At 44.5% G+C, this 57,671-nt stretch carries 52 protein-coding genes (1 of these 52 only partly in view); 33 read left to right on the top strand and 19 right to left on the bottom strand.

Going from position 1 to position 57,671, the window contains the following annotated elements; genetic code table 11:
• Positions 1-71 precede the first annotated feature (71 nt).
• Positions 72-2,738: a TonB-dependent receptor gene (locus FTU90_RS03735; protein WP_159138571.1), complete on the bottom strand. Its 2,667-nt coding sequence runs from the start codon at positions 2,736-2,738 to the stop codon at positions 72-74.
• Between the two features lie 744 nt (positions 2,739-3,482).
• Between FTU90_RS03735 and FTU90_RS03730 the strand changes: the two genes are divergently transcribed.
• From FTU90_RS03730 to FTU90_RS03705, 6 genes are read left to right on the top strand one after another with little or no spacing between them, the layout of a single operon-like run.
• The gene (locus tag FTU90_RS03730) at positions 3,483-5,240 is read left to right on the top strand and encodes an ABC transporter substrate-binding protein (protein ID WP_159138572.1); all 1,758 of its coding nucleotides are present in this window, start codon (positions 3,483-3,485) and stop codon (positions 5,238-5,240) included.
• Between the two features lie 22 nt (positions 5,241-5,262).
• Positions 5,263-7,068, top strand: coding sequence for an ABC transporter substrate-binding protein (locus tag FTU90_RS03725; protein ID WP_159138585.1), 1,806 nt, complete (start codon positions 5,263-5,265; stop codon positions 7,066-7,068).
• Positions 7,069-7,087: 19 nt separating this feature from the next.
• Positions 7,088-9,094 carry a M3 family metallopeptidase gene (locus tag FTU90_RS03720; RefSeq protein WP_100534700.1) on the top strand — a complete coding sequence of 669 codons (2,007 nt, stop codon included), beginning with the start codon at positions 7,088-7,090 and terminating at the stop codon, positions 9,092-9,094.
• 12 nt (positions 9,095-9,106) lie between these two features.
• Positions 9,107-10,045 (top strand): ABC transporter permease, encoded by a 939-nt coding sequence (locus tag FTU90_RS03715; RefSeq protein WP_159138573.1) that lies wholly within the window; start codon positions 9,107-9,109, stop codon positions 10,043-10,045.
• A gap of 7 nt (positions 10,046-10,052) precedes the next feature.
• A complete protein-coding gene (locus FTU90_RS03710; RefSeq protein WP_159138574.1) occupies positions 10,053-11,204 on the top strand; it encodes an ABC transporter permease in 1,152 nt (383 codons plus the stop codon).
• 10 nt (positions 11,205-11,214) lie between these two features.
• Positions 11,215-12,951 carry an ABC transporter ATP-binding protein gene (locus tag FTU90_RS03705; protein WP_159138575.1) on the top strand — a complete coding sequence of 579 codons (1,737 nt, stop codon included), beginning with the start codon at positions 11,215-11,217 and terminating at the stop codon, positions 12,949-12,951.
• A 54-nt stretch (positions 12,952-13,005) separates the two neighbouring features.
• Here the strand turns inward: FTU90_RS03705 and rluB are convergent, their stop codons facing one another.
• The 6 genes from rluB to FTU90_RS03675 form a co-directional block, all read right to left on the bottom strand.
• Positions 13,006-14,097 (bottom strand): 23S rRNA pseudouridine(2605) synthase RluB, encoded by a 1,092-nt coding sequence (rluB, locus tag FTU90_RS03700; protein WP_074384125.1) that lies wholly within the window; start codon positions 14,095-14,097, stop codon positions 13,006-13,008.
• A 41-nt stretch (positions 14,098-14,138) separates the two neighbouring features.
• Complete coding sequence (scpB, locus tag FTU90_RS03695) at positions 14,139-14,729, bottom strand: SMC-Scp complex subunit ScpB (RefSeq protein ID WP_005095975.1); 591 nt, start codon at positions 14,727-14,729, stop codon at positions 14,139-14,141.
• Positions 14,726-15,520, bottom strand: coding sequence for a ScpA family protein (locus FTU90_RS03690; RefSeq protein ID WP_005172392.1), 795 nt, complete (start codon positions 15,518-15,520; stop codon positions 14,726-14,728). Before FTU90_RS03690 ends, scpB begins: the two co-directional genes overlap by 4 nt.
• 311 nt (positions 15,521-15,831) lie before the next feature.
• On the bottom strand, positions 15,832-16,116 hold the full coding sequence (locus tag FTU90_RS03685) for a hypothetical protein (protein ID WP_005095980.1): 285 nt from the start codon (positions 16,114-16,116) through the stop codon (positions 15,832-15,834).
• 41 nt (positions 16,117-16,157) lie between these two features.
• On the bottom strand, positions 16,158-16,775 hold the full coding sequence (locus FTU90_RS03680) for an L-threonylcarbamoyladenylate synthase (protein WP_005095982.1): 618 nt from the start codon (positions 16,773-16,775) through the stop codon (positions 16,158-16,160).
• Between the two features lie 87 nt (positions 16,776-16,862).
• Positions 16,863-17,525: an elongation factor P hydroxylase gene (locus FTU90_RS03675; RefSeq protein ID WP_005095983.1), complete on the bottom strand. Its 663-nt coding sequence runs from the start codon at positions 17,523-17,525 to the stop codon at positions 16,863-16,865.
• 97 nt (positions 17,526-17,622) lie between these two features.
• Here FTU90_RS03675 and FTU90_RS03670 point away from each other — a divergent pair, with 97 nt between their 5' ends.
• The 6 genes from FTU90_RS03670 to lysM all read left to right on the top strand — a co-directional run bounded on the left by FTU90_RS03670 (position 17,623) and on the right by lysM (position 21,383).
• Positions 17,623-18,180: a DUF177 domain-containing protein gene (locus FTU90_RS03670; protein ID WP_074384127.1), complete on the top strand. Its 558-nt coding sequence runs from the start codon at positions 17,623-17,625 to the stop codon at positions 18,178-18,180.
• 77 nt (positions 18,181-18,257) lie between these two features.
• Positions 18,258-18,440, top strand: a complete 183-nt coding sequence (gene rpmF, locus FTU90_RS03665; protein ID WP_004279227.1) for a 50S ribosomal protein L32 — start codon at positions 18,258-18,260, stop codon at positions 18,438-18,440.
• Positions 18,441-18,662: 222 nt separating this feature from the next.
• The gene (fabD, locus tag FTU90_RS03660; protein ID WP_005095987.1) at positions 18,663-19,649 is read left to right on the top strand and encodes an ACP S-malonyltransferase; all 987 of its coding nucleotides are present in this window, start codon (positions 18,663-18,665) and stop codon (positions 19,647-19,649) included.
• Complete coding sequence (gene fabG, locus FTU90_RS03655) at positions 19,646-20,380, top strand: 3-oxoacyl-ACP reductase FabG (protein WP_159138576.1); 735 nt, start codon at positions 19,646-19,648, stop codon at positions 20,378-20,380. The genes fabD and fabG overlap by 4 nt, the downstream gene beginning before the upstream one ends.
• A gap of 83 nt (positions 20,381-20,463) precedes the next feature.
• A complete protein-coding gene (gene acpP, locus FTU90_RS03650) occupies positions 20,464-20,700 on the top strand; it encodes an acyl carrier protein (RefSeq protein ID WP_004646101.1) in 237 nt (78 codons plus the stop codon).
• Between the two features lie 185 nt (positions 20,701-20,885).
• Positions 20,886-21,383 (top strand): peptidoglycan-binding protein LysM, encoded by a 498-nt coding sequence (gene lysM, locus FTU90_RS03645; RefSeq protein WP_005095992.1) that lies wholly within the window; start codon positions 20,886-20,888, stop codon positions 21,381-21,383.
• Between the two features lie 110 nt (positions 21,384-21,493).
• On the opposite strand, the gene FTU90_RS03640 is transcribed toward lysM, so the two are convergent.
• Entirely contained in the window at positions 21,494-21,961 is a 468-nt protein-coding gene (locus tag FTU90_RS03640; protein ID WP_005095994.1) for an Lrp/AsnC ligand binding domain-containing protein, read from the bottom strand.
• A 138-nt stretch (positions 21,962-22,099) separates the two neighbouring features.
• Here FTU90_RS03640 and FTU90_RS03635 point away from each other — a divergent pair, with 138 nt between their 5' ends.
• The 5 genes from FTU90_RS03635 (at position 22,100) to FTU90_RS03615 (ending at position 27,904) form a co-directional block, all read left to right on the top strand.
• Positions 22,100-23,359 carry a D-amino acid dehydrogenase gene (locus tag FTU90_RS03635; protein WP_180071956.1) on the top strand — a complete coding sequence of 420 codons (1,260 nt, stop codon included), beginning with the start codon at positions 22,100-22,102 and terminating at the stop codon, positions 23,357-23,359.
• A 23-nt stretch (positions 23,360-23,382) separates the two neighbouring features.
• The gene (gene alr / locus FTU90_RS03630; protein WP_159138578.1) at positions 23,383-24,495 is read left to right on the top strand and encodes an alanine racemase; all 1,113 of its coding nucleotides are present in this window, start codon (positions 23,383-23,385) and stop codon (positions 24,493-24,495) included.
• A 45-nt stretch (positions 24,496-24,540) separates the two neighbouring features.
• Positions 24,541-24,903 carry a RidA family protein gene (locus FTU90_RS03625; protein WP_159138579.1) on the top strand — a complete coding sequence of 121 codons (363 nt, stop codon included), beginning with the start codon at positions 24,541-24,543 and terminating at the stop codon, positions 24,901-24,903.
• A gap of 151 nt (positions 24,904-25,054) precedes the next feature.
• Entirely contained in the window at positions 25,055-26,494 is a 1,440-nt protein-coding gene (locus FTU90_RS03620) for an amino acid permease (protein ID WP_074384173.1), read from the top strand.
• A gap of 171 nt (positions 26,495-26,665) precedes the next feature.
• Entirely contained in the window at positions 26,666-27,904 is a 1,239-nt protein-coding gene (locus FTU90_RS03615) for a hypothetical protein (RefSeq protein ID WP_252766813.1), read from the top strand.
• Between the two features lie 57 nt (positions 27,905-27,961).
• Here the strand turns inward: FTU90_RS03615 and hemJ are convergent, their stop codons facing one another.
• Positions 27,962-28,414: a protoporphyrinogen oxidase HemJ gene (hemJ, locus tag FTU90_RS03610; RefSeq protein ID WP_100328923.1), complete on the bottom strand. Its 453-nt coding sequence runs from the start codon at positions 28,412-28,414 to the stop codon at positions 27,962-27,964.
• A 23-nt stretch (positions 28,415-28,437) separates the two neighbouring features.
• Complete coding sequence (locus FTU90_RS03605) at positions 28,438-29,667, bottom strand: beta-ketoacyl-ACP synthase II (protein ID WP_180071955.1); 1,230 nt, start codon at positions 29,665-29,667, stop codon at positions 28,438-28,440.
• A gap of 275 nt (positions 29,668-29,942) precedes the next feature.
• Here FTU90_RS03605 and FTU90_RS03600 point away from each other — a divergent pair, with 275 nt between their 5' ends.
• The 7 genes from FTU90_RS03600 (at position 29,943) to rimI (ending at position 37,812) form a co-directional block, all read left to right on the top strand.
• Positions 29,943-31,445, top strand: a complete 1,503-nt coding sequence (locus FTU90_RS03600) for an EcsC family protein (protein ID WP_159138582.1) — start codon at positions 29,943-29,945, stop codon at positions 31,443-31,445.
• Between the two features lie 154 nt (positions 31,446-31,599).
• Positions 31,600-31,974 (top strand): 30S ribosomal protein S12, encoded by a 375-nt coding sequence (gene rpsL / locus FTU90_RS03595; RefSeq protein ID WP_002050319.1) that lies wholly within the window; start codon positions 31,600-31,602, stop codon positions 31,972-31,974.
• Between the two features lie 178 nt (positions 31,975-32,152).
• On the top strand, positions 32,153-32,623 hold the full coding sequence (gene rpsG, locus FTU90_RS03590; protein WP_004279240.1) for a 30S ribosomal protein S7: 471 nt from the start codon (positions 32,153-32,155) through the stop codon (positions 32,621-32,623).
• A 128-nt stretch (positions 32,624-32,751) separates the two neighbouring features.
• Complete coding sequence (gene fusA / locus FTU90_RS03585) at positions 32,752-34,887, top strand: elongation factor G (RefSeq protein WP_005096016.1); 2,136 nt, start codon at positions 32,752-32,754, stop codon at positions 34,885-34,887.
• Between the two features lie 92 nt (positions 34,888-34,979).
• Complete coding sequence (gene tuf / locus FTU90_RS03580; protein ID WP_005095265.1) at positions 34,980-36,170, top strand: elongation factor Tu; 1,191 nt, start codon at positions 34,980-34,982, stop codon at positions 36,168-36,170.
• A gap of 196 nt (positions 36,171-36,366) precedes the next feature.
• Positions 36,367-37,251: a metal-dependent hydrolase gene (locus FTU90_RS03575; RefSeq protein ID WP_005096018.1), complete on the top strand. Its 885-nt coding sequence runs from the start codon at positions 36,367-36,369 to the stop codon at positions 37,249-37,251.
• Positions 37,252-37,353: 102 nt separating this feature from the next.
• Entirely contained in the window at positions 37,354-37,812 is a 459-nt protein-coding gene (gene rimI, locus FTU90_RS03570; protein ID WP_005096020.1) for a ribosomal protein S18-alanine N-acetyltransferase, read from the top strand.
• A gap of 12 nt (positions 37,813-37,824) precedes the next feature.
• Here rimI and FTU90_RS03565 read toward each other — a convergent pair whose 3' ends face one another.
• The 3 genes from FTU90_RS03565 to trxB all read right to left on the bottom strand — a co-directional run bounded on the left by FTU90_RS03565 (position 37,825) and on the right by trxB (position 40,448).
• Positions 37,825-38,640: an arginyltransferase gene (locus FTU90_RS03565; protein WP_005096022.1), complete on the bottom strand. Its 816-nt coding sequence runs from the start codon at positions 38,638-38,640 to the stop codon at positions 37,825-37,827.
• A gap of 21 nt (positions 38,641-38,661) precedes the next feature.
• Positions 38,662-39,393 carry a leucyl/phenylalanyl-tRNA--protein transferase gene (gene aat, locus FTU90_RS03560; protein ID WP_005172344.1) on the bottom strand — a complete coding sequence of 244 codons (732 nt, stop codon included), beginning with the start codon at positions 39,391-39,393 and terminating at the stop codon, positions 38,662-38,664.
• A 92-nt stretch (positions 39,394-39,485) separates the two neighbouring features.
• Positions 39,486-40,448 carry a thioredoxin-disulfide reductase gene (gene trxB / locus FTU90_RS03555; RefSeq protein ID WP_005172342.1) on the bottom strand — a complete coding sequence of 321 codons (963 nt, stop codon included), beginning with the start codon at positions 40,446-40,448 and terminating at the stop codon, positions 39,486-39,488.
• Positions 40,449-40,698: 250 nt separating this feature from the next.
• On the opposite strand from trxB, the gene FTU90_RS03550 reads away from it, so the two are divergent.
• Positions 40,699-43,752 carry a DNA translocase FtsK gene (locus FTU90_RS03550; protein WP_159138474.1) on the top strand — a complete coding sequence of 1,018 codons (3,054 nt, stop codon included), beginning with the start codon at positions 40,699-40,701 and terminating at the stop codon, positions 43,750-43,752.
• A gap of 64 nt (positions 43,753-43,816) precedes the next feature.
• On the opposite strand, the gene FTU90_RS03545 is transcribed toward FTU90_RS03550, so the two are convergent.
• The 6 genes from FTU90_RS03545 to FTU90_RS03520 form a co-directional block, all read right to left on the bottom strand.
• Positions 43,817-44,104 carry a PA4642 family protein gene (locus FTU90_RS03545; protein ID WP_005096030.1) on the bottom strand — a complete coding sequence of 96 codons (288 nt, stop codon included), beginning with the start codon at positions 44,102-44,104 and terminating at the stop codon, positions 43,817-43,819.
• Between the two features lie 443 nt (positions 44,105-44,547).
• Entirely contained in the window at positions 44,548-44,820 is a 273-nt protein-coding gene (minE, locus tag FTU90_RS03540) for a cell division topological specificity factor MinE (protein ID WP_005096032.1), read from the bottom strand.
• A 2-nt stretch (positions 44,821-44,822) separates the two neighbouring features.
• On the bottom strand, positions 44,823-45,635 hold the full coding sequence (gene minD, locus FTU90_RS03535; protein ID WP_005096033.1) for a septum site-determining protein MinD: 813 nt from the start codon (positions 45,633-45,635) through the stop codon (positions 44,823-44,825).
• Between the two features lie 66 nt (positions 45,636-45,701).
• Entirely contained in the window at positions 45,702-46,412 is a 711-nt protein-coding gene (minC, locus tag FTU90_RS03530; RefSeq protein ID WP_005096035.1) for a septum site-determining protein MinC, read from the bottom strand.
• A gap of 159 nt (positions 46,413-46,571) precedes the next feature.
• Positions 46,572-47,636, bottom strand: coding sequence for a hypothetical protein (locus tag FTU90_RS03525; RefSeq protein WP_005172337.1), 1,065 nt, complete (start codon positions 47,634-47,636; stop codon positions 46,572-46,574).
• An 18-nt stretch (positions 47,637-47,654) separates the two neighbouring features.
• On the bottom strand, positions 47,655-48,581 hold the full coding sequence (locus FTU90_RS03520; RefSeq protein WP_074384134.1) for an acyltransferase: 927 nt from the start codon (positions 48,579-48,581) through the stop codon (positions 47,655-47,657).
• Between the two features lie 253 nt (positions 48,582-48,834).
• Here FTU90_RS03520 and FTU90_RS03515 point away from each other — a divergent pair, with 253 nt between their 5' ends.
• From FTU90_RS03515 to FTU90_RS03480, 8 genes are all read left to right on the top strand, one after another.
• Positions 48,835-49,488: an OmpA family protein gene (locus FTU90_RS03515; protein WP_074384135.1), complete on the top strand. Its 654-nt coding sequence runs from the start codon at positions 48,835-48,837 to the stop codon at positions 49,486-49,488.
• A gap of 137 nt (positions 49,489-49,625) precedes the next feature.
• Entirely contained in the window at positions 49,626-51,665 is a 2,040-nt protein-coding gene (locus FTU90_RS03510) for a UvrD-helicase domain-containing protein (protein ID WP_005096042.1), read from the top strand.
• Positions 51,666-51,712: 47 nt separating this feature from the next.
• Entirely contained in the window at positions 51,713-52,165 is a 453-nt protein-coding gene (gene dut, locus FTU90_RS03505) for a dUTP diphosphatase (RefSeq protein WP_005172331.1), read from the top strand.
• Positions 52,166-52,545: 380 nt separating this feature from the next.
• Positions 52,546-53,964: a phosphomannomutase/phosphoglucomutase gene (locus FTU90_RS03500; protein WP_034608695.1), complete on the top strand. Its 1,419-nt coding sequence runs from the start codon at positions 52,546-52,548 to the stop codon at positions 53,962-53,964.
• 10 nt (positions 53,965-53,974) lie between these two features.
• Positions 53,975-54,883: an acetylglutamate kinase gene (gene argB, locus FTU90_RS03495; RefSeq protein WP_005096046.1), complete on the top strand. Its 909-nt coding sequence runs from the start codon at positions 53,975-53,977 to the stop codon at positions 54,881-54,883.
• Positions 54,884-55,015: 132 nt separating this feature from the next.
• Complete coding sequence (locus tag FTU90_RS03490; protein WP_159138473.1) at positions 55,016-55,864, top strand: class II glutamine amidotransferase; 849 nt, start codon at positions 55,016-55,018, stop codon at positions 55,862-55,864.
• 282 nt (positions 55,865-56,146) lie between these two features.
• Positions 56,147-56,602 (top strand): bacteriohemerythrin, encoded by a 456-nt coding sequence (locus FTU90_RS03485; RefSeq protein ID WP_005096048.1) that lies wholly within the window; start codon positions 56,147-56,149, stop codon positions 56,600-56,602.
• A 143-nt stretch (positions 56,603-56,745) separates the two neighbouring features.
• Positions 56,746-57,671 carry the 5' portion of a hypothetical protein gene (locus FTU90_RS03480; RefSeq protein ID WP_159138472.1) on the top strand. 154 nt of this gene lie beyond the right edge of the window, so the window shows 926 of its 1,080 coding nt (coding positions 1-926); its start codon is at positions 56,746-56,748; its stop codon lies off the right edge, out of view.

Genomic DNA, 57,671 nt, shown 5'->3' with positions numbered 1-57,671 from the left:
TTTTGTTCGACTAAAATTAAACGGGGAAAACTGCAAACACCGCTTGGCAGCAGTGTTTGCGAATTAATTAATTAAAAGAATTTATAGGTACCACGTAAGAAGTAGGTACGGCCCATTGGGTCACCATGACGAGGATCATAGCCGTATTGGGCATTATTGGTTGCATCAGAAGCAGGTGGTTCTGCATCAAACATGTTACGGATACCAGCAGTTAGCTCCAGATTTTTGAATCCGTTATAGGTTCCTGCAAAGTTATAAAGCGTATAAGCACTTACATCACGTTCTTGTGAAAAGTCTTCATAACCACGGATATATTGTTGTTCTAGTCTCATTTTCCAGTTTTCATAAGACCAGTTAATATTGGCAATATGTCTCCAGCGAACGACTGCAGGATCATCATAGATGCCCACCAAACCTTTCCATGAGCCACCCGGTTCTTCTTGCTCATCCATTTTGATGACATAGGTCCCATCAATGCCGAAACCGAAGCGGCCGGTCGCTGTCATTGGGGTTAAATAATTCAGGCTAAGGTCAATCCCTTCAGTTTTTAAGCCACCCATATTTTGTAAGGTGGTGTTTAAATACTGAATACGGCCATCTGGTGCATAAACGATCAGGTTGCCATAGCGATCAAGATCATTGAAAATATCATTAGGTGTAACTGAGCTAACTAGACCTTCAATGTCAATATTGTAGTAATCGGCAGTGAAGACCAGATTCTTGATCGGTTCATAGACGAAACCGGCTGTAAAAGAGGTTGACTCTTCCGGCTGTAAGTCCGGATTACCACCCTGTTTACGCTTGAACTGCATACCACACTGATCGGCAAACTCGATGTTGTTCGGTGTGCCGTCTGCATTACAAAAACGCGGGTTATTAAAGTTGGTGCTGGTATTGGTTTCACTTTGTAAGGAGTTAATTTCCCACATACTTGGTGCACGGAATCCGGTGCTATAAGAGCTACGGAACATCAGTTCTTTCATTGGTTCCCAGCGTAGAGATACTTTTGGATTAAAAGTGTCACCAAAGTCACTATAGTCATCATAACGCGCCGCAAGTTGAGCTTCTAAGCTCGGCAAGATTGGAATGTGAAATTCGGTAAATACTGCAGTGATATCACGGTCACCAGAACTTGCAGGCTTGTCCGGATCAATACCACTACCTGGAACCTGTCGAACCAGATCCGCATTGACCTTGGCTTCCCAGTCCTGAGTGGTAAAGCTTCCGCCCAAGGCAAAGCCAACTTCACCCGCAGGTAGTTCGTAGATTGGGCGACTGACAGTGAAATCTAAGGTGGTGGAATCCAAGCTAGCCATATTGGTCGCGCCTGCTACATCAAAGGTCGACCATTTTCCAGCATCTGCAGCTGCCTGAGGACCAAATGGATTTAAGGTGCCATCATTAAGCGCAGCCTGAACCTGACTCTGGTTCAGATAACCACTGACGAAATTGTCAGTTGCTTCACTTTTGGCATAAGTTACGCCACCATTTACATCCCAGCCTAAAACCTCACCTTCGATTCCTGCAAAGAACCGGTTTGATTCATTCACTGATTGAGAAACGCGGTTACCTGACTGTGAACGTAAAAAAAGTGGGACTCTTGTATCTGTAAGACCAGCAATGCCTGGCGTAATACCTTGGCCCGGGTAGTATTTGCTGGTATCTGGAATAGAAAGGGTTCCAGCCCATACATCTGGGGCAATTGAAGTGGTCACTTCACTTTCGGTATAAATATATTCAGCAACGGCATTTAATGAATCGGTGAGTTTAAATGTACCTTTGGCTAAAGCAGAAAAGGTTTCTTCATCTGGAGTAATGCCAATGAGTGCTTGAGTATTTAACAGGCAGCGACTCCCTGAGATGAACATATTTGGAGCATTATTACAGTTCTGATTAATATAAGGGTTAACTATGCCTAGAGTTGAGGATTGCAAGTTAGCAGGAAAGCCCGAACCGGAACCAATTGACATGTTGAGTTCAGGAATCAAGCCACCACGACGGCTGACTTTACGGTCTTTGGCCATAATCATATCGGAAGTACGATAGTCGATTACACCATAAACGTTAAATCCCTGTTCGTCCAAATCCCCATAACCACCGAAAATCGAAACATCATACTTGTCGCCATTTTTTTCTTCCGGTGCTTGCAGTCCGCCCGAAATACCAAAACCTTGGTATTCTTTTTTGATAATAAAGTTAATTACCCCGGCAATTGCATCTGCACCATATACCGCAGAAGCACCATCACGCAGGATCTCGATACGGTCAACCATCGCCAGTGGAATGATATTCAGGTTAACTTCAGAGGTACTGAAAGGGCTATTTGCTAAACGACGGCCATTTAATAAAACTAGAGTCTTATCGGTACCAATACCACGCAGGTTGGCAGCTGAACCCGAAGTATTACTTTTACCGATATTTTGTGAAACAGCGAAGCCGGCTTGGTTAGCACTGACTTTATTAATGGCTTCTTCAACCGTGGTGACCCCTTGGTTCACCAGATCTTCAACTTTAAGTACAGTAATTGGTGATGCGCTTTGTGCTGCAACCCCTTTAATCGACGACCCCGTCACTGTCACTTTCTGAACTTTGGTCGGTTGTGCCGCAGAGTTTTCTGCTTCATCCGCTGCATGTGCTAAAGACAAAAACATCATACTTAAGGTAAGCGTACTTAACTTGAGTATCGTTTTGCCAACCGTTGGAGTCCCCATAGATCCGACTAGTTTATTTATTTTCATCGTAAAGTTCACCTTTCTTGTTGTGTGAAGATAATGCTGTATTCTTTTTAAGCAAAGCAAGTGCCAACTTAGCTGTAATTCTTGTAAAAATATTCAAAATATTAAGAAGTATTTAATTTATAACGGTTTAGAAAGAAAGAACTTATGCGTCAGGGAAAGCAGATAAAAGGTATTTGAATAAATAAGAAAAAATGATATTGAAAATCAGTATTTATGGCTTAATAGTAAGTATTATGTAAAAAATATGGTAACTGGTTGGCATTTTAAAATTTTGTAATGCCTTTGTAATACGGCTTAGGACTATGATTTAAAACTTTTATAGTAATAAGCTTAATAATTAAAAAATATAGATTTATTTTATTTATAGCGAGAAGTGCTGTACCGCAGGAATGCTATAAAATGACTCACTAGTGAATTATTTCTGTGCAATAAATTGAAAGTCATTGTAGGATTAATGCAACAAATACTCCGAATTGTATCTGAGTGATTTTATAAATGAATATTATTTTAAATAATTAATAAAAATATGTTTTTTGATGTACAAAGAACTTAATTATTACTTAAAGCCTAGAGTGGCATGAAATTAGCTTAGCTTTGAAAGATTAGGTTCATCATATAGGCTGAATGTTGAAAAATAAAAAACATGAAGCAGATAAAAAGTGATAGATACATATAAAAACTTATTCATTTTAATAGCTTAAATAAACAAAAATAGGTATGACTTTGAAATCAGCAATGTTAAAGATGACCGTTTTAGCACTGACCATCGGATCGGGGGAGGCGGTCTTGGCAAAATCGCCTGCGCAGTCAGATAAAGTTTTAAATATTGCATTTGAAGCGCCTGATGACGGTTTTGATATGGTCAAGACCTATAATTTTTATAGTGGCAGTATTGCCGAAGCGATTTTTGAACCCTTATTACGCTACGACTATCTGGCACGACCCGCCACTTTAACCCCGAACACTGCGGAAGCCTTACCCAAGATCGAGCAGGAGGGCAAAGTCTATACCTTCAAGATTAAGCCTGGAATTTACTTTAGTGCTGATCCGGCATTTAAGGGCAAAAAACGTGAACTGGTTGTCGAGGACTATATTTACTCCATGAAGCGGGTCATGGATCCTAAAAATCATTCGCCGACCTTTTCGTTTATTGAGGGCAAAATTCTCGGTGCAGATGCTGCCATTCAGCAAGCCAAAAGTTCTGGTCAATTTAATTACGATGCGCCAATTGCAGGACTAAAGGCACTTGATCAATATACCTTGCAAATCACGCTCACGCGTTCCGACTTTAATTTCCCTTATATCATGGCCTATGTCACTTTTAGCGGTACCGCCAGAGAAGTCATTGAGCATTATGGCGCGCGTGCAGGTCAGCATCCAGTCGGGACAGGGCCCTATCAATTGCATAAATATGTGCCGCGTAGCCGGATTGAATTAAAGGCCAATCCAGATTACCGGGGATTTAGTTGGAATTTTAAGGGTGAAAATACGGCCTGGGATCAACGTCTGGTGAAAGAAATGAGCGGCAAAAAAATGCCGCAAATTGGGATGGTCAAGGTCAGTATTATTGAAGAAGAACAATCGCGCTGGCTGGCGCTGAAATCGGGTCAACTGGATTATGACCGGCTCACTGCAAGCGGTGCCGAACAGGCCCTGGTCAATAAACAGCTCAAAAACGAATACAAGCAAAAAGGCATTTTACATTATCCAAATAAAGACGCAGAAATCACTTATACCATCATGAATATGCGCGATCCTGTGGTCGGTGGAAATTCACTAGAAAAAATCGCTCTGCGTCGGGCAATCGCCTTGTCTTATAACCAGAATGAAGCCATTAAACAGCTGTATAAGGGACATGCAGATAAAGCTGAAATGACCATTCCCGAAGGCGTGAATGGGCATAATCCAGCTTATAAAAATAGCATTGCCTATAATCCGCTTTTGGCCAATAAGCTGCTCGACCGTTTCGGTTATAAAAAAGGTGCAGATGGCTATCGGACTTTGCCTGATGGCAAACCTTTGACACTGAAAATGAACTCGACCAGTTCCAGCTCTTCAGTGATTGCAGCGGAATTATGGAAAAAAAATCTGGATGCAGTTGGTCTACGTATTGAATTTAAAATCAGCAATTTCGCCGACAACCTGAAAGAAGCCACGCAATGTAAACATATGCTGTGGGGCGGTGCCTGGATTGCAGATTATCCGGAGGGTGAAAATTTTGCTCAACTCTTATATGGCCCAAATGCACAGCAGGGCAACCTGAGCTGCTATACCTCAAAAGCCTATGATGCTCTGTATCAGGCTGCCATGAAGCTGCCACCAGATCAGCGTACGCCCTATTATGAAAAAATGAACCGGCAAATCGAAGCCGATAATCCCTGGATTTTACACAATACCCGGGTGCGTAACTGGCTGATCCATCCTCAGGTTCAAGGCTTTAAGGCACATCCAATCATGAACTCCGTTTGGCAATATCTCGATATTGAACCAGTCAAAAAATAAACCTATTTAGATGAAGAGTATGATGAAGGGAAATTTATCAAAGCAATTCAAGCAACTGACGGGTAGTGTTCTGCTGGGAAGTTTGCTCTGCTCGGGGATCGTTTCTGCATGGGCCATTAATCCTGCAGATCCTAACAAGGTGATTCGGGATGTTTTTCCGGTGGCAGAAACCGGATTTGATCCCGCCGCAACGCACGATGCCTATTCAGCCCGGGTTAATAGCGCGATTTTTGAAAACCTGTTTAGCTATGACTATCTGGCAACCCCAGCCAAGCTGATTCCTAATACCGCGGTTGCCATGCCAGAAGTCAGTGCAGATGGTCTCACCTATACCATCAAAATCAAAAAAGGCATTTACTTCGCCGATGATCCCGTTTTTAAAGGTCAGAAACGTGAACTGACGGCTTATGATTATGCCTATTCATTAAAACGTCTGATCGATCCCAACTTGCATTCACCAAATAGCTGGTTGCTGGATGGCCGGATTAAAGGGCTGGAAGCATGGGTCGCCTTAGGCAAAAAGAATGGCAAAGTCTATGAAAACCCCTTTGAAGGCATTCAAACGCCAGACCGTTATACCCTGATTCTGAAACTGACCCAACCGGATCAAAACTTTCCGATGTTACTGGCACATGGCCCAGCAGCTGCAGTTGCCCGTGAAGTTATTGAAAAGTACCGTAATAAAGCAGGCTTTGCGATGGACAAACCAGTCGGTACAGGCCCTTATTTATTGTCACGCTGGACTCCGGGTTCACGCATTATTTTAAAAGCCAGTCCGAACTACCGGAGTTTTGTCTGGAATTTTAAAGCCAGTAGCAGCGAAGACCAGCCCATTGTGGATGCATTGCAAGGCAAAAAAATGCCGCAAATTGGCACGATTGATATCCGGGTCATTGAAGAAGCCCAGTCACGCTGGTTGGCCTTTAATAAAAATGAACTGGACATGACTGAAATCGACGGCGACATGGTGGTTCAGGCGCTTGAAAATGGGCTACTCAAACCCTCCTTAAAACAAAAAGGGGTTCAGTTATCTAGGATTACCGATCCGCTGATTGGCTACCATTACTGGAATATGCAGAATCCTGTGGTCGGTGGGTTCAGCAAGGAAAAAATTGCGCTACGTCGTGCCATGGCCATGGCTTACTCTACCGACAATATGATCAGTGTCTTGCTCAAGGGCGATGCCAATAAGTTACAGATGCCGGTACCACCCGGAGTGGTTGGTTATTCGCCGGATTATAAAAGCAGTATTCCCTATTCGGTCAAGGCGGCCAATATGCTGCTTGACCGTTATCAATACAAAGTCGGGGCCGATGGTTGGCGCAGACAACCCGATGGTAAGCCTTTAGAGATTGAACTGATTGTCGGTAATACCAGTCGTGGTCAGCAACAGGCAGAATTCTGGAAAAAAGTCCTGGACAATATTCAGATCAAGATGGTCAGCAAAGCCATGCCATTTGCCGAGGCGATCAAGCTGGAAAAACAGTGTAAGACCATGTTTAAAAGCTCGGCCTGGATTGCTGACTATCCGGATGCCGACAACTTCATGCAGCTTTTTTATGGCAAAAATGTCAATGTCACCAACAATGCCTGCTTCAAACATCCTGAATTTGACCGCCTGTATGAGCAAACCCAAAGCATGCCAGCCAGTCCTGAACGTGATGCAATCTATCGCAAAATGTCCCGGATTCTGGAAGTGAATATGCCGGTACTGATGCTATATAGCACCTATCGTAATGTCTTGTCGCAACCTCGGGTCATTGGTTATAAAAACCATCCGATTCTGTCTTCAGAGTGGATGTACATCGATATTGATAGCAAAAAGTAAGAAAAATCTGGAGATAAATATGAAATCGAAGTCTTTAAAATTAAGTAGCTTATGTTTAGTCATAATGGGGGGGTATCAGGGGGTAGCGGCACAGACTCAAGCGCAGCTACTGCCATTATTTAAGGCAGCAGAGATTCCATCTTTATGTGATGCCAATCTGGCCAGCATGCAAAAAGATATTCAGATATTTGAAAATCAGAAAATTAAAAATAAGGCCAAGGCAGGGCCTTATCTGGCTGAATGGGATGAATTACATGCCAAAGCCCGGGATTTTGGTGCAGCAGTCGGATTGTATAGTAATGTCGATCCAGACCCTGCATTGCGTCAGGCAGCAGATGACTGTGAGCTAAAAATCAGCAAGTACCAGACCACGCTGTACCAGAATCCGAAACTGTATGCCCAGTTCAAGAAACTGAAAGCCAGTGATCCGATTGATCAAAAATTCTTGCAAGATATTCTGGAGCAGTTTGAAAAAACAGGGGTACAACTCAGTGCAGAAAAACAAAAGCGCCTGAAAGATATCATCGAAGAATCGACCAAGCTGTCTCAGGATTTCGCCAAAAATGTACGTGATAATCCGCATAAAGTCGAATTTACCCCAGCAGAAATGAAAGGTCTGCCAGCCAGCTATATGGCGGGGTTAAAGAAAAATGAAAAAGGCAATTATCTGCTTGGCTTTGATTATCCGGAATACCAGCCATTCATGGAGCTGGCAGAAAGTGATGAAGCGCGTAAACGTTATCAGATGGCTTATACCCGCCGTGGGACAGAGCAAAACCTGCAATTTATGAAAAAAGCCATTGATCTGCGTTATGAGATGGCCCAACTTTTTGATAAAGAAAGCTATGCACATTCAGCCCTTGAATTTCGTATGGCAAAAACCCCTGAAGCGGTGAATTCTTTTCTAGAGGATGTATATAGCAAAGTCGCACCTTTAGAGAAGCAAGATGTAGAGGAGTTACGCCAGTTCAAAGCCGAGACCTTAAAAGTTCCACGAGAGAAAGCAGATATTACTCGCTGGAATCAGGGCTATTGGAGTGAAAAACTGCGTCAGGCCAAATATAAGGTCGATCAGGAAAAACTGCGCGATTACTTCCCGACCGAAGCGGCACAAAAATGGTTATTTGCTGTGTCATCAGAACTGTACGGGATTGATTTCAGGCCGATGAAAGTCAAGGCCTGGCACAATGAAGTGGAATATTATGCGGTACATGACACTGCCTCAGGTGAATTCTTGGGCGGATTATATGTCGATAAATACCCGCGTGAAGGTAAATATGGACACGCGGCCGTCTGGGGCGCCTATGGTGGCAGTACCCTGAATCAGCGTCGTCCGGTGTCGGTACTGGTCACCAACTTCAACCGCAAAGGTTTGAACAGCAACGAGCTGGAAACCTTTGTGCATGAAATGGGGCATGCCTTACACGGGATTTTATCGAAAACCCGCTATTCCGAACAGTCTGGTACATCGGTAGAGCGTGACTTGGTGGAAGCACCTTCACAGATGTATGAAGAGTGGGCACGCCGTCTGGAAACCTTATCAAAAGTGGCCGATTATTGTGAACCGGCTTGTCCACGTGTCGATGCTGCCATGACTGAGCGTCTCAAAGACGTAAAAAACTATGGTCGCGGTCTGCATTATGCGCGTCAGACTTTATATGCGCAGTACGATATGGCCTTACACAGTAAAGATGCCCTCAAGACCGACCCATTAAAATTATGGCAAGAGATGGAAAGCAAAACTGCCTTGGGTTATGTACCCGGTCAGCAGTTCCCGGGACAGTTCGGGCATGTGATGGGCGGCTATCAGGCAGGTTATTACAGCTATATGTGGTCCGAGGTGATTGCGCTAGATATGCTCTCTGCCTTTGGCGATCAGTTGATGGATAAAAAAGTCGGTGCGCATTATCGCAATACGGTCTTGGCGCAAGGCGGACAAAAACATGGCGAGCAGATGGTGAAAGACTTTCTGGGTCGTGATCCAGACAGCAAAGCTTTCTTTAATGAAATCTCTGGAAAAAATTAAGGAAGGCAAGCGATGCTGGCATATATTATTCGACGGCTCTGGCAAATGATCCCCACCATGCTCGGGGTGATTTTGCTGATCTTCCTGCTGTTTAACTGGGTGGGGGGCGATCCTGCCTATATCCTCGCCGGTAAAATGGCCAATGCAGAACAGATTGAAAACATCCGGCAACAGCTTGGCGTGGATCAACCGTATTATGTGCAACTGTGGATTTTCACCAAGCAGATTTTAACCTTCGATTATGGGGTGAGCTGGAGTACCGGCGAGTCGGTGGCGCAAATTATTAGTACGCGTCTGGGACCCTCACTGACCATTCTGATTCCACTGACCATTTTGCAAACCATTATTTCCATCATTTTAGCCTTGGGTGTGGCGTCAGTTCGCGGCAGTCTGACCGATCGCATGATCATGATGCTGTGTACCATCGGTATGTCGATCAGTATTCTTGTCTATATCATTGTGTTTCAGTACTTCCTCGCTTATGAGCTGAGCTGGTTTCCGGTGCAGGGCTGGAGTGATAATTTCGCTGACAATCTTTTCAAATACGCCTTGTTGCCTGTACTGATTATGCTGGTGGTGAGTATTGCCCCGACCTTACGTCTGTACCGCAGTTTCGTACTGGATGAAGTCAATCAGGACTATGTGCGTACTGCACGGGCCAAAGGTCTGGGCGAGAGCCGGATTCTGGGCGTGCATGTGCTACGCAATGCCTCGATTCCGATTATTACCGATGTGATGGCGGGGCTTCCAGCACTGCTGATCGGTGCTTTCCTGATTGAGCGTTTTTTCGGTATTCCGGGGATTGGTCGTGAAGTGATTATTGCCGTAGAGCGTTCGGATTTCCCGGTGATTAAAGCGATTACGGTCTATGTTGCCGCTGCGACCATGATATTCAACCTGATTGCCGATCTGATCTATAAATGGGTCGATCCACGCGTACAGTTGAAGTAGGTGAATTATGCTGAGTGCGATATTTAAAAAAGAGCAACACGCTCAAGCCGTGCCTGAGTCTACTTCGACAGGATTATGGCAACTGGCCATGCGCCGTTTGAAACGTGACCGGATTGCCATGTTCTCCTTATTGGTGGTGCTGTTTTATCTGCTGCTACTTTTGCTTTCCATGAGCGGTTTTATTGCCAAGGACTGGAATAAAGAAGTGGCGGTCAGTTATGCACCGCCAAGTTTTATCAGTGCAGCGCCTATGCCGGCTGTTTCCGGTGAAGAACAGGAAGCAGAATTGGTCGTTTTACCGGTCAATCCAGTCGATCCTTTAAAAGAGGTGATTGCAGAACTCAATGCTGAAATTGCTGCTGAGCAAAGGATGGGGGGCAGCATTGATTATTATGGTGTAACAGATCCGCTGGCAGAAGACATGCGCGTCATTAACCAGCAGCTCGGTGGTCAGCTGATGGATCAGGACAGCGAATTAAAACAGAGTCTGATCTTTGGTGCGGATAAATGGGGACAGGATGTTTTACAGAAAACCATTAAAGGTGCGGAAACCTCGATTCTGGTCGGACTGGTTGCGGCTTTGGTCGCTGTGATCATTGGCACCGTACTTGGTGCACTTGCCGGTTATTTTGGTGGCTGGGTCGATGATCTCCTCAACTGGTTTTATAATGTCTTTACTTCAATTCCTTATTTACTGCTGGTTCTGGCAATTGCTGCGGTGTTGCAACAGAAAGGGATTTTATCAATCATCCTGATTTTAGGTCTGACCGGCTGGACTGGGGTTTTTCGTCTGGTTCGTGCCGAGTACATGAAACATACGGCGCGTGAATATGTACTGGCTGCCAAGGCGATTGGGGTGAGTAATTTACGGCGTATGTTTGTACATATTTTTCCGAATGTCAGTCATATTGCCTTGGTACAAATGTCCATTCTGGTGGTGGCTTTTATCAAATCTGAAGTGATTCTCAGCTTCCTTGGTTTTGGCGTGCCAATCGGAGTAGTGTCTTGGGGAAGTATGCTGAATGAAGCGCAAAGTGAGCTGATTTTAGGAAAATGGTGGCAACTGGCCGCAGCCTCGATTGCCATGGCAATACTGGTGACGGCTTTCTCGATGTTTACCGATGCACTCCGTGATGCATTAGATCCGAAACTGAAATAGGAGCGCAACCATGTCTGAAATCAATCCAAGTACAGCACCTGCGTTACTTCGCGTGGAAAATCTGCGTGTCAGTTTTAAAGGTGAAAATAAACAATATATCGAAACCGTAAAAGGGGTTTCTTTTGAAATTCCGGCCAATACTACGGTGGCATTGGTGGGAGAATCGGGAAGTGGCAAGTCGGTTACTTCACTGGCGACCATGGGCTTGCTCCCGACGGAAAGCGCGCGTATTTCCGAAGACAGCCGGATTATCTTTGAAGGGAAAAATCTGCTTAAGCTCAAAACCCGTGACATGCGCCAGATGTGTGGTAAAGACATTGCCATGATTTTTCAGGAGCCGATGTCCTCGCTCAATCCGGTATTTACGGTAGGCATGCAGATTGCAGAAATCCTGCAACTCCATTTGGGTATGAATAAAAAACAGGCGCGGCAACGTACTTTAGAACTGCTCAAAGAAGTGGGTATTCCTGCACCTGAAACTAAAATCGATGCCTATCCGGGACAGCTTTCGGGGGGGCAGCAGCAGCGGGTCATGATTGCCATGGCCATTGCCTGTGAACCCAAGCTGTTAATTGCGGATGAACCGACCACTGCCCTGGATGTCACCATTCAAAAGCAGATTCTGGACTTGCTGGAATCTCTGCGTCAGCGCCGTCAGATGTCGATGCTGTTCATTACTCATGATCTGGCTTTGGTGGGGGAAATTGCCGATCAGGTGATTGTGATGCGACATGGGGAAATTCGTGAACAGGGTTTGGTTCAGGACGTACTGGATCGACCTCAGGATATGTATACCCGGGCTTTATTGCATTGCCGTCCACAATTGTCGCAACGTCCGTTACGTTTGCCGATGATCAGTGATTTTATGAAACAGGATGGTTCAACCTGGCTGGACGATATCCACCTGAATACTCAACTTCCGCAACGCTCACGCGGACTCAAGGGCGGAGAAGAAATTATTCTGGATGTACGTGATCTGAAAAAATCTTTTTATAGCCGCAAAGGTCTGTTTGGCAAAGATGAATTTCAGGCGGTGAAAGGGGTTTCTTTTCAGCTGGCCAAAGGTAAAACCTTGGGGCTGGTCGGAGAATCCGGTTCGGGCAAAACCACCATTGGCTTGCTATTGATGCGTTTGCAACAGGCAACAGGCGGTAAAGCGCTATTTCAGGGGCGGGACATTTTGGCCATGTCTGAAAAGGAATTTAACCAGTATCAACGTAAAATCCAGATCATTTTCCAGAATCCTTATGCCTCTTTAAATCCGCGTTTTACCGTGGGGCAAATCCTGATGGAACCGATGCAGATTCATAAAATTGGTCAGGATGATGCAGAACGCAAGCAAATGGCTTTGGACCTGCTGGAGCGGGTCAGTTTGCCTGCCCAGGCTTTTTATCGCTATCCGCATGAATTTTCCGGTGGTCAGCGCCAGCGTATTGCAATTGCACGTTGCCTGACTTTGAAGCCTGAAATTTTGATCTGTGATGAGTCGGTCTCGGCGCTGGATGTATCGGTACAGGCACAGGTCTTGAATTTACTGCAAGATTTGCAGGATGAATTTGGACTCAGTTATATTTTCATTTCACATGATTTATCGGTGGTGAAGTATATTTCAGATCAGATCATGGTGATGAATCATGGGGAACTGGTGGAAATTGCCAATTCAGATGAATTGTATCAGTCACCACAACATGAATATACCAAGCGTTTACTCAGTGCCATTCCGCAAGGGATTCCACAAAGTGACTGATACATAAGGCATAAAAAAGTCAGGCAATTGCCTGACTTTTTTTATTTATCTTAATTAAAACTTTTTAAAGCCTTTGTTGACACCGTATGGACGACGCGGCGCATTTTCATCACGCTCTTCGCGGCGACCAAAAGCTTGATCTGGACGAGTTTCGCGGCGAGGAAATTGAGTATTGCCATCACGGTTGTCACGACGTACGAACTGCGTACCATTTTGGTTTTCATTTCTGTCACGACGACCATAAGCATTGTCATCACGACGCTCGCGGCCAGGGTTATTCTGTGGTTGTTGTTCATCACTGTCACGACGTTGCTGACGCAAGAAACCGCCACGGCGTGCAGCCATCGGTTTATCCTGCATACGCTCGTTACGACGTTTTGCCATACCAAACAGGCCTGTACCTTGACGTGGTTTCAGTTCCACAGCTTTGGTCAGGTTGTCGATATCGTTTTTATCCAGTTCAATCCAGCGACCGGTACGCAGTTCGCGTGGCAGAATCACAGTACCGTAGCGGGTACGCAGCAGACGGCTTACTTTCAGACCTTGTGATTCAAAGATACGACGTACTTCGCGGTTACGACCTTCTTTTACTACGACCTGGAACCAACGGTTAATACCATCACCGCCGAGTTCAGAGAACGATTCGAATTTCGCTGGGCCGTCATCTAATACCACGCCTTTAAGCATGGTGTTTTTGATTTGTGGTGTCACCTCACCCATGACACGAACTGCGTATTCACGTTCAATTTCATTCGATGGGTGCATCAAGCGGTTGGCAAGTTCGCCATCATTGGTGAACAGTAACAGACCGGTCGAGTTAATATCCAGACGGCCGACCATTACCCAGCGATCGCCCGGAATCGCAGGCAACTGTTCAAACACGGTTGGGCGGTTTTCAGGATCGCTACGTGAGCAGATTTCGCCTTCAGGCTTATAATAGATAATCACACGACGACGAATTTCGTCTTCAATCTGAAATGCAACTTTACGACCATCGATGCGAAGCTCATCACCTGGTTCGATTCGTTCACCCACTTGGGCAATTTGCCCATTGACGCTTACACGACCCGCGGCAATGACTTCTTCCATATAACGGCGAGAACCCAAACCAACGCGTGCAAGCACCTTTTGCAATTTTTCACTCATGACAGCATAACCTTAGAAATAATTATCAACAGTTCACCTATTTATGACTTCGGTGCATTTGCATCGAGGGCCATAAAAGCTTCCTTGGCATCCTGCAGGGGAGGCAATTGGCCTAAAGAATTCAAGCCAAACGCATTTAAAAATTGTGGCGTTGTCATTAACAACGCAGGTCTTCCAGGGAGTTCACGAAATCCGGATTCTTTAATCCAGTTCCAGTCAAACAGCGTACGCAAAATCTGACTGTTATTCGTCACACCACGAATTTGTTCAATATCGGCTCGGGTCACCGGCTGGTGATAAGCAATCACTGCAAGTGTTTCAAGTAAGGCCGGCGACAAGCGAGTTGGTCGCTCAGGCCAGGTCTGTGCAATAATATTACGATATTTTGCACGCACTTGAAAACGATAACCTTGTGCTGTTTCAATCAGTTCAATCGAACGGCCATGCATTAACATGGAAAGTTGTTGTAAATACTGACGTAATTCCTGTTTGCTATAGCGATCCTGAAAAGCCTCTTTCAGACGCGCCAATGAAACCGCAGAGTCGCTGGCGAAAATAATCGCCTCAAGCTGCATCAACACCTCATGCAGATGATCTTCTGCAGAAAACAGCGTATTTGGCTCTAGTGTCATTGACTGGCTCCTTGAACTGCGAGCGGGGCTTCAATACCTGTAGCAATAATCTGAATTTTTTGTTGCCGGGTCAGCTCCAGCACTGCCATAAAGGTCACCACCATCCCCATGCGTCCCTGACTCGGTTTGAGTAAATCGGCAAAAGATAAGACTTCGCCAGATTCCAGACAGCTTTCAATATAGGCAATCCGTTCTTCGAGCAGTACCGGTTCCTGTTGCACCTGATGAATCACCGGTTCAGGACGGTTAAAAATACACAACAAGGCATCACGCAGTAAATCGATCGAATAGCCTTCATTATTCTGCTGAACGTCGCCCAGACTGACATGGGTCAGGAATGTATCACGCTCCAGAATAGGCATTTGCCCCAGACGTTCTGCTGCCCGTTTAATTCTTAAATAATTTTCTAAACGGTCGATCAGTTCTTGTTTTGGATCTTGCTCAATCGCAGACAGGCTTTTCGGTTTAGGCAATAACAGACGCGATTTGAGATCTGCCAATAAAGCAGCCATCACCATATAATCTGCGGTCAGCTCAATATTCAGGGATTTCATTGCATCCATATAGGATAAATATTGCGCTGCAATCGGCGCGATATCGACTTGCAACAGGTCAAAACCGTTTTTTTGAATCAGGTAAATTAAAAAGTCGAGTGGGCCTTCAAAATGTTCTAACAAGATTTCAAATGCGGCGGGAGGAATATACAGATCCTCTGGAATAGTATCCTGCCATTCATCCAGAACCCGAATGTGCGGAGCAGATTCCATTGTGTTATGGATAATTTGAGTCATTACAATTATAGGCCACGCGAATTTTCAAAGGCATGCAAAGGCTTGATCTTCGGTATCTCATCGAAAGAAAAAGCATAGAATTAAGTGCCGTCATTGTACTGGAAAAGTAACTCTAAATAAATTAAATAAGGAGTCAAAGGCATAAAAACTTGAAAAAATAATGGAATTTATTTGCAATTTAAAAGAAGGCCCCAAAAAAAACAGCCAGATAAGCGGGGCAAAGAGTCAATGTGTTACGGGTGGAAGCTATGACCATATCCATGTTTTAGTATCCTGCGATATGATTAATACCTATCTGAGTGCTAAGAACTTCAGCGCGGTGAGGAAGGATATTCACTCAGTGCAAACTCAATCATACGTTGGCAAGTCTCTGCCAGGCATAGGTTCTGGCTTGAATAGATCTGTAATAGCTGTCGAAGCAAAGCCAAATTCATGAAAAACTGATATTCAGTAGCATCAATGTTTAGAGTGGGACTGGGCGAAGGATATGCTTCGATCATGATGGCCCTGGATTGAAGTGTCCAAGGCAGTTCTGCATAGATACAATATTGGGCAGAGAATTCATGCTGATTCAGAAGGATATAAAATAAATCCATAGACTGACTCCTGCAGTCGGCTGGAAATAAGATGGCATTCTTTATTCAAATGCGCTGACATCACCCACGCCACGACGAATAATTTCTGGATGATCACCAGATAAATCAATAATCGAGGTGGTGCTTAATGTACCTAAACCGCTATCGATAAACACATCAATGCGTTTGCCCAATTGCATTTCAATCTCAAAAGGATCATCCAGCGGATCGGTCTGGTCCGGCAAAATCAGGGTAGAGGTCAAGAGAGGCTCACCCAGTTCTTTGAGCAGCATCTGACACACCGGATTGCTCGGAATGCGCAGGCCAATGGTTTTCTTTTTGGGATGCATCAAGCGTTTCGGCACTTCACTGGTGGCCGGTAAAATAAAAGTGGTGACTGCTGGTGTATTGTTTTTGAGTAAGCGATACATGGCATTGTCCACTTTGGCATAGGTGGCAATATCGGATAAATCACAGCACAAAATTGCATATTGATGTTTTGGGCCAAGTCCGCGAATCTGCGCAATGCGTTCCATGGCACTTTTATTCCCAATCTGGCAACCAATCGCATAGGCAGCATCCGTGGGATAGACCACCACATCGCCAGCACGGATTCGTTCTACCGCCTGACTGATTAAGCGCGGTTGCGGGTTATCGGGGTGTACGCGTAAATGCAGCATAGAGGCTACTCCAAGCTTGGGCTGATGGCTTATTATGTGGCGCTCAGGCAGCGTCTGGCAATCACCAAAAAGGTAGATTTGTGTAATTTAATCAAGCATTTCACGTATAAATTCATCAGATTGTAAACTTTTGCCACCTCTGCTACAGGCACAGATACATTGAATAAAGCGTTGTGCATCCCGTGGCAATTTTGCCTCACCACGAAAATAAGCCTGCACTTGTGCATAGACATGATCTTTAAAGCGGGTTCCGTCACCGCCGTCACCAGTCAGGTTATCCAGCGATACCCGGAATTTACGCCCAAAGGCCTGGGCAAACATCCACTCGATTGCCTGCGGTTTAATTTCTACCTGTTCAAACAGCGCTTGTTGTTCGGCTGTACGCCCATCCGGGGCATACCAGTAACCAAGATCCGGAAGTTCCCGGCGTTTATCCCCGGCAATTGTCCAATGGCTGATTTCATGCAAGGCACTATTAAAGAATCCATGTGCAAACTGAATCCGGGCAGGAGTATCGGCATCGGCAGGAAAATATTCAGGTTCAAATTCGCCACGGACTAAAGTCACATTTAAATGGGAAAACCAGTGATTAAAGTGTAAGATGAGCCAGTCCACCTGCTGCGCTTCTGACGATAAATTCGTCCATGGCGAGAGTTGCACTTGTTGTGTTGAACTGTCAGAATCAAGGCTTGGAATTGTGCTAACGAGTGATGAAACATTCACTTCTGTTTGCGGCTGCAACAGATGCATGACTTGAGTTACCCAAATGGTCTGTCGAAATAAGTACAAAATTGTATCTTAATCTTTGACAGAGTACTGATGAATTTGTAGAATTGCCGCCTTAATTATGTCAGCAAATACCTTTCCGGCACAGATTGAGCCGTTTAAATGGGCTGAACAGGGCTTTAAATGGTCAGGTCAACTGCCTTTATCCCGCTTTGTTCGTATCGCTCGTGAAGCTGTTGGATCAATTGATGATCAATTGATTAACATAGACTGTAAGCTATCAATGGATGCCTATCATCGTATTGCATGGCTAGATGGTCACGTTGAAACAAAAGTTCCTATGGAATGCCAGCGTTGTCTGGAAACTGTAGAGATTGAACTGGTTTCATCGTTCCATTTGGCACTTGTGGATGATGAGTCACTGATAGAGCGCTTGGATGAGGATGCTGATTTCATCGTCCTAGGTGAAAGTGAAGCAACGACCAAAGGTGACTATGATGCACCTGCGACCGCTGATTTGCTCGCGCTGATAGAAGATGAACTGTTATTGTTGGTGCCGTTGTCGCCTAAACATGAGTTTTGCGAACATAAGCATCAGCCTGCCATAGAAGAAGTTGTCGAAGAAAAACGAGATAATCCGTTTGATGTTTTGGCAGCTCTGAAGGGTAAACTTAACTAATTTTTGTGTTATACTCTTGTGTATAAGACAATCGAATTTGTTCTGATCCATTTTTTCGATCTTTGTAAGGAGCCATCATGGCCGTTCAGCAAAACCGTAAAAGTCGCTCTCGCCGTGACATGCGCCGTTCACATGACGCTTTAACCGAGAATGCATTAACTGTAGACCAAGCTACTGGCGAGACTCACCGTCGTCACCACGTATCTAAAGATGGTATCTACCGTGGTCGTCAATTATTCGCTAAAGCATCTGCTGAATAATTGATGATGTATTAAGCGTCAAGCTTAGTAGAAAAAATGGGAGCATTTAGCTCCCTTTTTTTTGTCCTTGATTTTTGCTTGCATCGGTTTTTTGTTGTATTTGGCAATTACCGCCAGCAAAATTACATGCTAAATTGCGCTCCACAATGATTTAGGTGGCTTTATTGGCCAGTCTTCTTGCTACAACTGAAGATGACACCTCTTGAATGAAAGGATTTTATTATGTCTGCGACACAACTCGAACAAGCAGCACAAGCAACGAAAACTGCATTTGTATTTCCAGGTCAAGGCTCACAAAAAGCCGGCATGCTGGCTGAACTTGCAGAGCAGTTTTCTGCTATTCGCGAGACATTTGCAGAAGCCTCTGAAGCTGTCGGCTTCGATTTGTGGCAGATTGCGCAAACTGGCGAAAACTTAAATCAAACTGAATTTACCCAGCCGGTATTGCTGACTGCAAGTATTGCCTTGTGGCGCGTGTGGCTGGAATCTGGTGGTGTGGCACCGAAATATCTGGCAGGCCATTCACTGGGTGAGTACAGCGCGCTGGTGGCAGCGGGTAGCCTAAGCCTGGGTGATGCAGTCAAACTGGTCAACCTGCGCGGTAAACTGATGCAGACGGCTGTACCTCAGGGTGTCGGTGCAATGGCTGCTATTTTAGGTCTGGATGATGCCAAAGTGATTGAGCTGTGTGCACAGGCAACTGCAGCAGGTGAAGGTTCTGTTGAAGCGGCAAACTACAATGCCCAAGGGCAGGTTGTGGTTGCAGGCAATAAAGATCGCGTTGAAGCAGTGATGGCACTGGCCAAAGAAAATAGCGCTAAGGCGATTGCATTGCCGGTATCGGTTCCATCGCATTGTTCACTGATGAAACCTGCGGCAGAACAGTTTGCGCCTGCATTGGAACAAACCGCCATTGAGCTGCCATGCATTCCTGTATTACAAAATGTAGGCGCTGAAGCTGCGGCTGATGTCCCTGCATTGCGTCAGGCCTTAACAGCGCAACTTTATGAATCAGTACAATGGACCAAAACCCTGCAATTCCTTCAAGATGAAGGCATTCAGTACATCGTTGAATGTGGTCCGGGTAATGTATTGAGTAACTTGGCGAAACGCCTACCGAATATCGAAAAAGCACTTCCACTGGATAGCAAATCTCGTCTGGAAGATGCATTGAACACCGTATTGACGGCAGAAGGGAAAATTGCATGACACAGGAACCGAAAGTTGCCTTGGTAACAGGTGCAAGTCGTGGTATTGGTGCTGCGATCGCACAACAGTTGATTCAGGATGGTTATTTTGTCGTGGGTACTGCGACCTCTGAAGCGGGCGCTGAAAAATTATCTGCACAGTTTGCTGAAAATGGTGTGGGCAAAGTTTTAGATGTACGTGATGGTGCTGCGATTGATGCACTGGTGACGGAGATCGAACAGAACTATGGTCCAGTGCTGGCGTTGGTTAATAATGCCGGTATTACCAAAGATAACTTATTGCTTCGCATGTCTGAAGATGACTGGGATGATATTTTAAATATTCACCTGAAAGCCGTTTACCGTCTGTCTAAACGTGTGCTGAAAGGCATGACCAAGGCACGTTTCGGACGCATCATCAACATCAGCTCTGTGGTGGCACACTTTGCCAACCCGGGGCAGGCCAACTATTCTGCTGCCAAAGCCGGAATTGAAGCCTTCAGTCGTAGTTTGGCCAAAGAAATGGGTAGCCGTCAGATTACGGTTAACTCGGTCGCACCAGGCTTTATTGCAACTGAAATGACGGAACAGTTAAGCGAAGAAATTCGTAAAAAAATGACTGAGCAAGTGGCGTTAAACCGTTTGGGTGACCCACAAGATATCGCAAATGCTGTAAGTTTCCTGGCTTCAGACAAAGCCAGTTACATTACTGGTACAGTTATGCATGTAAATGGGGGCTTATACATGAGCTAAGCTCAAGTATAAACTTTCCAAATTTTTTAGATTCAATTAAACTAACGGCATTAAAAACGCCACAAGCAATGAGGAGAATTCCTGTGAGCGATATCGAACAACGTGTTAAGCAAGCAGTTGCAGAACAACTTGGTATCAAAATCGAAGAGATTAAAAACGAAGCGTCTTTCATGGATGACTTAGGTGCAGATTCTCTAGATCTAGTTGAACTGGTTATGTCTTTCGAAAATGATTTCGACATCACGATTCCTGATGAAGATTCTAACGAAATCACAACTGTTCAATCTGCAATTGACTATGTTTCTAAGAAACTGGGTTAATCGCCGATTTCAGCTTTGCTGAGCATAAAGACCACCCTCTCGGTGGTTTTTTTGTGTCTGCTTTTCACCTAAATGGAAATTTTACAATCGATTACCTTTCTGTCACCAATGACTAACTATGCCTTGGCTATTTTCATTATAAAAATAAGAGTGATATGACATTAACGACAAGAATGGAGTTCCATATGGGTCTTTTTGATTTTGTAAAAGGTATCGGTAAGAAAAATACAGCTGCCGCAGAGCCGCAGGCCGCACCAGCAAATACTACTCCAGCCGCAGCAGCACAGCCCGCAGAGCCTTCTGCCCAAGAAGTCGCAAATAAATTACTTGGTCATGTAAAAGGTCTGGGTCTTCCGATCACTGGTTTATCCATCAGTTATAATTCAACCTCGGATCTGGCCACGGTCAGAGGTCAGGTGCAAAGTCAGGCCGATCGTGAAAAAATTATTCTGGCGGTGGGGAATATTGATCATGTGGCCAAAGTGGATGATCAGCTTACGGTCAGCAGCCCTGAACCGGAAAGCAAATTCTATACGGTAAAATCGGGGGATAGCTTGTCAAAAATCTCGAAAGAATTTTATGGTGATGCCAATCAGTACAATAAGATCTTTGAGGCCAATCGCCCATTGCTCAAAGATGCTGATGATATTTTCCCGGGACAGGTATTGCGTATTCCAGCCTGATTTTTAAGTCGAAAATAAATATCTAAATATATTGTTCACCATAATGCCCCATTTGGGGCATTATTTTTTTGGAAACTGTTTGAGCGCTGAATGTTGAAAGATAAAAATAATTACCCGCCAAGATCCAGATAGAGACTTTCTTTTACTTCCTCCATGACCACATAACTATGTGAGGAAGCAGAAGCAGGTAATTTTTTTAGCAAATCGCCTAACAGACGCCGATAGGCACTCATCTCTTTGAGACGTGCCTTGACCAGATAATCAAAGTCACCGGAAATCAAATGACATTCCAGTACTTCTGGAATTTCGGTCAGATTCCGCGCCACTTGATCAAATACATCACCCGATTTTGCAGAAAGCTTAATCTCCAGAAAGACCAGCAAATTGCGTTCTAGCAGTTCCGGATTTAAGCGCGCGTAATAACCCATGATAATGCCTTCGCGCTCCAGCCGTTTTACCCGTTCTGAACAGGGTGTGGTTGACAGGTTCACACGTGCTGCCAGCTCACTAATGGCAATCCGGCCATCGCGTTGCAAGATATCCAGAATCATGCGATCAATGCGGTCTAATTTACGCATCAATATTTCCCTCTTTTTTTTAATTCTGCCCGAAAAAAATGTTTATTTCACTAAATATATCATCTCAATATAGTTAAATTCACTATTGATCCAAAAATATACTAGTTAAATCAACTAGAAAAATTTGAGGGTAGTAAGATGCGCGTTTTGGTCTTAGGCAGTGGTGTAATCGGTGTGGCGAGTGCCTATTATCTGGCGCAGCAGGGTGCAGAAGTTACAGTGCTTGACCGTCAAACCGGGCCGGCTGAAGAAACCAGTTTTGGCAATGCCGGGCAAATTTCTCCGGGCTATTCGACGCCATGGGCAGCACCGGGCATTCCATTTAAAGCAGTGAAATGGATGTTCCAGCATCATGCACCTTTAGCCATTAATTTAGATGGCAGTATGTGGCAGTTGAACTGGATGGCACAAATGCTGAAAAACTGTAATCCAGCCAGCTATGCGATTAACAAAGAACGTATGACCCGTGTGGCTGAATATAGCCGTGACTGTTTACGTGAATTGCGTAAAGAAACCGGGATCAGTTATGAACACCGTTCTAAAGGTACTTTGCAAGTCTTTCGTAACGAAGCGCAATTAGAGATGGTGCAACGTGATATTGCGGTATTGCGAGAATGCGGCGTACCGCATGAATTGTTGTTGGGCGCTGATCTGGCCAAAGTTGAGCCAGCCCTGGCGCATGTCCAGGATAAACTGGTGGGCGGCTTGCATTTACCCAATGATGAGACAGGCGACTGTTATTTATTTACCAATGCCTTAGCCAATGTTGCCAAAGAATTGGGCGTGCAGTTTAAATTTAACCAAAATGTTGAGCGTTTGGTGATTGAAGGCGATGAAATTAAGGGGGTGGTGGTCAATGGTGAAGTGCTGACGGCTGATAAATATGTATTGGCATTCGGTAGTTATTCGCGTGATTTCTTAAAACCTTTGAATCTGGATTTGCCGGTTTATCCAGTCAAAGGCTATTCACTGACCATTCCAATTGTTGATGCCAACTTTGCACCACAATCTACGGTGCTGGATGAAACCTATAAAATTGCCATCACGCGTTTTGACCAGCGGATCCGTGTTGGCGGTATGGCCGAACTAAGTGGATTTAACCACAATTTGAAAGACAATCGCCGTGCCACTCTGGAAATGGTCACTCAGGAATTATTCCCAGGCGGGGATCTGGCAGAAGCGAGTTTCTGGACCGGTTTACGTCCAATGACCCCAGACAGTACCCCGATTATTGGTGTAACGCGTTTTAAAAATCTGTTCCTGAATACTGGACATGGCACCCTGGGTTGGACCATGGCCTGTGGTTCGGGCAAGTTAATCAGTGACATTGTGTTGAATCATAAAACCGAAATCAGCACTGAAGGACTTTCACTCGGACGTTATTCACACGCGGCCTAAATTGCTGTTTCAAGGAAGAAGCTATGCCACGCCCAATTCAAGCTGTAGTGCACTTAGATGCATTGCAGCATAACCTGAAGATCGCCAAAGCCGCAGCGCCAAATGCCGAAGTCTATGCTGTGGTTAAAGCCAATGCCTATGGTCATGGTATTGAGCGAGTCTATTCAGCATTTCAATCAGCCGATGGTTTTGCCTTGCTGGATTTGGCTGAAGCGCAGCGTCTGCGTGCGCTCGGTTGGCAGGGCAAAATTTTACTGCTCGAAGGAATTTTTGCTGTAGACGATTTAGACGTCTGTGCTGCATTAGATTTAAGTTTTAGTCTACATAGCCAGCATCAAATCACCTGGTTAACGCAGTTTCAGCAGATCAATCCAGACGCAAAATTTGATGTGTACTTAAAACTTAACAGCGGTATGAACCGTTTGGGTTTTCAGGCCCACGAATATACGGATATTTTTAAGCAAGTCCAGGCACTGGGCAATGTGCGCTCAGTTAGCCATATGACGCATTTTTCCGATGCAGATGGTCAGCGCTTTGGCCAGAACGGCATTGATTATCAATATTCAATGTTCACGCAAATCACTGGGTCTTTAGCCGGAAAAACTTCTGTCAGTAATAGTGCAGCCATCCTGCGCCATCATCACCACATTCAATCCGACATTGTGCGTAGTGGCATCATGCTGTATGGCAGTTCGCCTGACTATCCTGACCATACTATTTATGACTGGAATCTGCAGCCCGGCATGAGCCTGCGCAGTGAAATCATTGCGATTCAGTATATTCAGGCTGATGAAAGTGTGGGTTATGGTTCTAACTTCGTTGCGGAGCAGGCGATGCGCATTGGTGTAGTGGCATGTGGATATGCCGATGGGTATCAGCGCATTTCAGCCACAGGTACACCAGTTCTGGTGGATTCAGTGCAGACTCAAGTTCTTGGTCGGGTCAGTATGGATATGCTTACAGTCGATCTGACCGCTGTCCCTCAGGCGACTGTGGGGAGTGAAGTGGTGCTTTGGGGGAAATCTTCGCAAGGTGAAATTTTATCAATTGATGAGGTCGCGGCCGGTTCAGGAACCGTAGGCTATGAATTGATGTGTGCGATTACGGCTCGTGTACCGGTTCGGATCGAAAGCTAAAACTAAATATTGACCAAATAACGGAAGAAATTGAGAGGACATATGATGATGGAACACACCGATATCCAGCGTATTAACAGCAATCAGGTCATGAGTGCTGTCACCATTCACAACCAGACCGTGTATTTATCAGGGCAGGTGCCGGATAGCACCCGTCAGGATATTAGCGGTCAAACGCAGGAAGTGCTGACGAAAATTGATCAGCTGCTCAAGCTGGCAGGAACAGACAAAAGCCGACTGCTGTCGGCACAACTATTTGTGAAAAATCTGGAAGATTTTCAAACCGTGAACCAGATCTGGATTCACTGGTTGCAAGGACAGGGAACTCCGGCACGTGCCACCATTCAGGCAGATCTGGTCAATCCTGACTGGCTGATTGAAATTGCAGTGATTGCAGCACAGGCTTGAGTTGTTTTGATTTTTATATCTCCCAACTTAATTTTGTAAGGACATTAGATCCGGTCATTTAGCTTTTTAAATGGAACTTCATCTGCATTCAGGATTTCAGGAAGAAATCCGATCAGATGGGCAAGGGTCTGATGCAAAAAAGGAACTAAACATGAATACAACATCCGCTAAAGATGACGCAGCGCCGTCGCAACATGAGCTACAACGCAAGCTCTCCAATCGGCATCTGCAGTTAATTGCCATTGGTGGTGCAATTGGTACCGGTTTATTTATGGGATCGGGTAAAACTATCTCTTTGGCCGGCCCTTCAATTTTATTTATTTATATGATTATTGGCTTTATGTTTTTTTTCCTGATGCGCGCATTGGGTGAGATATTGTTGGCTAATTTACATTACAAATCATTTATTGATATGGCGCGCGACCTCATAGGTCCGGGCGCGGCCTATTATATTGGCTGGTCTTATTGGCTCGGTTGGGTTCTGGTCGGGATTGCCGATTTAGCAGCGATTATTAATTATCTAAGTTTCTGGTTGCCTGAGGGTGTGGCCTTTACCCCCATCGGGCAGGCATTGATCAGTGTCGGCTGTGTGTTGCTGGTTCTGGGTTTGAACTTGCTGACGGTCAAACTGTTTGGTGAAATTGAATTCTGGTTTGCCCTGATTAAGATTTTAGCCATTTTAGGCCTGATCTTTATTGGCGGCTTTATGGTGTTGAACCAGTTTCAGGCACCAGATGGCAGTACTGCAAGCTTTAGCCATGTCTGGTCGGGTGGTATGTTCCCCAAAGGTGCGGATGGCTTCCTGGCAGGCTTCCAGATTGCCTTATTCGCCTTTGTCGGTGTGGAATTGCTCGGTACGATGGCAGCTGAAACCAAAGATCCTGAGAAAAATTTACCCAAAGCCGTCAATGCAATTCCAACGCGTATTATCTTGTTCTATGTGTTGTCATTGTTTGTAGTGATGTCAGTGACTCCATGGGCTAAAATTCCTGCGGATCAAAGTCCTTTTGTCAGCTTATTCATGCATGCCGGTATTGGTGCGGCGGCGATCATCATGAATCTGGTGGTCTTGTCATCCGTCATGTCTTCCATGAATAGTGGTGTATTCTCAACCAGTCGTATGCTTTTCGGATTGGCGCGTGGCCAACAGGCACCTGCCGCTTTGGCGCATCTATCGAAACGTTCTGTACCAGCCAAGGGTTTAATGTTCTCATGTGCCTTTATTATGGCTGGTGCAGCTTTGCAGTACTTCGTGCCAAACACCCTGGAAGCTTTTACTTTAGCCACGTCGCTGTGCGTGATTTTGTTTATTAGTATTTGGAGCTTAATTATGGTGTGTTATTTACGCTACCGTAAATTACGCCCTGAACAGCATGCCAACTCCACCTTTAAAATGCCGGGCGGGGTATGGATGAGCTATATCGTACTAACTTTTCTGGCTTTCGCTCTGGTCATTTTAAGTTTGGAGCCAGATACATTTAATGCATTAAAAATCAGTCCATTATGGTTGATTATTTTGGCAGTGACTTATTATGTACTGTATCGGCCGCGTGTCGCAGCCGCGAGAAAAGCGGCATTAGAAACACAATAAAATAGCTTAAAAAATCCCCGCCTGATCGGGGATTTTTTTATGGTGTGATGAATCATTTGTGAACTTTGTCCTGTGCCCTTAGAATTGAAGAAAAATTTATAATTAAAAATAAGGATCTATATGAGGGGATGGAGTAAAAACAGGCTGGGGTTATGGTCGCTTGGCATTCTTGTGGGAATAGCCATTCTGTTGGTATTCACTGCAAAATGGCTGCGTACAGATCAGCCTTTAACGGATACGGCAAAAAAGTTTATTCAGCCAGATTTAATCTATAGGGCGAATGTTCAGCAACACTCATATTTTTACTTATTGGGAATTGCTGCCAAAGATGAGGTTCACCCTCAGGCACTGGGTCGTTATCGTTACCATCGGGAATGGGTAAATTATATTCGAGATCAGAATGCTGCTGAAAATTTGCAGAGTGACTCAGGATTAAACCGCCAGCTGAGCCGAGCTGGTTTTTCTGAACAGGAAAAAGAACTTCTTGAAAATCTGCAAATGCGTTTGGCTAATTCAGCTGAGCAGTTTTCTGTATTGGTGGTAGAACATAAAAAATTGCTACACGCTTTACTGGAACGTGAGCGTATTCCTTTACAACGGTTTTCAGATTTATTGGAACACCAGGATTATATTTCATTGGTGATTCCGCCGCAGGCAGGCGGGCCTGATTATCGCTATATTCAAAACTTACAGTTGCTGAAACTGGTTCACATCCAGCTTAATTCAGACTCTAAAGTGCAGGATTATGCACAGCAATTTCATCAGGTTTTAGACTTTAGCCGGAACCGCTTGTCTTTGGTTGAAAAAATGCTGCTGCAGAATTGGCTCAGTCAAATGATTGATCTGATTCGGATCGAGCAAAAAAATGAAAGCAATCCAGTCATGCTTAACAATCTGGATTCAGATCAATTGGGTTTAAAAGCAAGTCTGCAAAATGAATTAATGGGACATTATTTGCTGACCCAATATCTGGCACATGCCTCTGAAATCAGCCCTGTACAGCTAAAATGGCTGTATTTACCCAATACCACCTTTAATGCAATTGCAGCACAATATGAGGTGTACTGGATGCTTTCGGAAACACCGTATGTTGAACTGCAAGAGCGGTTTACGACAAGTGAGCCTTCTTCACTGTCTAAATGGCGACTAAAAAATGCGATTGGACATGTTCTAGCGCAGATCAGTAAGCCCAACTTTGAAAAATATATTGTGATGAATCATGTCTTAAGCAATAAAATTATGACTTTTAATGCAGTCAATTCAGGCAGTATAGAGATAGAGCTATTGAATCAAAATGCAGCAGGGCGACGTTATTTTCAGCAAGATGGAAAGTTATGTATAGCACTGCCATTTTCTCAACAGAAATTGTCTGAACTGAATCTGAAGCAGGATAGCTGTGTAAAAATCTAGAAGGCCAAAATAAAAAATCCCCGACGAATCAGGGATTTTTTATTTTTGCTCTATGCGTTAGAAGGTCGGTTTTACCACGACCAAAATTACCACAGCAAATAAGATCAGGGTTGGCATTTCATTAAAATAACGCCAGAACTTGTGTGACTTGTAATGGGCATTTTCCATCAGTTTTTTGCGGTAATGGCCACATACCAGATGATAAATCACCAATAAACCCACCAGACCCACTTTCAGGTAAAACCATAAAGCTTCATGATAGTGACGTGTTGCATCACCCCAATCGACCAGAAAGTGCGCTGTAATGAGGGTGGCCAGCATGGCAGGCCACATGATGCCACGATACAGCTTGCGTTCCATCACCTGAAAACGCGCGTGGCTTACGGCATCTTCGCTCATGGCATGGTAAACATATAACCGTGGCAAGTAGAACAACGCAGCGAACCAGCAAACCACCGCAATAATATGTAATGCTTTTACCCAAAGGAAAGCATCAGAAGGAGCATCCATCAAGTCACCCTAAAATGGGCGGCTTAGCCTTCCCATTTTTTGAAGATGAGACAAGCATTTACGCCGCCGAAACCGAAACTGTTACTCATCACAGTATTCAATTTTGCGTCACGTTTTTCAAGCACGATATCAAATGGTTTTGTGCCTTCATCCAGCTCGGTCACGTTAATGTTTGGAGCAATAAAGTCATTTTGCATCATCAGGATCGAGTAAATTGCTTCCTGGACGCCAGCAGCACCCAGGCTGTGACCAGTCATAGACTTGGTTGAGCTCAGTGGTGGAACTTTATCTTCACCAAATGCACGTGCCATCGCTTGAAGCTCGGTCACGTCACCAGCAGGTGTAGATGTACCATGAGTATTCACATAATCAATCGATTCAACACCATGTTGTTTGGCTTCTTCAAGTGCCATCAGGATACAGCGTGTAGCCCCTTCACCACTTGGTGCAACCATATCTGCACCATCCGAGTTGGCCGCATAGCCCACCACTTCAGCCAAGATGTTTGCACCACGTGCTTGTGCATGCTCAAGTGACTCAAGCACCACAAAACCGCCACCACCGGCAATCACGAAGCCGTCACGGTCAGCAGAGTACGGACGAGATGCAGTTTCAGGCGTGTCGTTGTATTTAGAGCAAAGCGCACCCATCGCATCAAACAATAAGCTTTGTGACCAGTGATCTTCTTCACCGCCACCAGCCAGCATCAAATCTTGTTTGCCCAGTTGGATCAGGTTATAAGCATAACCAATGGCATCGGCAGAGGTTGCACATGCACTGGTAATGGTATGTGCTACGCCTTGTAGTTTAAAAGCGACACCGACGTTTGCAGTAATGGTGTTGGTCATATTGCGTGGTACAAAGAAAGGACCAATTTTACGCGCACCTTTGGTATCTAGAAGTTCTTTCATTTCAACCACTGAGGCAGTTGAACCACCACCTGAACCACCGGCAATACCATAGCGTGGATTATTTGCCAGATTTTCTTGTTTTAAACCGGCATGTTCAACTGCAGCAAGTGCCGAGTTGTAGGCATACATTGCGCATACGCCCATAAAGCGTTTGAGTTTACGGTCAATACCGTCGAAATCCTGCTCGGCCGCAGCACTCACATGGCTTTTGAAATTGAGTTCAGCATAAGTCGGATTAAAACGTGTTCCTGAAATCCCATTTTGTAAAGAATGGTTTACATCCTCTAATGTATTACCAATACACGAGTTAATACCCATGCCAGTGATGACAACACGTTTCATCTACAGATCCTTATAGTTTAGCTCTACGTCCAGTGGCAGAAAATGGGTTATATAAAATCTCCAAATCCGGCCTCTAGCCTTATTTCATGATGGAGAACATGATAGCAGAAAGACTTTTGAAATCTTATGGCAAATGTTATGCCGTGTGACAGTCGGTTGGGTTTGTGAGTCGGCATGTAGGGATTTTACTAAATGACACAGAATAAAGTTGAGATAAATGCTGACTACACCTAGTATTTATATCAAATACAAGCACGTGAATGCTGAGGTAAAAAATGGTAAATGCTAATAATAAACAATCTAATGGTCTGATTTCGAATGCCTTTGGAGTGGCGAAAAAGTTCAGTTCAACCGGATTGGATTTATTGAATCATGTTGCACCAGACTCGGTGACGAAAGCACTTAAGCCGTCAAATTCCGGTCAGGTGATTGACGGTTCGGCGAAGACAAAAAGCGTTTTTTCGGCTAAAAAATATGATAATCCACAGCAAATGCTTCGTGAACATTTGCCAAATGTATCTCGCCAGCTTCTAGGACACCGTTTTAATACCGTCAATAACGTGGCACATTTTGTTTCTCCTGAACTGACGGAGAAAGTATCAGACTATTTTTATGACCGCCTTAACCAGTTTAGTAACCAGAGCAGTTCGGTCGATACCATTCTGAATGAAGCAGGGGCAAAAGACTTGGAAGAGTTGACTCAGGATGTCGATCGTTCTAAGCGGATTTCACAGGCTTTGGGTGAGCAAAACAAATGGATTGCAACGGTACAGGGTGCAATCAGCGGTGCTTCTGGGGTGCTTGGTACAGCGATTGATATTCCGGCTTCTTTGTTAATGGCGCTACGTACCATTTATCAGGTCGGTCGTTCTTATGGTTTTGACCTGAGCAAAGATGATGATCAGGAAATCGTACAACATATTTTTAGACAGCTAGACCTTGGCCTGATTGCTGAAAAGCAGACCTTATTATTGGGCTTAAAAGCGCTGAGTAATACAATTAAAACCCACGATATTTCCCAGCTTCAGACCATGCTAGGTTCTGATAATGATATGAATGCCATCAAGCAATGGTTAAACAACCATGAGGGCGAGGCAAAATGGGAATGGGTGAACAATCTGCCAAAAATTTCTATTTTAGAAAAATTAACGAAATTGACACCATTGGCAAGTGCTGGAATCGGAGCAGTTTATAGTCACCGTTTTGTTGATGATGTAAATCAGAAAGCTCAAGAAGCTTTCTCACATGCTCGACAATATCTGATTCAGCATCAAGATTCGCAATTGTCTCCCTATGCGGCCTATGAAAAAGCAGTCAATTTATTGCAACAGGCTGCACCTAAATTATTAGACAGTTCATCTCAGTCGATCGAGGCGCCAAAAGACGAGCCAATTCTGGATCAGGATATTACAATTGAAGGCAATGATACAATTACTCAGGTCAAACTGGTTAAGAAAGAAAAGAATGATCTCAGTTCTGAAGAAGCTGAAGTGAAAAAAGATGAAAAAGTCAGTGAAGGTCTAGATGCCCTCAGTGATGAATTGGTTGAACCTGTGGCAGATAAACAATCGCAACAGCCTGCTTTAACCAAAACTTCTTTTGATCCTGACGTGGAAGCAGAGATACAAGCAGATAATACTGCTGAAAATGAATCGGAGACCGTGGAAAATGAGGGGCTAGAGGGGCAGGAGGATCCTGATTCTGCATCTGAAACAGCCTCAACAACATCTAAAGCTCAAGATGTTACAAAAAAAACTGCGAAGAATCCGAAAAAGTAAATGAATTCTGAGAGAAAATAGCAGCATAGCGTATAGTTGTTATTATATTTGGTCGACCTGAGCAGGTTGACCAATTTTACATCTTGAATTACAATTGCATGCCCTCAAAAAGCAGTATGTTTTTGGGGCTTTTTATTAACGGGAGAATTGCCAAATGGCAACAACAAATCAGTTGATCCGTAAGGGTCGTACGACTTTAGTTGAAAAATCTAAAGTTCCTGCGTTGAAGGCTTGTCCACAGCGCCGTGGTGTTTGTACACGTGTTTACACAACTACACCTAAAAAACCTAACTCAGCAATGCGTAAAGTTTGCCGTGTTCGCTTAACTTCAGGTTTTGAAGTTTCTAGCTACATCGGTGGTGAAGGCCATAACCTGCAAGAGCACAGTGTTGTTCTTATCCGTGGTGGTCGTGTTAAAGACTTACCAGGTGTACGTTACCATACCGTTCGTGGTTCTTTAGACTGTGCTGGTGTTAAAGATCGTAACCAGTCTCGTTCTAAATACGGTACTAAACGTCCTAAGAAATAATTCGTCGAGAATTAAATTTTAAGAACGTAGAACCGCAATCCTTTATCGTCTCGCTTGTCTGATTTCTGCATTTAATTTTGTGAAATTCAAGCGACGTGTAGTAAGGCCAGCGAATGCACATGACACTTTGTGCTCATGCTGGATAAACCTGAAGTGTCATCTTTATAGGTAGTTTAAAATGCCAAGACGTCGCGTAGTCGCTGCTCGTGAAATCCTTCCGGATCCTAAGTTCAGCAGCCAAACAATCGCTAAATTCATGAACCACGTAATGCAAGATGGTAAAAAATCTATTGCTGAAAGTATCGTTTACGGTGCTTTAGACCGCGTTCAAGAAAAATCTAAAGTAGACCCAGTTGAATTTTTCGAGACTACTCTTGAAAAAGTTCGTCCTATGGTCGAAGTAAAAGCACGCCGTGTTGGTGGTGCTACATACCAAGTACCTATGGAAGTACGCCCATCCCGTCGTACTGCCCTAGCTATGCGTTGGTTAGTAGATGCTGCTGCTAAGCGTTCTGAAAAAACTATGGCTTTACGTCTTGCTGGCGAGTTGCTTGATGCATCTGAAGGCAAAGGCGCTGCGGTTAAGAAACGTGAAGATGTGCACCGTATGGCTGAAGCCAACAAAGCATTCTCTCACTACCGTTTCTAAGCAGATAAAACAGGCCCTATTCAGGAAAGTGCTAAAACCGTCATGGTTTTGTCACCAAAGCGCTTTAAGTTGCTATGCAGCTTAAAGCGTCCTGTTTTAAACAACAAAATTTAGGAATGCTAGAAATCATGGCACGTCAAACCCCAATTTCTCGTTACCGTAACATTGGTATTTCTGCGCACATTGACGCAGGTAAGACAACCACTTCTGAACGTATTTTGTTCTACACAGGTGAGAGCCATAAACTTGGTGAAACTCACGAAGGTTCGGCAACTACGGACTGGATGGAACAAGAGCAAGAACGCGGTATTACCATTACCTCAGCAGCTGTAACATGCTTCTGGAAAGGTATGGCGAACCAGTTCGAACAACACCGTATTAACGTAATTGACACCCCGGGACACGTTGACTTCACGATTGAAGTTGAGCGTTCTATGCGTGTTCTTGACGGTGCGTGCATGGTTTACTGTGCTGTAGGTGGTGTTCAGCCTCAGTCAGAAACGGTATGGCGTCAAGCAAATAAATATAAAGTTCCACGTATTGCGTTTGTTAACAAAATGGACCGTACTGGCGCGAACTTCTTCCGTGCTGTTGAACAAGTTAAAACACGTCTTGGCGGTAATCCAGTGCCAATCGTTGTTCCAATCGGCGCAGAAGAAAACTTCCAGGGTGTTGTTGACCTAATCGAAATGAAAGCAATCATTTGGGATGAAGCATCTCAAGGTATGCAATTCGAATATGGCGACATCCCTGCTGACTTAGTTGCTACTGCTGAAGAATGGCGTACTAACATGGTTGAAGCTGCTGCGGAAGCATCAGAAGAACTCATGGACAAGTACCTAGAAGGCGAAGAGCTAACTAAAGAAGAAATCGTTGCTGGTATCCGTAAGCGTACATTGGCAAACGAAATTCAACCAATGCTTTGTGGTTCGGCATTCAAAAACAAAGGTGTTCAACGTATGTTGGATGCTGTAATTGAATTCTTGCCAGCACCGACTGACGTTGAAGCGATCAAGGGTATCCTTGACGACAAAGACGAATCTGAAGGTTCTCGTGAAGCGTCTGACGAAGCTCCGTTCTCTGCACTTGCATTCAAAATTATGAATGACAAATTCGTAGGTAACTTGACTTTCGTTCGTGTTTACTCAGGTGTTCTTAAAGCGGGTAGCCCGTGTTATAACCCAGTAAAAATGAAGCGTGAGCGTGTTGGCCGTATCGTACAGATGCATGCGAATGACCGTAAAGATATCGAAGAAATTCGTGCGGGCGACATCGCGGCATGTGTAGGTCTTAAAGACACAACGACTGGTGATACATTATGTGATGAAAACCACGTAATTACACTAGAGCGTATGGAATTCCCTGAGCCAGTAATTGCACTTGCAGTTGAGCCTAAAACTAAAGCTGACCAAGAAAAAATGTCAGTTGCTTTAGGTCGTTTGGCGAAAGAAGATCCATCATTCCGCGTACGTACTGATGAAGAATCAGGTCAAACCATTATTGCTGGTATGGGTGAACTTCACCTTGACATCATTGTTGACCGTATGAAGCGTGAATTCGGTGTTGAAGCCAACATTGGTAAACCAATGGTTTCTTACCGTGAAACGATCAAAAAGTCAGTTGAACAAGAAGGTAAATTCGTACGTCAAACTGGTGGTAAAGGTAAGTTCGGTCACGTATACGTACGTCTAGAACCGCTTGCTGAAGACGCTGGTAAAGACTACGAATTCGTTGAAGAAGTTGTAGGTGGTGTAGTACCTAAAGAATTCTTCGGCGCGGTTGACAAGGGTATCCAAGAACGTATGAAGAATGGTGTACTTGCTGGTTATCCAGTAGTGGGCATCAAAGCGACATTGTTCGACGGTTCTTACCATGATGTCGATTCTGACGAATTATCGTTCAAAATGGCGGGTTCTTATGCCTTCCGTGATGGTTTCATGAAAGCAGATCCAATCTTGCTTGAACCAATCATGAAAGTTGAAGTAGAAACTCCAGAAGACTACATGGGCGATATCATGGGTGACTTAAACCGTCGTCGTGGTATGGTTCAGGGTATGGACGATTTACCTGGTGGTACTAAAGCCATTCGTGCTGAAGTTCCATTGGCTGAGATGTTTGGTTACGCAACTCATATGCGTTCTATGTCTCAAGGTCGTGCGACTTACTCTATGGAATTTGCTAAATATGCTGAAACTCCACGTAACGTGGCTGAAGGCATCATTTCTAAGTTCCAGTCTGGCGGTAAAAAAGGTGACGACGAGTAATCTTTCGATTACTATAAGCCCAAACTAATTCATAGTTAAACCCAAGTGCTCATGCAGTGATCCTGCATGAGTAGTTTAAAAAGGAAGATCTCATGGCTAAGGCTAAGTTTGAACGTAATAAGCCACACGTTAACGTGGGCACAATTGGTCACGTCGACCATGGTAAAACAACTTTAACAGCTGCGATTGCAACTGTATGTGCGAAAAAATTCGGTGGCGAAGCGCGTGATTACGCTGCAATCGACTCTGCACCAGAAGAAAAAGCACGTGGTATTACAATTAATACTTCACACGTAGAATACGATTCTCCAACTCGTCACTACGCTCACGTAGACTGCCCGGGCCACGCCGATTATGTTAAAAACATGATTACTGGTGCTGCTCAGATGGACGGCGCGATCCTTGTATGTGCTGCGACTGATGGTCCTATGCCACAGACTCGTGAACACATCCTGCTTTCTCGTCAGGTAGGTGTACCTTACATCGTTGTATTCTTGAACAAATGCGACCTTGTAGATGACGAAGAGCTTCTTGAACTGGTTGAAATGGAAGTTCGTGAACTTCTTTCTACTTATGACTTCCCGGGCGATGACACTCCAGTGATCCGCGGTTCTGCACTTGCTGCACTTAACGGTGAAGCTGGTCAGTATGGCGAAGACGCTGTTGTTGCACTGGTTGAAGCACTTGACTCTTACATTCCAGAGCCAGAACGTGCTATCGACCTTCCATTCCTTATGCCAATTGAAGACGTATTCTCAATCTCTGGTCGTGGTACAGTAGTAACTGGCCGTGTAGAGACTGGTATTGTTAAAGTAGGCGAATCAGTTGAAATCGTTGGTATCCGTGATACTCAAGTAACTACAGTTACTGGTGTTGAAATGTTCCGTAAATTGCTTGACGAAGGTCGTGCAGGCGAGAACTGTGGTGTTCTTCTACGTGGTACTAAGCGTGAAGACGTACAACGTGGTCAAGTATTGACTAAACCAGGTGCGATCAAGCCACACACTAAATTCGATGCGGAAGTATACGTACTTTCTAAAGAAGAAGGTGGTCGTCACACTCCATTCCTTAACGGTTACCGTCCACAGTTCTACTTCCGTACTACGGACGTAACTGGTGCGATCGCGCTTAAAGAAGGCGTGGAAATGGTTATGCCTGGTGACAACGTTGAGATGTCAGTAGAGCTAATCCACCCAATCGCAATGGACCCAGGTCTACGTTTTGCGATCCGTGAAGGTGGTCGTACAGTGGGTGCTGGTGTAGTTGCTAAAGTAACTGCATAATCGCTGATTGTGTAAAAAAAGCGCCTCTTTGAGGCGTTTTTTTTGTCTGGATTTTTGTCAGACAATCACTCATGAGTGTCCTTAACTGATAGTGCGATGACCTAAACTGCACTTATTTATACGATAAAAATCAATAAAACTAGGCTCAATAAAACGAATAATAGATTCAGGCAGCTGTGCTTGAAAGGAGCCTACAATGAACGTAAAAGTAAAAATTTCAGAGCGTGCTGGTGCAAGCTTTCCTGTTCGTCGTATGAATTTTGATTTTGATCATGTCCCGGAATACTGGATGCATGGATCAGCCGGTTTAACGCATTTTATGACCGCCTTATCTGCACTGTTTCCGGCAGGTGAAAAGTTCTTTATCGATAGCGTTCGGGCCGTGCGTCAGCATCCAGCGATCAAAGATAATGCAGAATTGCAAAAAGAAATTTCTGCCTTTATTGGTCAAGAAGCTATGCACACGCATGAACATGTCGGTTTTAATGCCTCCGCACAGCGCTATGGACATGATGTCGAGACACTGGATCATTATACCGATCAGGTGATTCAGACCACGCGTAAAGTCATGGCCAAACTGCTGAAGCCAGTTGGTATTAGCCAAGAAATGGTGGATTTGACTGCAACCACAGCACTGGAACATTTTACCGCGACCATCGCAACGCAGCTGTTAAGTAACGCTCATATCCAGGAACTGATGACTGATAAAACCATGAAAAATATGTGGATGTGGCATGCGATTGAAGAAAATGAACATAAAGCGGTGGCCTATGATGTGTTTGAAGCTGTCTTTGGTAACGGTTTAAAAGCCTATGCGCTACGGACCTCATCTTTGGTCATTTCGATGGCAACCTTAGCTGTTGTACAAAGCTATTTTCTGGCACGTTTACTCAAGCAGGACAATCAATTGAATTTGGAATCGCTGAAATCGATATATACCTACGCGTATAGCCCATCAAAAGGGGTAATTACGGGCATGGGTCGTGAAATGTTAATGTACTTTAAACCTGGCTTTCATCCAAATGCTCATGATACACATGGCCTGTTAACAGTCTGGAAAGCCAAACTCGGACTTGAATAGGACTGAAAATTAAAGAGCGATTGAAATTGCTCTTTTTTTTACTCGATTTTTTGGATGAAGTTTCTATAATGCGGAAGTTAATTCTATATAAGATGAACGAAGATGATTCGTTTAATGCAAGCAGCGGATGTAGCAGCCGTTGCAAAGATTGAAAAATCTGTTCAATCACATCCCTGGACTTTAAAACAGTTTGAAGATGCGGTGACTGCTTATCAAAGTACCGTGATCGAGCAGCAAGGGCAGGTGCTGGGATTTTGTATTTTACAACCGGTGCTGGATGAAGCCAATTTACTGCTTATGGCAATTGATCCGGCCCAGCAAGGTCAGGGCTTGGGTTATCAATTATTGGATGCCTCAGTCGCCATGCTGAAAAATAATCCGGTGCAGATTTTCCTGGAAGTGCGCGAAACTAATATTGCTGCCATCAAGCTTTATGAGAAGTCAGGCTTTCATCAGATTGATTTACGCAAAAATTATTATCCGGGTTCAAACGGAACACGCGAACATGCCATCATTATGGTCAAGGCATGTACGGATGACTTTGCTAGCCTGTTCAAATAGAAACTGACGACCTTATTTAATAATCTGGTGATTCCATCCGCTGGGTAAGGTCGTCATCAATGAGTTTCCCAGGTGCTGAATCTCCAGCTCACTCAGCGCACGGTTTAAACGTCGCCATTGACCATCAATCAAGAGTTCTAGCGGCAGATACTGAGATTTATAATTCATCTTGTTGGAATGTGGCACCCAATAACCGAGGTAGATGAATTGCAAGCCAAGTTTTTGCGCATGTTCAATCTGTTTCAAGATTGCAAATGCACCGAGAGAGCGGCGATTTTCATCCGGATCGAAGAAGGTATATACAGCCGAGATGCCATCATCCAGCAAGTCGCAGGTGGAAACACTGATCAAGCGATCATCCAGCCATAATTCTAAAAAGAAGCTGTCCGTACAACTTTGCAATAAAAACTTTTCGAACTGATCGCGACTCGGAGGGAACATGTCACCATCTGCGTGGCGTTCATTGATATAGCGTTCATACAGCGCATAATGCGTATCACCGGCCTGCTCTGGACTGGTAATTTTCACCCGAAGATCCTGATTGCGTTTCCAGGCTTTTTTTTGTGAACTGTTCATGGAAAATTCAGCCACTGGCACGCGTGAAGATAAGCATTGACGACACAGATGACATTCCGGACGATAAACAAAATCGCCACTGCGGCGGAAACCGGTGCGCGACAGTTCTGACAGGGTCAGCACATCAATGCGATGCGCAGGATCCAGAAAAACCATACGTGCCGACTTGTTGGGCAAGTAGCTGCAATCGTGCGGCGGCGTAATATAATACTGTAAATCGTTCAGTAGGGACTTTGGCTGATAAGAGTTCATAACAAGTACCCTCTGTTATTTTCATTCACTGAGTCGCGCGTTTTGCGCTATTGTTTTACTTGAAAATACACCCTCTTGATACTTTTTCCAATCGATAGCAGGCTGTTTTACAACATCTTGTAACGAATTAAGATAGTCTTGGCGAGAAAGTGTACAGGCGCCGAGGCTTAAAAGATGGTCATTGACCAACTGGCAGTCAATCCAGGGCAGCTTATTTTCCTGTCCAATCAGCATTAAAGTATAAAAAGCCATTTTAGAAACATCGGTCTGTGTACTAAACATGGACTCACCAAAACAACCCTGTCCAATCGTCACACCATAAAGCCCACCTACAATGCGATTTTCATCCCAGATCTCAATACTATAGCCATATCCGGCATCGAACATGTCGCAGTATCCTGCGATAATATCTTCACTGATCCAGGTATCTTCTGCATAAGCACGCGGCAATGAGCAGGAACGAATCACCCTTTCAAAAGCATGATTGACCGTGATTTGATAATCCCATTTTTTCATATTGCGGATCAGGGATTTACTTGGATGATAATCATGGGGCCGAATAATGCAGCGCGGTTCCGGACTCCACCAGCAAATAGGTTCTCCCTCAGAAAACCAGGGAAATAAGCCATGGGTATAGGCTTCAAAAAGTGTGGAAGGGGAGAGGTCAGCACCAATACAAATCAGTCCTTCGCCTTCAGGGTCAACCTGCATCGGGTCAGGGAAGATAAATTGTGAGGGAGGAAGTAGATGCATGGCAAACCTGAAATAAAACTATAGATGAATCATAAGCTAATTCTAGCAATAAAAAAGCCGCCCATAATGGACGGCATTTTTATTCTTGCTGCTTAGTCTAGTTTGCCCATCGCATCAAGATATTTTTCTGCATCGAGTGCAGCCATACAGCCTGAACCCGCAGAAGTAATGGCCTGACGGTAAATGCTGTCAGCAATATCGCCCGCAGCAAATACGCCCGGTACCGAAGTTTGGGTTGCATTACCCGCAGTACCACTTTGCACCTGAATATAACCGTCGCGCAGCTGCAACTGACCGTCAAACATTGAACTGTTTGGCTTATGGCCAATGGCAACAAACATACCCGTTACATCGACGTTTTGAGTAGAGTCATCCTGGGTCGACTTGATACGTACCGAGGTCACACCAGATTGTGCATCCCCTAAAACTTCATCCACCTGATGGTTCCAGATAATGCTGATCTTGCCTTCTTTTTCTTTAGCAAATAAATGATCTTGCAAGATTTTTTCAGAACGTAATGAATCACGGCGATGAACCAGAGTCACATGCGAAGCGATATTGGATAAGTATAAGGCTTCTTCAACAGCGGTGTTACCACCACCCACAACCATGACTTTCTGGTTTTTGTAGAAGAAACCATCACAAGTGGCGCAAGCGCTGACGCCTTGACCCATAAAGGCAGCTTCAGATTCAAGACCTAAATATTGAGCTGTTGCACCGGTACAGATGATTAAAGCATCACAGGTAAATTCGTCCATATCGCCTTTCAATACGAAAGGGCGCTGGTTTAGATCTACTTCATTGATATGGTCATACACGATTTCAGTGCCAAAGCGCTCTGCATGCGCCTGCATACGCTCCATCAATGCTGGACCGGTTAAGCCTTCAGGATCACCGGGCCAGTTATCCACGTCCGTGGTCGTGGTCAATTGGCCGCCCAGTTGCAAACCGGCAATGAGGGTTGGTTTTAGGTTTGCACGCGCTGCATAGACTGCTGCGCTGTAGCCTGCGGGGCCAGAACCTAAAATAATCAGTCGTGAGTGACGTGCGCTCATCAGCTGTATCCTTTTTTATTTAGAAATTTATTGAATTATACGTGAAACTGTATAACAGTGGGGTGAGATTAAAGTCGATATTATTGATCATTGAAATCGATTTGGGCTATATATAATAAGTACACAGTGTGCTTGCACAATAGTGCATCTTTTTTCACAGAACAGGTGCATAATATGCCTTTTATTGCGTCGCTTTTTTCAAGCATTGAAGCAAAAGAATATTCATGAAGAATTGGTTACAGGACAGTATATGACAGCGGTGTCGAGTGCCTATGCACAGCGCTTAGTAATGACATTATTTTTAGTCTCATTTGGGATTTATCTGTTTCTTGCAACAGTGACCTATACGCCATTTGATCCGGGATGGATGCATATCTCTAGTGATACGCAGACCGTTTCGAATGCCAGTGGGGTTGCGGGTGCCTGGATTGCAGACCTTTTGTTTGGCTTTCTCGGTTGGGCAAGCCTGCTGATTCCTGTCTATCTGTTTATGGAAGCGGTTCAGGTCTGGTGGCCACGTAGCTTCCTGAACCGGCCATTCCGCTATGCTGCGCAATTCTTCCTGTTATTGACCACGTCAGCACTGCTGTTTTTATTCTGGCAAGTGCCTGCCGATACGCTGGATAACTCTTCCGGCGGTATTATTGGCTATGAATTAGGCCAGAGTTTAGAACAGTTGCTGACGGTATATGGTGCTGCATTCTTCCTGTTGGTATTTTGGGTGATGTTATTTACACTGGCCTTTGGGGTGAAGTGGAACAAGACCTGGAGCAGTCTCAAAGCAACACCGGCTTATTTACAGGATCTGTTCTATCGCAATATCCCTGAAGGTATGTCCGATTTTGACCGGACTGCGCCTGTGATTAAAAAAGAGCCAGTGAATGCTGCGAAGAAAATGGTCGCAGTAACCCCTGCACCTGAGCATGAACTGGTAGACATCGATCCGGTAGTGCGTGATCAGGTTGCTGAACGCTTATTTGATGATTTTGCTGATAAAGAATCGCAGCAGCCACAGTTACATGACGATATTCCTGAGGCTGTACAGCAGGCTTCTGAGCCAGTCGAGACATTGAAGCAAGCACCGCAAGTGCCGCAACAGCCAGACCGCGTCGTGGCAACAGGCGAAGTATGGCGTGCCTTACATTCCAGTGAAGATCAGCGCCATAAACAGGATATTGATGCATTACTTAAAGCTGCCGAAGAAGAGCAGCATAGTGCTCCAGCCTCACACTTGGCGGTTTCTCAAGCTGCGCCGTCTCAACATGTTCAAGCCAGAACAGCGCCTGCTACGCATACTGGGCTGGACTGGGATGATGATGAAATCTTTGATGAACTTCTGGCTGCCGTTCCACAAGGAAAAACGGCGACAGATGTGCATAGTCCATTTAATGCTGCGCCTGCTGCAAAACCCCAGAGCTTTGCCGAAGAAGTTACAAGCGCGGCGCCGGTTCTGGCATCTGTCGCAACAGCACATGTAGTCAAAAATAGTGCATTGCAAGCCGATCTGGATGACCTGGGTGATTTGCTGATTGAAGAGGATGAGCCAAAACAAACTATACGTGCCTCTAGCTATGCGCAATCTTCTGCTTTTGTACAGGCCCCGATTCAGCATCAAGTTATAGCACAACCGGTATCTGATTCTTCTGCAACTCATGCCGCAGTACGCGAGGCTTTATCTAAAGAAGAATTTGTAGAAGCCTGGCAAGAAACGGCTGGAAAACCACAAGATGAAGACGAGTTTGATTTTGATGCACCTTTAACTGATGCTTCAGGCCGTCCGATGTCACGTGCGATGCAGGTGGCTGAGCGCCGTAAAGATTTATCGCCTCTTCCGGGTCTGGACCTGCTGGATGAAGTCGATCCGAATAAAAAAGTGAATTTCACTGAAGAACAATTGTCGCGTTTATCTGAACTGCTTGAAATCAAGCTGCAGGAATTCAATGTCAAAGCCAAGGTGGTTGAAGCACAGCCGGGCCCAGTGGTGACACGTTTTGAACTGGATCTGGCGCCGGGTGTGAAGGCCTCTAAAGTCACTAATATTTCCCGAGATTTGGCACGCTCGATGTCGATGGCATCGGTACGTGTGGTTGAAGTGATTCCCGGTAAACCGTATATCGGGATTGAAGTGCCAAATAGCAGCCGTGAAATGGTACGTTTGATCGAGCTTCTGACCATTCCAGCCTTCACTGATCCGAACAGCATTCTTTCGATGGCAATGGGTAAGGATATTTCCGGTAATCCGGTAATTGCTGACTTGGGCAAGGCACCGCATATGCTGGTGGCGGGTACCACGGGTTCAGGTAAGTCGGTGGCAGTCAACTCGATGATTCTATCGATGTTGCTCAAATACAGCCCTGAACAGTTGCGTTTGATTCTGATCGATCCAAAGCAGCTGGAACTGGCCAACTATAATGATATTCCACATTTATTGACGCCAGTCGTCACCGATATGAAAGATGCAGTCAACGCATTAAATTGGTGTGTCAATGAAATGGAACGTCGCTATAAACTGATGTCTTTCCTGAAAATTCGTAAACTCAGTGACTATAACCGCAAGGTCGAAGAAGCGATTGCCAATGGTGAAGACCTGATCGATCCAACCTGGAAGGCCAGCGATTCAGTGGTGGGTGAGCGTGCACCGCGTTTAACGCCGTTGCCTTCGATTGTGATTGTCGCGGATGAATTTGCTGACATGATCATGCAGGTCGGTAAAAAAGCTGAAGAAATGATTACGCGTCTGGCACAAAAATCCCGTGCGGCCGGTATTCACTTGCTGCTTGCCACTCAGCGTCCATCGGTGGATGTGATCACCGGTTTAATCAAAGCCAATATTCCGACCCGTGTAGCACTGCGTGTCAACTCAAAAATTGATTCACGTACTATTCTGGATGCAGGCGGTGCAGAAGACTTGCTCGGTCATGGTGATATGCTCTTCCTGGGGCCTGGTAAAATTGAGCCTGAGCGTGTGCATGGTGCCTTTATTGCCGATGATGAAGTGAACCGGATTTGTGATGCATGGCGTGAACGTGGTGCGCCCAATTATGTCGATGAAATCCTGACGCCGTATGATGAGGAACCATCAAATCGCGGTTTTGAAGAGGGTGGAGAGGGTGGCCCAGATCGAGATGCACTGTATGATCAGTGCGTAGCATTTGTACTCGAAACCCGTAAGGCTTCAACGTCTTCGCTACAGCGTAAATTTAGTCTGGGGTATAACCGTGCTGCGCGGATCATTGACCAGATGGAAGAGAATGGTATTGTCAGTGGCATGGGGGCCAATGGTAAACGCGAGATTCTAGTTTAAGTTTCTTTATACTGAACCATAAAAAAGCCTGCAATTGCAGGCTTTTTTAATACGGTAGCTAAAATCAGGCAAACTTTGCCAATACCGCCAAGAACTCGGCACTTTGACGCGGGAAGGTGGCAATCACGTCATGAATGCGTTGCCCTTCAGGATTGGTTGCATTGACATCACGGCCATCAGCGACAAATTTCGTCAACAGGCGTTCATAATCAAATGGACGCATATGCTTGAAAGCATGATAAAGCACGTGAAAGTCAGCATTTACACCTGCAGGAGGAAGCTGATTCAGGTAGGCAAATACACGTTCATCTGACCATTCTTCGTTAAAGGTCGCTGGTTGAGATAATGCCATCGCAATTTCCTTGATCTAATGTAGTTTTTTCGGCATGAAAAAAGGCAAAATTTGTATGAGCAAGAGACAGTGTCTTTTGAGCTGACTCTGTCTACTAGAAACATTGTTTCTAGTCTTGGGATTGAGTAAATCCTTAAAAGCCGTGCTTTAATTTACTGATCCAGTCCACTCAAAGCTTAGCTTCTCGTCTTGCGGCCGGGTAAAGCAGTATTTACGACCAGCCCACTCGAAGCATAGCTTCTCGTCTTGCGGCCGGGTAAAGCAGTATTTACGACCAGCCCACTCGAAGCTTAGCTTCTCGTCTTGCGGCTGGGTAAAGCAGTATTTACGACCAGCCCACTCGAAGCCTAGCTTCTCGTCTTGCGGCCGGGTAAAGCCGTGCTTTACTAATCCGGCCTCATATTTTGCCTTGAATCAATTTGCTTGACCAATCAAAAATCAGATTATCGTTCTTCAGGTAAATTGATATTCATCTCAAGCATTTCAATATTGGCTTCAGAACGTACCGACATTTGAATATGCTGCTCATCGACACCACGTACATAGCGATTGACCACTTGCATGATTTCTGTCTTCATCTGATCAATTTTGTCCTGGCTCAAGCGACGACCCAAGCCTTGTTCGGAAGCAACGATAACCTTCAAACGGTCTTTAGCAGTCCGTGCGCTTGATGGTTTATCCTCGCCACTAAAAAGTTTACTCCAGAATCCTGCCATGTCTACGCTCCAAATAGTCGTGCTAACCAGCCCTTAGGTTTTACCTCGATATGACGGTAAGGACGTTCTTCGCCAAGGAAACGTGCTACGAGGTCATCATAAGCCTGACCTGCTGCAGCCTCAGTAAAAAGAATCACCGGCTTACCTTCGTTCGATGCCTGTAAAACACTTGGACACTCAGGAATAACGCCCAAGGTCGGTACACGTAAAATATCTTTAGAAATATCGTCAATCGTCAGCATTTCCTGTTTATCGGCACGTTCCGGGTTGAAACGGGTAATACACAGATGCTTACGAATGCGACCTTCGTTTTGTTCTACTTTTTTAGTTTTACTGTCAAGCATGCCAATAATACGGTCAGAGTCACGTACTGATGAAATCTCAGGATTGGTGACAATGATGGCTTCATCAGCATGGTACATGGCCAAAATAGCACCACGTTCAATACCGGCAGGTGAATCACAGATAATGTAATCAAATTCCTGCGAAAGTTCATCCATTACACGAGCAACACCTTCATCTGTTAAGGCATCTTTATCACGTGTTTGTGATGCAGGTAAAATATATAAATTTTCAATATCTTTATCGCGAATCAGTGCTTGCTGTAATCGTGCTTCGTTATTTAAAACATTCACAAAATCATAAACTACACGGCGTTCACAGCCCATAATCAAATCAAGGTTACGTAAACCTACATCGAAATCGATCACAACAGTTTTGTGACCGCGTAGGGCTAAACCTGTTGCAAAAGATGCACTTGTTGTAGTTTTACCTACACCACCTTTGCCTGACGTTACGACAACAATTTTCGCCACCGAATCCACTCCTGTTATGGTTCAAATCCCCTGTTTAAAATGGGGTTTTTGGTATTTATTTATACATTAAAATTGTAGAGCTTCAAATACAAGCTCTTGTTGATCATTCAAGTAAATATGCACTGATTTCTTAACGACATGCGGGGGAATATCATCCGCTACGCAATAGGTTCCCGCAATCGAGATCAGTTCTGCTTCAAGGCTGTGACAGAAAATACGAGCTGCCGTATTCCCCCCGACACCTGCAATGACACGACCACGTGCGCTGCCATACACATGGATATTGCCTGAAGCAATCAGTTCTGAACCACTGTTGATGCCGGCATTGATAATAATGTCGCCATTATGCTGCACAATACATTGGCCCGTCCGCAGAATTTCATCATGATATGAGGTCACATGCGCAACGATTGGGGCAGCAGCTGCCTGATCATCACTTGTCGCTGCTTCTGGCTTAACTTCTACCACCTGTTCTTTCGTGGCTTTCACTTCTTCTAACTGGCGATCGGGTGGCAGAACCGGGAACTGAATGGAACGCGCCTGATCACCCAGTAAACCCTCAGTCACGGCCATTGGCTGTACATCTAAGTCGATTAACAGCTGAATCAGGGCAATCAGTTCCTGTTCAACTGAACTTTCAATGACGGCCAAAGTGCCAGATGGGAATGCAGCTTGTAATTTTGGGCTAAGTTGCTGGCGGATGGCATCATGATCATTGGTATCTAAGCTAATGCGTATTGCATTGACCATTCTGCCTTTTATCCGTATATCAGCCATAATTCTTCCTTAAATACTTCTGACTTGCTGGTTTTATGTCGAAGCAATGTTGTAAATAGTGCAAATCCTAGAACAAATTGGCGTAATTCTCTAGCGATCTCAGTTATTTTTTTATGCCAACAGAACCGGATGATTTTATCTGGTTCTGCACTTTAAATGTTATCTATCTATTGAGCGCTGATTTTGCTCATGTTCTTCTAAAATCTGTTGCCACTGTTTGACTTTCACCTGTTTTTGGATCGCTTCAAGTGTTTCAAAAACAGCCGATTCGACCAACTTATCAATATGTGGATTATGTTCAATCTGAATCTGGCTGATTTTATCTGAAATTAGGGTAAAAGTCGGATTTTCTTTTTGGCCGGTATGAGTAAAGGGATCAATCAGACCTTGGGTGATATTTTCCCCTAGACGTTGGCCAATACTTTGAATTTGTTGTTCAATCCGGCTGCCGACAAGTGGAATTAATCGCAATAACTGGGTCAGTTCCGGGGTGTCTTCAATGGCTTGATTGACCACTTGCCCGACATTTTTAGCAATCATGGAACGTTGTGCCTGCAACTCTTTACCCAAAGATTCCTGCAAGATGTCTGCCAAGGCAACTGCCAGTAATTTACGATGATGTTCTACCAAATCATCAATCAATTTTTTATGTGATGTACTGGTGCTGAGTTCACGCTTAATACCGTCCAGTACAGTCAGCACCACACGGCTGGAAAGCTCTTCCATCAGCATGTTGTAATAAAAATTGCCTTGACGATACCAGCGCTCGGGAATGACTTTATAACCGTGACTATGCAAGTTATAGCCAATCGCGACCGCACGTAACAGACGCAGAAAGCGCAGTTGTGGAATAATGGAGAGAATTTCATACCAATGTACGAATGGAAAAAACCACCAGCGCCGATGATGGCGCTGAACAATGGCAATGCCCCAACGTGCCAGTAATTCACAGATCAAGAAGGTGGTAAACCAGCCCTCAGTAATAACGACCCAAGGGCGTAAATCACTTTTATAAAACTGCAAAATTTCCGGCAAACGAATGAAGTCAAACAACCATTGACCAAAATCGCTCATTAAAATGGCATTGGCACTGAGACAAAATAGATTAATGATGATTAAGACCATCATAAAAATGTCGTAAATCAGTGCAACTTTCCAGCCCCAGGTGCCTTTACGAATAAACTTAAATGAGCTAGAGGTGATGTCGGGGTTGTCGTTCTTCATAGTTACTCAGGCAAAAAATCAGACAGCGCTTTGGTCAAAGTTCTGCTGCATTTGCGCTATTAGTTGATCTTTTTCAGTCCAGATTTGATCAATCCATTTCTGGAAACGTGCACGGTATTCAGCATCATCTTCATAATTGCCGCCGAGTACCCAGTCAGGAATCTCAATTTTTCTTAAATTTACCGCAATTCGTGGCACTTCACCTAACCAAAATTCACCATAACCCGGAATACCGTCCGGATAAACGATGGTCATATCGACCAGCGCATCAATTTTATCGCCGAGAATACTCAGCGCCAAAGCCAGACCACCGGCCTTAGGTTTAAGTAAGTATTTGTAAGGAGACTGCTGCTGATCATGTTTGTCTTTGGTAAAACGCGTGCCTTCCAGATAATTTAACAGGGTAAAGGGCTGACTGATCAGCTGCTCACAGGATTTACGTGCTTCTTCCATATCGCGGTATTTTAGCGCAGGATTTTTAGCAATCTGTTCCTTGCTATGCCGTTTCATCATCGGAAAACCTAAGATTTTAAAGGCTTGACCGACAAAAGGAATAAAAATAAGTTCCCATTTTGTAAAAAAACGCGTCAGCGGCATACGGGTCAAGCCGAAGTACTGATTGACGGTGGTATCGACCCAGCTTTGATGATTACAGGTCATCAAATAACGGCCCTGCATATTTAAATCAAGTGATTCATCTACTGTTATTTGCCATTCGGTATTGTTGAGCACATTGTCAATCAGCCAGTTATTGACGCCTAACCAGCTGTTGGTAATCTTGATATTGGTTTCATCAACTTTTGCAGATTTTTTAAAAAACTTGGTAAAACCCAGCGCCAGAACCGGAGGGCCATGAAAAAAAGTACTGCCTGTCATCACTGAGGTGACAGCCAAGCCACGTGTAAGTTTTTTTAAAGTTGCTTGTTTATTGCTATTCGATGACATATCAAAACAGTCCCCAGAGATTAATCGCTTAAATTTTTTCATATTTTGAATAATATAATGAGAGTGAGGCAAATAAAAAAGCCTAAAGGCCTAACTATGAAGATATTGTGATGAAGTCCATTGTTTTAGTTACATATAAACATTACAAAATATTGCGAAACGATTTATTATTAACAAAAATTCAATGGTTATCCCGTTCAATTTAAATCATTATTTCGCTTATACAACAAAGCATACAATAAGGAGTCATGCGATGCGTGCACTAGTAATTTCAGCAGCTGTAGCAGGGGCCGTAGCACTTACAGGTTGTCAATCAACTGGTAATAACCTCGGTGGTGTGGAATATGATAAAGCTGCTTTAGGTACTTTAATTGGTGCTGCAGCAGGTTACGGTGTTTCTAAGAGTAATGCGAATACCAGCCGTCAAAACAACCGTGCAGCAGCGATTGGTGCTGTTGTTGGTGGTGCAGCAGGTGTTTATCTTGATAACAAAGAGAAAAAATTACGTCAAGCAACAGCCGGAACTGGCGTAGATGTTAACCGTAATGCAGATGGTTCGATTAACCTTGTAATGCCAGGTAGCATTACATTTGATACCAACAAATCGAACATCAAACCAAACTTCTATGGCACTTTGAATAAAGTGGCTCAAGTATTAACCGAAGATAACCAGAGCGGTATTTTGGTCACTGGCTATACAGACAGTACCGGTAATGACTCAATCAACATCCCGTTGTCTCAAGCACGTGCTAACTCTGTAGCAACTTATTTATCAGGTCAAGGTGTTTCACGTACACGTATTAATGCTCAAGGTTTAGGTTCAGCCAACCCGATCGCAGACAATACAACTGCGGCGGGTAAAGAACAAAACCGTCGTGTAGAAATCGCGGTATATGCTGTTCAATAATCTTTAAACGCATATAAAAAAACCACCTTCGGGTGGTTTTTTTATATCTGAACATTGACCTGATTAATCGTATTTTAAATTAGGCAACTGAGGCAGAGATGACTATAATCGGAGCCGAATCTAGAAGAGGAAGCCATATGTCACTCGCCAGTCAGTTAAATGACAAGCAACTTGAAGCCATGAAATACACTCAAGGACCCTTGTTAGTACTTGCAGGAGCGGGTTCAGGCAAGACTTCAGTGATCACGCGAAAAATCGCATATCTTGTCAAGCATTGCGGGATTCCTGCGCATCGTATTACTGCAATGACCTTTACCAACAAAGCGGCACGTGAGATGAAAGAGCGTGTCAGCAAATTGTTAACCCGTGAAGAAAGTAAAGGCGTTTCAGTTTCGACTTTCCATACCTTTGGCCTGAATATGCTGCGTCTGGAGCTGAAACATACCCCCCTTAAAAATAATTTTTCGATTCTGGATGCTGACGACTGCAAACGTATTCTGATGGATTTGATGCATCGTGACAATTTATCCGGTGCAGAAAGCAAAGAACTGATTGCCAAAGCCATGAAAATGATCTCGGACTGGAAAAATGATCTGATTCCACCCGAGCAGGCGCATACCACTTGTGAAACTGCCGAAGATGTCCAGTTTGCGCATTTATATCAGCTTTATGAACGTAATCTGCGTGCCTATAATGCCGTAGATTTTGATGACCTGATCGTGATGCCGACACGTCTGCTACAGGAAAATGCCGAAGTACGGGATAAATGGCAAAACCGGGTGCGTTATTTGCTGGTCGATGAATATCAGGACACCAACACTGCACAGTATATTCTGGTGAAATTGCTGGTTGGCGTAATGGGGCAGTTCACCGCCGTAGGCGACGATGACCAGTCCATCTATGCCTGGCGTGGGGCTAAACCGGAAAATATGGCCTTGCTGCAACAAGATTTCCCGAATTTAAAAGTGATTAAACTGGAACAGAACTATCGTTCGACCAGTCGTATTCTTAAAGCAGCCAACACCGTGATTGGCAATAACCCGCATATTTTTGATAAAAAACTCTGGTCAGACAAAGGCCATGGTGAAGTGATCCGGGTGATTACTTGCCGTAATGATGATGATGAAGCAGAACGCGTGGTCAAAGACCTGATCACGCATAAATTGATGAATGGGAAAAGCTGGAAAGATTATGCGGTATTATATCGCGGCAATTTTCAGGCGCGTATTTTAGAAACCCATCTCCGTCAGATGCAGATTCCGTATAAATTGTCTGGCGGTCAATCTTTTTTCGCGCGTGCCGAAATCAAGGACATGATGAGTTATTTACGCCTGATCATTAACCCTGAAGATGACAGCGCTTTCCTACGGATTATCAATACGCCAAAACGTGCCATTGGGCCGGTGACACTGGAAAAACTGGGTCTCTTTGCTCAGGAAAATAACCTGTCACTGCTGGCTGCGGCAGCGGATCAGCGTTTGACCATGGCGATTCCGAAAAAGGCCACCACACAATTGGCAGAGTTTGCCGACTTCATTGAGGGCTTTACCCGCAATTTACTTGATGATGATGAACCGGTACCGATCATCCGTCAGATGATGATTGAAGCAGGTTATATCGATTACATCAAGGAAACTGCAGCCACGCCGGCACAGGAAAAAACCAAGCTCGACAATATTGAAGTGCTTTACAGCAGCATCCAAAGCCTGATTAACCGCGCTGAAGATGTCGATGAAAAAAATATTGAAAGCGTGATTCGTAAAATGGTGCTGCTGGATATGCTGGAGCAGCAACAGGAAGAAGAAGATACTGACAAAGTCAACTTGTTAACCTTACATGCTTCTAAGGGGCTTGAGTTCCCTTATGTCTATCTGATCGGGCTGGAAGAAGAAATTCTGCCGCATAAGAACTCGATTGCTGCGGAGACGGTTGAAGAGGAACGTCGCCTGATGTATGTCGGGATTACCCGTGCACGTCAGGGTCTGACCATTACCTTGGCCGAACAGCGCAAGGCTGGCGGACAGATGAAGCAAATGACTCCAAGCCGTTTTCTGGATGAATTACCGGAAGATGAACTGGAATGGTTAGGTCGCAAGAAAAAGCTGGCGGGTAATATCGATCCGAAATTACAGGCGCAGCATTATCTGGATAATTTGCGCAATCTTATCAAACGATAAAGTTCAACGCTTATACATATTTTAAATGCAACAACAGGAATGAACACATGAAAGTTCAGGTGAAAGTCCTTGACTCGCGTCTCGGTCAGGAATGGCCATTACCAACTTATGCCACGACAGGTTCAGCAGGATTGGACTTACGTGCCTGCGTCCATGAAACGACAGTGATTGAACCGGGTCAAACCGTTTTAGTGAAAACAGGCTTGGCGATTTATATCGAAGATCCTGCTTTTGCAGGTTTGATCTTGCCACGTTCAGGTTTAGGTCATAAGCACGGGATTGTGCTGGGTAATCTGGTAGGTCTCATCGATTCAGATTATCAGGGTGAATTGATGGTATCGGTCTGGAACCGTAGTCAGACTGCTTTCAGTCTGGAGCCGGGTGAACGTTTGGCGCAATATGTGCTGGTGCCGGTAGTACAAGCTGAATTTGATCTGGTCAGTGAATTTGAAGCCACTGAGCGTGGTGCTGGTGGCTTTGGCCATACCGGTAAAAACTAAAGAGAAGATGACCTGCAAACAATGAATGGATGTAGGTCATTTCTTAAATACAACAAAGTAAATCCTAAACATAATATGACGCTTAAAATGGAGTTAAAAATAAAAATTTATTTTCTATATAAATAGAGTTATTCAAAATTGAAATTTATATCTTTATTTTAATTTTAGCCGGGGAAATTAAAAATAAATATAATTAAATAAGGACTATTTCATCACAGAAATTTTCTGATTATTCAGTTAACGGTAATATTTTTATAATTGATTGTTACATTGAAATGGTTTAAAAGTAGCGGGTCTTAAAACAAAAACAAATGTTTAAAGTCATGATGATGAAATAAGTCATTTTATATCTCCTTATATTTAGTGAAAAGAACAGTTTTATGGGATCTATGAATCATCTATTCCCCATGCACATTTTTCGAGCCTATGACATACGCGGTAAAGTCAGTGTACTGGGTGCTGGGATTATCGATGCAATTGCTCACGGTTTAGCACAGCAATATCAGGCTGCGGGACAGACACGTGTCGCAATTGGCTATGATGCACGGCTTAGCAGTCCGGCTTTTGCAGAAACCATTCGCCGTATTTTTCAAGCTTATTCGATTGAAGCCACCATTGTCGGTTGTTGTTCCAGTCCGATGCTGTATTTCACCGCACGGCAATTTGATGGCAATGGCATCATGGTCACGGCCAGTCACAATCCCAAAGAAGATAATGGTATTAAATGGATTGTCTCTGGTGAGCCGCCTTGCCCAGAGATGATCCAGCAGGTGGCTCATCTGGCCAAACCACATTATAGCAATCAGCAGCTTTGCCTAGACGAACAGACTCATCAAGTTATTCCAGAATTTTGTCTAAAATATCAGCATGGTATATTAAAAGATATCCAGTTGAAGCGCTCATTTAAAGTGGTTCTGGATGGTCTGAATGGTTCAGCCGGGCGCTGTGCCAATCTGGTGCTTCAAAAAATGGGTTGTGCGGTGATGGCTTTGCGTTGTGATGCCAATGGGCATTTTCCAGACCATGCACCAGATCCTTCGCAAGACAAACATCTGGAGACTTTACGCCAAAGCATCATGCAACAGCAGGCTGATCTGGGCATTGCCCTGGATGGCGATGGCGATCGCGTGGTCTTGATTGATGCACAGGGCCAGATTATCACGGCGGATCAGTTACTGTGCCTGTTTGCCGAAATTTGCCTCACTGACTCAGCACCACGCAAGTTTGTTTATGATGTCAAATGTTCAACCCTGGTGCGAGACACCGTGCAACGTTTGGGCGGTGAGCCGGTGATGATTCGTACCGGAAGCTCATTTCTGAGAACTTATCTGGCACAATCTCAGCAGCAGGCGATTTTTGGTGGAGAATATGCCGGGCATTATGTCTTTAATGATGGCCGTGGCTGGGGCTATGATGATGGACTCTATGCAGCGCTCAGAGTCATGGAATATCTGGATCAAACTGGTCAAAGTCTTGCACAAGCTTTAGCGGCTTATCCGAAACGGCATGGGACCGAAGATCTTTATATTGCAACGCATCATGTGCATCCGGTTGAACTTTTAGACTTTGTTGAACAGCAATCTGAAAGAATTCGTGCGCAAATCAGTAAAATTGATGGGATACGTCTTGATTTTGAGGATGGTTTTGGCATCATTCGAGCATCCAATACAGGTGAGTATTTCACAGTGCGCTTTGATGCCAATGATGCTCAGGGCCTGAATGAAATTCGTCAGCTGTTTGTAGCCATGTTGCGTGACCGTTATCCACAGATCGCTCAAGATATTTTAGATGCTCAATAAGGAGAGGCGAATGCCAAATCAACAAACAGGCATCGACAAAGCACAGATTTTGACAGAAGCTTTGCCGTATATTCAACGCTTTGCGGGTAAAACCCTGGTAGTAAAATACGGCGGTAATGCGATGACCGATCCTGAGCTGGAAAGTTCATTTGCACGTGATATCGTATTATTAAAAACGGTTGGTATTAATCCGATTGTGGTGCATGGTGGGGGGCCACAAGTCGATTCCATGCTGAAACAGTTGGGCCGTGAATCAGACCGTATCGACGGGATGCGCGTGACTGATCCTGCCACGATGGAAGTCGTGGAAATGGTACTTGGCGGTAGTGTCAATAAATCGATTGTGAACCTGATCAACCAGCATGGTGGTCGTGCCATTGGCTTGACCGGTAAAGACGGCAACCTGATTCGTGCACAAAAACTGCTGATGGAAAAAGTGGCTGAAGATGGTTCGGTTCAGCAAATTGATTTGGGTCTGGTCGGTGAAGTCGTTGGCGTAAAAACCGATGTGCTGGAAATGTTCACCAACAGCGATTTCATTCCCGTGATTGCACCGCTGGGTGTGGATGAAGAAGGCAATACCTATAACATCAATGCAGACTTGGTGGCAGGTAAAGTCGCAGAAGCCCTAGGTGCAGAGAAGCTGATTCTGCTGACCAATATTACAGGTGTTCTGGATGAAAATAAAAACCTGCTGACGGGTTTAAGCACTCAGGAAGTTGACCGTCTGATTGAAACAGGTGTGATCTATGGTGGCATGATTCCTAAAGTCGGCTGTGCACTGGATGCGGTCAAAGGTGGCGTAGTGAGCGCGCATATTGTAGATGGTCGTGTGCCACATGCCAGCTTATTGGAAATTTTTACCGATCATGGCGTTGGTACACTGATTACCAACCGTGCCCATCCACCTCGTCCATAAGTTGTTTTTTTGCGGAAAAGAGCCTCAATTGAGGCTCTTTTTTATCTCTATTTATAACTGATAGCTATTTGAAATGACTCGGGTAGTCATGCACAATAAGCATCTAAGAAAATAGAAAGCTGAAACCAGACCATGTGCCAACTGCTCGGAATGAATTGTGCCACCCCGACGGATATTACCTTTTCATTTCGTGGGTTTTCCCAGCGGGCCGGAATTACCTCGGATCATGCCGACGGTTTTGGAATTGCTTTTTTTGAGGATAAAGCCTGTCGCCTATTTGTCGATAACCAGTCTGCGGTTGAATCTCCGATTGCCGAGCTGGTGCGTAACTATCCGATCAAATCCCGTAATGTGATTGCGCACATCCGTAAAGCCACCCAAGGCAAAATCAATCTGGAAAATTCGCATCCATTTAGCCGCGAACTGTGGGGCCGGCAGTGGATTTTTGCCCATAATGGCGATTTGCATGAGTATTTTCCGGTGCTGAGTGGCCGTTTTACCCCAGTCGGCAATACTGATAGTGAGCGCGCTTTTTGCTATTTGCTCGATCAGCTGGTCAAACGCTTTGGTTATGATGAACCGAGTCTGGATCAGGTCTTTGAACTACTTGCTGAGGTTTCACCTACGATTGCAGAACACGGCACTTTTAATTTCTGTCTTTCCAATGGGCAGGCGCTGTTTAGCTATGCCATTACCAAATTGCACTGGCTGGTGCGTGAATACCCGTTTAGACCGGCACAGCTGATTGATATTGATGTCGAGGTGGACTTTAGTCAGGTCACTACGCCTAAGGACAGGGTTGCGGTTATTACCACCGAGCCATTGACACAAAATGAGGAATGGACCGCTTTTCAGCCGGGTGAAATGATTCTGTTTAAAGAGGGTACCAAGTTCCGTTCGCAACTGACTCGGGTAGATCGGTTGGAACGGGAACGTCTAGATCCGTCCTTAAAACGTGTGACCAAAGCAGATTTATATTAAAAATAGATTTTTTTATTTTAAAGATGGGATTTAATTCCTATTTTTTAATATCTTTTTTATTTAAATTAAAGAGAAACCATATTATTAGAAATAGTAGATTGATTAAAAAATATCTGATTCTTATACTCGGGTTTAAAATATATTCCTAATGAAAACAGTTAATTGCAAGGTTTCTCTTAAATTAAGCCGAAAGCCGACTAATTTACTTCATTTTTATTCAAATCAATACGTTATATGATGATTTTTATGTGATAAGTCCTTAATATTTTATAGGTGGTCGTAATGAAAATGAAATGGGTTCCAGACTATAATACTGGTATCGATGTGATTGACGATCAGCACAAACGAATTCTCGATTATATCAATGAAATTGATGAGATCAATGTAAATACCGACCGTGCCCGTATTAAACAGATCCTCGAAAATATTATCGATTATACCCAGTCGCATTTTACTTTTGAAGAATCTCTTCAGGAAGAAGCGGGTTATAAATACCGAGTTCCACATAAACGTGTACATGACCTGTTTATCAAGAAAATCGAGTCTTATCGTGATCGTTTTGAACTGGGGCAGTCGATTGAATCAGAGCTGCATGAAGTATTATCTAAATGGTTAATCAACCATATTCAGCACGATGACGCTGATTATGTCGGCGCAGTCAAAGAAAATATGATGGGCATTATCAAAGAAAAAGAACAGAAAAAAGGTAAAAACTGGTTCGCTCGTTTCTTCTCATAATAAAAGACGTAACGAGATAACAAAAATTACAATTTAATAATAAATTTTGCGCAGCAAATCACTGTCATGGTGGTTTGCTTTTTGTTTTTGATTTTCACCGCTTCACAAGGCAAAATAGCGCTAGATTTTTATAGGAATGCATCATGCAGGACAATGCTATGTCAAAATGGTTATCACCGCTGATGGCTTTCTGTTTATCGTTTATTATCATCGCGACGCTCGCACCGATAACGGGTATACAGATTGATCGTCAGCTGGATTTCTGGATGCTCTGGTTAGCCACTATGCTGATTCTGGCGCTTCCCATCTGCTACTTGGAAATTGCTTTGGCCAAGCGCTCTAAAACAACGGCATTACAGGCACTGTCAACGCTGACCCGTGAAGCAGATGCCTCACAAAAATGGCGTATAGTCGGCTGGCTCAGTGTGATCTTTATTCCTTTTCTGGCCGGTGCCATGCTGAACAATGCCAGCAATGTTCTGGCGCTTGCTGCTCTTGATCTTGCACCGAATCTTTTGTTTATAGGTCTGGTAATTGCCGCTCTGGTCTTGTCACTGCTGCCGCGTCAAATTTTGTTAGTTATTACGGCGATTGGCGTACTGGCATCTCTGATCTTGGCAAATGTGATGGGAACTGCGCTACCTGCATGGCAAGTCACGCCAGTTGAATTCTCGGAATGGGGCAATGCCACCGTATTGGCACTGGTTGCAAGTGGCCTAGGCATGGGCTTGTACTGGCAGTCTAGCCTGAGTGCTGTACAACAGCAGGATGTCGCCAGCAAGACGGTCTTGCCGATCTGGATCGCACAATTGCTTGCTGTGATTGTATTTGCCTTCTTTGCTGTACCAGCACAAATCCCTGCATTTACGTTGGTGGCCGCGATTGTAGCGACTGCTGCATTCATCCTGCAGATGGCACGAGAGCAGTTACAGCAACGTCAGCTTCACCCTGCGATTCAATGGGCGATTATGGCTGTCGTCACCCTGATCTGGGCCATTCCAAATGTGACACCAATGTTCAACGTAGTCTTACTGCTTTGGGGCTTATTGATTTGTTTGATTTACGCGCT

The sequence above is a fragment of the Acinetobacter sp. YH12200 genome, assembly GCF_013418175.1.
Taxonomy (GTDB): Bacteria; Pseudomonadota; Gammaproteobacteria; order Pseudomonadales; family Moraxellaceae; genus Acinetobacter; species Acinetobacter pseudolwoffii.
Note: the sequence above shows the minus strand (reverse complement) of the source record. Positions and strands in the feature narration are given on the sequence as shown.

What these genes read in the sequence shown, in the direction of transcription:
- FTU90_RS03670 (WP_074384127.1), top strand. Translation starts at nt 17,623, where the DNA reads ATGTCAGCAAATACCTTTCCGGCACAGATTGAGCCGTTTAAATGGGCT.
- FTU90_RS03565 (WP_005096022.1), bottom strand. Translation starts at nt 38,640, where the DNA reads ATGAACTCTTATCAGCCAAAGTCCCTACTGAACGATTTACAGTATTAT.
- hemJ (WP_100328923.1), bottom strand. Translation starts at nt 28,414, where the DNA reads ATGGATGCTCCTTCTGATGCTTTCCTTTGGGTAAAAGCATTACATATT.
- rimI (WP_005096020.1), top strand. Translation starts at nt 37,354, where the DNA reads ATGATTCGTTTAATGCAAGCAGCGGATGTAGCAGCCGTTGCAAAGATT.
- FTU90_RS03635 (WP_180071956.1), top strand. Translation starts at nt 22,100, where the DNA reads ATGCGCGTTTTGGTCTTAGGCAGTGGTGTAATCGGTGTGGCGAGTGCC.
- rpmF (WP_004279227.1), top strand. Translation starts at nt 18,258, where the DNA reads ATGGCCGTTCAGCAAAACCGTAAAAGTCGCTCTCGCCGTGACATGCGC.
- FTU90_RS03680 (WP_005095982.1), bottom strand. Translation starts at nt 16,775, where the DNA reads ATGCTGCATTTACGCGTACACCCCGATAACCCGCAACCGCGCTTAATC.
- FTU90_RS03715 (WP_159138573.1), top strand. Translation starts at nt 9,107, where the DNA reads ATGCTGGCATATATTATTCGACGGCTCTGGCAAATGATCCCCACCATG.
- fusA (WP_005096016.1), top strand. Translation starts at nt 32,752, where the DNA reads ATGGCACGTCAAACCCCAATTTCTCGTTACCGTAACATTGGTATTTCT.
- FTU90_RS03705 (WP_159138575.1), top strand. Translation starts at nt 11,215, where the DNA reads ATGTCTGAAATCAATCCAAGTACAGCACCTGCGTTACTTCGCGTGGAA.
- FTU90_RS03735 (WP_159138571.1), bottom strand. Translation starts at nt 2,738, where the DNA reads ATGAAAATAAATAAACTAGTCGGATCTATGGGGACTCCAACGGTTGGC.
- rluB (WP_074384125.1), bottom strand. Translation starts at nt 14,097, where the DNA reads ATGAGTGAAAAATTGCAAAAGGTGCTTGCACGCGTTGGTTTGGGTTCT.
- FTU90_RS03510 (WP_005096042.1), top strand. Translation starts at nt 49,626, where the DNA reads ATGTCACTCGCCAGTCAGTTAAATGACAAGCAACTTGAAGCCATGAAA.
- FTU90_RS03545 (WP_005096030.1), bottom strand. Translation starts at nt 44,104, where the DNA reads ATGGCATTATCTCAACCAGCGACCTTTAACGAAGAATGGTCAGATGAA.
- fabG (WP_159138576.1), top strand. Translation starts at nt 19,646, where the DNA reads ATGACACAGGAACCGAAAGTTGCCTTGGTAACAGGTGCAAGTCGTGGT.
- FTU90_RS03500 (WP_034608695.1), top strand. Translation starts at nt 52,546, where the DNA reads ATGGGATCTATGAATCATCTATTCCCCATGCACATTTTTCGAGCCTAT.
- FTU90_RS03525 (WP_005172337.1), bottom strand. Translation starts at nt 47,636, where the DNA reads ATGAAGAACGACAACCCCGACATCACCTCTAGCTCATTTAAGTTTATT.
- rpsG (WP_004279240.1), top strand. Translation starts at nt 32,153, where the DNA reads ATGCCAAGACGTCGCGTAGTCGCTGCTCGTGAAATCCTTCCGGATCCT.
- FTU90_RS03625 (WP_159138579.1), top strand. Translation starts at nt 24,541, where the DNA reads ATGATGGAACACACCGATATCCAGCGTATTAACAGCAATCAGGTCATG.
- argB (WP_005096046.1), top strand. Translation starts at nt 53,975, where the DNA reads ATGCCAAATCAACAAACAGGCATCGACAAAGCACAGATTTTGACAGAA.
- minE (WP_005096032.1), bottom strand. Translation starts at nt 44,820, where the DNA reads ATGGCAGGATTCTGGAGTAAACTTTTTAGTGGCGAGGATAAACCATCA.
- FTU90_RS03550 (WP_159138474.1), top strand. Translation starts at nt 40,699, where the DNA reads ATGACAGCGGTGTCGAGTGCCTATGCACAGCGCTTAGTAATGACATTA.
- aat (WP_005172344.1), bottom strand. Translation starts at nt 39,393, where the DNA reads ATGCATCTACTTCCTCCCTCACAATTTATCTTCCCTGACCCGATGCAG.
- FTU90_RS03605 (WP_180071955.1), bottom strand. Translation starts at nt 29,667, where the DNA reads ATGAAACGTGTTGTCATCACTGGCATGGGTATTAACTCGTGTATTGGT.
- tuf (WP_005095265.1), top strand. Translation starts at nt 34,980, where the DNA reads ATGGCTAAGGCTAAGTTTGAACGTAATAAGCCACACGTTAACGTGGGC.
- FTU90_RS03485 (WP_005096048.1), top strand. Translation starts at nt 56,147, where the DNA reads ATGAAAATGAAATGGGTTCCAGACTATAATACTGGTATCGATGTGATT.
- fabD (WP_005095987.1), top strand. Translation starts at nt 18,663, where the DNA reads ATGTCTGCGACACAACTCGAACAAGCAGCACAAGCAACGAAAACTGCA.
- FTU90_RS03515 (WP_074384135.1), top strand. Translation starts at nt 48,835, where the DNA reads ATGCGTGCACTAGTAATTTCAGCAGCTGTAGCAGGGGCCGTAGCACTT.
- FTU90_RS03600 (WP_159138582.1), top strand. Translation starts at nt 29,943, where the DNA reads ATGGTAAATGCTAATAATAAACAATCTAATGGTCTGATTTCGAATGCC.
- FTU90_RS03710 (WP_159138574.1), top strand. Translation starts at nt 10,053, where the DNA reads ATGCTGAGTGCGATATTTAAAAAAGAGCAACACGCTCAAGCCGTGCCT.
- FTU90_RS03490 (WP_159138473.1), top strand. Translation starts at nt 55,016, where the DNA reads ATGTGCCAACTGCTCGGAATGAATTGTGCCACCCCGACGGATATTACC.
- FTU90_RS03685 (WP_005095980.1), bottom strand. Translation starts at nt 16,116, where the DNA reads ATGGATTTATTTTATATCCTTCTGAATCAGCATGAATTCTCTGCCCAA.
- FTU90_RS03575 (WP_005096018.1), top strand. Translation starts at nt 36,367, where the DNA reads ATGAACGTAAAAGTAAAAATTTCAGAGCGTGCTGGTGCAAGCTTTCCT.
- scpB (WP_005095975.1), bottom strand. Translation starts at nt 14,729, where the DNA reads ATGACACTAGAGCCAAATACGCTGTTTTCTGCAGAAGATCATCTGCAT.
- FTU90_RS03730 (WP_159138572.1), top strand. Translation starts at nt 3,483, where the DNA reads ATGACCGTTTTAGCACTGACCATCGGATCGGGGGAGGCGGTCTTGGCA.
- rpsL (WP_002050319.1), top strand. Translation starts at nt 31,600, where the DNA reads ATGGCAACAACAAATCAGTTGATCCGTAAGGGTCGTACGACTTTAGTT.
- lysM (WP_005095992.1), top strand. Translation starts at nt 20,886, where the DNA reads ATGGGTCTTTTTGATTTTGTAAAAGGTATCGGTAAGAAAAATACAGCT.
- FTU90_RS03520 (WP_074384134.1), bottom strand. Translation starts at nt 48,581, where the DNA reads ATGTCATCGAATAGCAATAAACAAGCAACTTTAAAAAAACTTACACGT.
- FTU90_RS03690 (WP_005172392.1), bottom strand. Translation starts at nt 15,520, where the DNA reads ATGACTCAAATTATCCATAACACAATGGAATCTGCTCCGCACATTCGG.
- dut (WP_005172331.1), top strand. Translation starts at nt 51,713, where the DNA reads ATGAAAGTTCAGGTGAAAGTCCTTGACTCGCGTCTCGGTCAGGAATGG.
- minC (WP_005096035.1), bottom strand. Translation starts at nt 46,412, where the DNA reads ATGGCTGATATACGGATAAAAGGCAGAATGGTCAATGCAATACGCATT.
- FTU90_RS03640 (WP_005095994.1), bottom strand. Translation starts at nt 21,961, where the DNA reads ATGCGTAAATTAGACCGCATTGATCGCATGATTCTGGATATCTTGCAA.
- FTU90_RS03675 (WP_005095983.1), bottom strand. Translation starts at nt 17,525, where the DNA reads ATGCATCTGTTGCAGCCGCAAACAGAAGTGAATGTTTCATCACTCGTT.
- alr (WP_159138578.1), top strand. Translation starts at nt 23,383, where the DNA reads ATGCCACGCCCAATTCAAGCTGTAGTGCACTTAGATGCATTGCAGCAT.
- FTU90_RS03620 (WP_074384173.1), top strand. Translation starts at nt 25,055, where the DNA reads ATGAATACAACATCCGCTAAAGATGACGCAGCGCCGTCGCAACATGAG.
- FTU90_RS03720 (WP_100534700.1), top strand. Translation starts at nt 7,088, where the DNA reads ATGAAATCGAAGTCTTTAAAATTAAGTAGCTTATGTTTAGTCATAATG.
- trxB (WP_005172342.1), bottom strand. Translation starts at nt 40,448, where the DNA reads ATGAGCGCACGTCACTCACGACTGATTATTTTAGGTTCTGGCCCCGCA.
- FTU90_RS03725 (WP_159138585.1), top strand. Translation starts at nt 5,263, where the DNA reads ATGAAGGGAAATTTATCAAAGCAATTCAAGCAACTGACGGGTAGTGTT.